Consider the following 54,221-nt stretch of genomic DNA (forward strand, 5'->3'; position numbering starts at 1 on the left):
TCTTGGCGACCCGGCGGGCCAAGCTCACCCCGGAGCAGGTCGGGTTGCCGACCAGTGGCCGTCGGCGAGTGCCTGGGCTGCGTCGTGAAGAGGTCGCCGTGCTCGCCGGCGTCAGCACCGACTGGTACATCCGGCTAGAGAAGGGCCACATCAGCGGGGTCTCCGACGACGTCCTCGACGCCGTCGCCCGTGCCCTGCGACTGTCCGACGTCGAACGCGATCACCTGTTCAACCTGGCTCGCGCCGCCAAGCCGACCCGCACCCCACGTACCCGCGCCAAGACGCCGGTCCCGGCCAGCCTGCAGCGGGTGCTGGACTCGATGAGCGGCACCGCCGCGTTCGTTCGCAACGGGAGGCTCGACATCCTGGCCAGCAATCAACTCGCCCGCGCGCTCTACGCCCCGGTGCTCGACCAACCTGCGCACCGCGGCAACATCGCGCGCTTCGATTTCCTGGACCCGCGCGCGGCGGACTACTACGTGGATCATGACGGCGCCTTGGCGATCGTCGTCGCGCTGTTGCGCACCGAGGCCGGCCGCGCCCCGCATGACAAGGATCTCACCGAACTCATCGGCGAGCTCGCCACCCGCAGCGAGGCCTTCCGCACCCGATGGGGTGCCCACGACGTGCGCACCCACCGCGGTGGCGTTAAGAAGTTCAACCATCCTGTCGTAGGCCATCTCGAACTCGCTTACGACTCAATGGAACTCGTCGCCTCCGACGGGCTGGTGGTCACCACCTACACTGCCGAACCCGGCACCGCCTCGGCCGACGCACTCAGCCTGCTCGCGTCCTGGGCCGCCACCGAGGCAGCTCCCGCGGGCCCGACCGCGACGCGGGCCGAGACCAACCCGACTGCGACCGCGGACTGACGTCCGAGTCGCGAAAAACCTTGCACCGAAACAAATCGCGTCTCTCGAGGAGTGCATCATGGAACTGACCACGCCCAGCCGCACGGCCAAGGGGCCCGACGCGCTCTTCACCGGGGATGTCTACGTCAACCCGATCAAACAGAAGGCCGAACCGTCCCGGCTGATTGCCAGCATCGTGCGATTCACCCCCGGCGCGCGCACCAACTGGCACTTCCACGCACTGGGCCAGACGCTGTTCTGTACTGACGGCGCCGGGCTGGTGGTGTCCCGGGACGGTACCGTCATCCGGCTCACCCCGGGCGACACCGTCTGGACCCCGCCCGGAGAGGAGCATTGGCATGGCGCCGGCGTCGACTGCATGATGTGTCACGTCGCGATGCTCGAGGGGCTTGAGGACGGCGACGGCACCACGTGGCTCGAACCAGTCACCGACGAGCAGTACGCCGCGGCCAACCAGGCCGCCTCAGCTCAGGTCTGAGCGGGGATTCTCATGCACGAACGTACTCTCGGTGCGGGCCTTGGTGTTTCAGCAATCGGGCTGGGCGCGATGGGCATGTCACAAGGCTATGGACCCAACCCCGGCGACCGTGACGCCATGATTACAGTGCTACGCAGCGCTGTGGACCAAGGCATCACCTTCTTCGACACGGCCGAGGTGTACGGGATCGCGGAGAATGTCGGCGCCACCGGGCTCGCCCTTTCCGGCGTCGCCACAGCGCGGTAGACCAAGCGCCGATCCGGATTACGCGATGCCGAGTGCGGCCGCCGTGAGGTGCCAGAGTCGCTCGGCCGCTTGATCTGGATCGGTGCGTGGCGTCTCCCGGAGTTGTTGGGCGATGCCGTGCCGCAATCCGCCGATGATGAATGCGCTGGCGCTCGCGGCGTCGATATCACCCGGCAGCTGGCCCAGTTCTTGTCCGCGACGGATGTTTTCGGCCGCGAACTCGCTCATCGTGTGCAGATGGACGGCCTCCAGTTCCGCGAGCTCGGGGTCCAGTGCGGCGCGGCCGAGCAGGACGGGAGCCAGGGGATCGTCGAAGTGATACGCGACGAAGCGGCGGGTGCGGTCGTGTTCGCGGATGCCCCAGTCCGCATCGGCGGGCAAATGTGCGTCGGCGATGGCATGCCGTAGCCCGTCATAGAAGCCGTCATATACCGCGGCGAGCAGCCCGGCCTTGGAGCCGAAGTGGTGGTAGAGCGCACCGGTGCTCAGTTGTGCGCGGCGGGTGAGTGCACCGAGTTCGAGAACTCCGTTGCCACGCACCAATTCATCGCGTGCGGCGGTGAGAAGTTGTTGACGCCCGATCGGGGCCCGTGCCATAGTCCAAACATAACAGAACTCAGTTATGTTTTCGTTGGGAGTGGCCATGAGCACTGAGGTGTCATTGCTGGCGGATCTGAACGGCGATCTGGCGGGGACGTATCGCCGGACCGCGAGCAGCGGCGCGATCGTCGATCCTGCGGTGGTGGATGCGGACCTGGACGCGATGAGCCGGGACGGGTACGTCGTCCTGCCGGATCTGCTCACGCCCGCGCAGCTCGACGCGATCCGCGAAGCGGTTGATCCGCTGTTGAATCTGCACGGCCGCAACGGATTTGAGGGGCGATCGACCCAGCGGATCTATAGCGTGCTGAACAAGACCGCTGCCTGCGACCTGATCGCCGACCATCCGCGGGTCCTGGCGCTGCTCGACCGGATGTTCCTGCCGAACTACCTGCTGTCGATGCTTCAGGTGATCAACATCCTGCCGGGTGAGCAGGCCCAGATGCTGCACACCGACGACGGCTTCTACCCGTTGCCGCGCCCCCGGGCCGCGCTCGGGGCCGCGACCATTTGGGCGATCGACGATTTCACCGCTGACAACGGAGCCACCGACGTCGTGCCGGGCAGTCATCAATGGGGTGATCAGATGCCGGTGGACGCCGAGCGTGAACCTGTCGTGATGCGCGCCGGCTCCTGCGTATTCTTCCCGGGCACCCTGTGGCACGGCGGTGGCGCGAACCGCTCCGACCGCCCGCGACTAGCCGTGACGGCCCAGTACTGCGAGCCCTGGTTGCGGCCGCAGGAGGCGTTCACGCTGTCGATGACCCGAGACACCGTGCGTCGGGTTTCGGAAGACATTCGCCGCATGCTCGGCTACAGCATCCACCCGCCGTTCATCGGGCAGGTCGACGGCATGCACCCGAAACGGCTGTTGGATCAGGGCGATCCAACGTGAGCTTGGGTGCGAAAAATCGGCTGAATGTCGAACACAAGCTCACGTTCGACGGCAAGCAATAGGTCAGAACGGGACGTCGAAGCCGCCGGCCGAACCGTCGGTCTCGTCGTGGTCGTCCGAGTGCCAACCGAAGCTGCTGGGGTCGCGGTGCAGCGCCGACGAATTCGCGCCGGTGTTGCCGCCGGACGGCACTCCGGGATCGGTGTCGGCGCTGGCCAGTGGGGCCAAGGCAATCGCTCCTCCGGCAGCGGCGATGGCCAGCCACGGTGCAACGAGCGCGATCTTTGTCCGCATGAAATCTCCTCAAGCCAGGTGCCCCCTTTGATTCGGGGCGTACCTAAACCTTGACTTTTTCCCAGGCTGGTGTCGTCGCAGCTGACACCCAAACGTCGACTGCGGACAACCCCACGTTCACTGGGGGATAGCCGCCAGGTGCGGCTCAGGCCAGGACAGCGATCTCCTCGCCCAACCGGTAACCGGGCGCCAGTGGCAGTGAGTCGCCACTCCAGAACTTGCCGGGATCGAAGTAGTTCTCCCGCTTCTCGGTGCGGAGTAACCCCATCTCCTCCATGGAGATGGCTACCGTCTCCGCGCAGTACGCCGTCTCCAGCCCCGCGGCCCGGCGGCGGGACTTGTCGTGCTCGGCAGACTCGCGAACCTTGCTGTGTACCAAGGGAATTCCACGCGTAAAGTCACTGACGACGGGCAGCCGGCCGCGGAACCAGCGACCGGTCAACCGGGCCGTGGTCGGAAAGGCCGTGCCGTCCATCCGGGCCACCACCTTGAGCAGTCGGTCCTCCTGCTCCCGGGTGGCGTACGGCGTCAGTTGCCGCAGCCAGCAGCGCTGTCCGTAGGTGTACACCCAGCGCTCGACGGCCTGCCGCAGGTCGTTCAACTGCACCCCGCGGTGGTGGCCGCCACTCCACAGGCACTCGAGTTTGTCGCCCAGCTCGGCGTGCCAGATCAGTGGTGGGAGGTCGTCGATGGCGACCGTCATGCCGACATGATTCACCGGCGCATTGGTCAGAGTCTGGATGGCGCGGTCGGGACCGGAGGCGCCGCGGAACAGCCAGATGTCGCCGGTGCGAGTCTCGGACAGGGCCCGCTCCAGGGTGACAGCACTAGCGTCCATGGCCGCAGCTTAGACAGAATCAGCGCATGCGTGGCATATGGAAGTGGGTTGGCTTGGCGGGTGTCGCCGGCGTGGTGGCCGGTGGCGTACTGGTCGCGCGTGATCAGCGCAAGCGCAATTCTTATACGGCCGACGATATCCGGGCCCGGTTGCATCAGCGGCTCGGCGAATCCAGCGGTGGCACCTCGACGGCATAAAGCCGATAGCTGCCGGCGAAACCCTTCAGCTCCACATCACGCCCGTCGTCGAACTCGAAGTCCGTGGCCACGGCGTCTCGGACCGCGTCGCTGACCAACACCTCACCGCCGCTGGCTTGACTGGCCACCCGTGCGGCCATCGCCACATTGCGGCCGAACAGGTCGTCGCCGCGGCGCACCGATTTGCCGGTGTGGATGCCGATGCGGACCCGAATCCCGCCCGGCCGTTTGGCCAATTGCTGCTGAATGTCGATACTGCAGCGCACCGCCTGCGCCGGCTCGGCGAACGCGACCATGAATCCATCGCCCTGGCTTTTCACGACATAGCCGGACTGCTTCTTGACGCACCGGCCGACCAACTTGTCGTGGTGGTCGATCAGTCGCACCCAGGCCCGGTCGCCGATCCGCTCATTGAGTGCCGTGGAGCCCTCGATGTCGGAGAACAGGATCGCCACCCGCCCGGTCGGTGCCAGCGTCGCCAGATCCGGACGTTCGACCTCGGCCCAGCCGGCCAACTCTTCGATCGAAGATCGCACTGCGCCGCCGAAGCCTTCTCGGTTGATGAGGTTGGCGGTCTGCCACACCGTCTTGACCGCGGCCCGCCCGCCGGCCAGCAGCAGGTTGGTTCGCGATTCCGACGGCGTGTGTAATTGCTCGATCTCACGCTGGACGGCCCGCAGCCGCGACCGCGTCACCTTCAGTGCGATGCCCTCGACCGTTACCAGCACCACCAGCACACCGATGACGATCATGGACACGGTTGGGCTCACGGCTCAAGTATCGAGTCTGCGCAGCGTCACTGATTGACGAACTGCACCACGGCGTCGGTGAAGGCGTCGTTGTCGTCACCGGCAGCAGTGTGCCCGGCGCCGGTCAGTTCGACGAACTGGGCGTGCGGCACCTTCTGCAGAAAGTCCTGCACTCCTTCGGCGCTGACCACGTCGGACAGCTTGCCGCGGATCAGCAGGATGGGGATCTGCAGGTTCATCACGGCCTGCTCCAGCAGCTCGGTCCGGGCGAACGGGTCATCGCCGGGTGCGGTCATGAAGGCCGGGTCCCAGTGCCAGTACCAGCGGCCGTCGACCAGCCGCAGGTTCTTCTTCAGCCCTTCCGGCGTGCGTGGCTTGGGGCGGTGCGGCAGATAGGCCGCGACGGCGTCGGCCGCCGCGTCCAGCGAGTCGAAGCCCTCGACGTTGGTCATCATGAAATCCCGGACGCGTGAGCTGCCGCTCTTCTCGTAGCGCGGCACCACGTCCACCAGCACCAGCTTGCTCACCCGCTCGGAGCCGGCCTCATGGGCGACGAGCATGCCGGTGAGCCCGCCCATGCTGGCCCCGACCAGGGCGACCGGGCGCCCGATCTGGTAGATCACCTGCAGGGCGTCCTCGCAGAGCGTCTCCAGTGCGTAGTTCGCAGTGGGGGAGCGGTCACTGTCACCGTGCCCGCGGCTGTCCATGGCGATGACGTGAAATCCGTTGTCGGCCAAAATCTGGCCGGTGTTCTTCCACGAGTGCCGGTTCTGTCCGCCGCCGTGCAACATCAAGATGGTGGGCTTGTCACCGGTGTCGGCATCGCGGTTCCACTCGTCGGCAACCAACTCCAGCTCGTCCACACCGCGGAACCGAACGGTCTGAGGAAGTCGGGTTTCTACGCTCACAGGAATCCTCTCGTCGACGTCGTTGTCGGCTTCGCCTCACGTTACCGATCTGCATCAACCGGCCCGACTGCACCCCGTATGCACCATCGGTCTCTAGAATCGGCCGACGTGCAGGCCGAGACGCCGGTAGGTGATGACCGCGACTGCTTGATCGATGCTGCCTTCTACTGCCTATCGCATCCGGAACTGGGCCCGGCGTCGATCGCGGCGATGCTTGCCCGTGCCGGGGTGTCGGCCCGGGTGTTCTACCGGTACTTCGTCTCCAAGGACGAACTGTTCCTCGCCATGCTGACGCAGGAGAACAACGCACTGGTCGGTCGGCTCGATGACATCGCTGCGGATACCGCGGTCGCGCCCGCCGTTGCTCTCGAATCCTGGATCATCGAGATGTTCGAGCGTGTCGAAGATCCGGTCCGTGCCCGGCGATCCGCGGTGTTGATGACCGACGAAGTCCGCGCGGCTCGCGGATACCGCGAGTTTCGCTGCCATGCTGATAGCGCACGGCATCGTTCGTTGGTCCAGATCCTGACCCGGGGGCGTCAGGACAAGTCTTTTCCGGTTACCGATCCGGCCGCCGACGCAGTGTCGATCGATGCGGTGTGCGATCACGCGGTGTCCAATCTGATTGCACGGAACACGGGGAAGCCTGGGTTCGGTGTAGCCCATGTGGTGGGTTTTGCGTTGCGCTCACTGGGCGCGGTGAGGAGCAGTGGTGGCTGACGAAGGCGGCGGCGACAAGCACGGAAGGCACCGGCTGCCCGACGATTCGGAGGTGCCCTCGAGTGCGGTCGAGGAATCCGAGACAGTCGCTGACGAAGCTGAAACCGAAACCGAAGTCGAGGAGTCGGAAGCCGAAATTGAAGCGCCCGCCGTCCGGCCGGTGACAACCAAAGTGAGCCTGCTGGATCCGCGTGATCGGGTGGCGCTGATCATCGGCGTGGTGGCGGTGGTCGTATTGGGGGCGCTGGCCGGTTGGGTCGGCTATCGGGCCTACCACGAACATCAAACTCAGCCGCCCCGGGAGCTGTTCCTGGAGGCCGGGCGGCGCGGGGCGCAGAGCTTGACCACCATCGACTACAACCAGGTGGACGCCGACGTGAAGCGGGTGCTGGATACCGCGACCGGCACCTTCTACGACGACTTCAACAGGCGCGCAGCATCTTTCACCGACGTGGTCAAGCAACTCAAATCAAAGTCGACCGGCACCATCACCGAAGCCGCAGTGGAATCGACATCCGGTGACACCGCCAAGGTCTTGGTCGCGGTCACGGTGAACACCGAGGTGGCGGACGGCCCGCCGCAGCCGGTCCGGGCCTTCCGGATGCGGTTGACGGTGCAGAAGGTGGGGGCCGACGCCAAGGTGTCGAATGTGGAGTTCGTGCAATGAACGAGTCCAGCAAGCCTGAAACCGACTCGGCGACAACTGAACCCGCTGTCGGTCGGACCCCGGTCCGGGTGGTCATCGACAGCGGTAAGTGGGTCAGGCGGCTGGCCTACGGTGTGCTGCCGTTGCTGGCCGTGCTGTTCGCCACGGCGTCCGTGTTGGTGGCCGTTGTATACCTCTACGTCCCGCACCGGGATGAAACCGCCCGCACCGAATCGGTGCAGGCGGCCACCGACGGCACGGCGAAGTTGTTGACCTATCAGCCGGAGACGGTTCGTCAGCAACTCACGGACGCGCGCGCGTTGACCACCGGGGCATTTCGCAACGAGTACACCCAGATGACCCAGGGGGTCATCGTGGGCGCTGAGCAGAACCACATCTCGGCAGTGACCACCGTGCCCGCGGCGGCGTCGGTGTCGGCCGGCTCTGACCATGCGATCGTGCTGGTGTTCATCGATCAGACTGTGACGGTCGGCGATCAACCCCCGACCCACACGCCGACCAGCGTGCGGGTGACCCTTGACCGCGAAGGCGGCAAGTGGCTGATCTCCGAGTTTCAGACGATCTGATTCTTCAGGGCCGGATGGCTGCGGGCCAGGATCGGCAGCAGCAGCCGGCGGGGCAGCAGGTAATTCGCCCAGGACCCGATCCGGTTGGCCGTCCCCGGCACGATCACCGAACGTCCGGCGGCCAGTCCGTCGACGGCGATCTTGGCCACCGCCGCCGCGTCGAGCCACATGATTTTCGGCAGCATCGCTTCCGCGGCCTCGTCGGGAATGCCTGCCGTTTCGCCGAATCCGGTCTTCACCGGGCCGGGACACAAGCTCGCGGCGCCCACCCCGGTACCGCGTAACTCCTCGCCGAGCGCGTGGGTGTACGACAGCACGAAAGCTTTGGCCGCACCGTATGAGGCCTGGCCCGGCACTGGGCCGAAGGCGCCCACAGAGGCCACGTTGAGCACGGCGCCACGGCCGCGGGTGACCATGCCGGGGGTGAAGCGGCAGCACAGGTCCACCAGCGCCGCGACGTTGACCTCGATCAGGTTCAACTCGGCTGCCGGGTCGGCTTCGGCGACGCGTCCGGACGTACCCAGCCCCGCGTTGTTCACCAGGATGTCAGCGTGTAGGCCGAGTGCGGCCAGTCGCTCGGGCAGCAGGGCCCGCTCCTCGGGTTCGGACAGGTCGGCCGGCAAGGGGCGGACCCTTGGGCCCAGTTCATCGGCCAATGCGGTCAATTTGTCTGCGCTGCGGGCGACGAGCACCAATTGATAACCGCGCCCGGCGAATTCGCGGGCGAGTTGTTCTCCGATTCCCGACGAGGCGCCGGTCACGATGACGGCCCCGCTGCTGCTTGGCGGTGGAAGCACGTCGAGAGCCTAACCTGGTCCGGTGGCCGGACTGACCGCTATCGATGCGCAGACGTATTGGATGTCCGCGAAGATCCCCAGCGACCAGTTCCTGCTGTACGCGTTCGGTGGCGTACCGGGCGATCTGGGTGCCGCACTGGATACGGTGCGGCTGCGAGCCCTGGCCACGCCCGAGTTGTTGCTGCGGGTGGCCGAGGGCGATGCCTGGACGTACCCCGAGTGGGTGCACCGCGCCGTCGACGAAACTTCGCTCGTCATCCGCGAGGGGAGTACCTGGGCGGTCTGCCTGGACGCGGTCGGTGCGCTGGCCGCTGATCAACTCGATCTTCGGCACCGCAGCTGGCGTCTGCACCTCTACATCGGGGTGGACGGGATTCCTGGTGCCGATGGCCCGGGAACCGTGGCGGTGCTCCAGATCTCGCACGCGCTGGGTGATGGGATTCGATCGTCGGCGTTGGCGGCCAGGTTGTTCGGGCGCGACGCGCCGGTCCCCGCCGCGGTGCCGCGCCGGTGGGGTCCGTGGATGTTGCCTTATCTGGCGGCGAGGGCGTCGTCGGCACATCGCGACCTGGTTCGCGCGACTGCTGCGGGAGTCGTTGCACCACCGCAGAATTCGTGGCCGGCGCAAACGACGAACGAACGTCCGGCGGGACCGCTGCGGCTGTGTACCGTCGTGCGACGAAGGTCGCAGCTGACCGGGCCGACGATCACGGTGGCGGTCTTGGCCGCAGTCGCGGAGGCGCTGGCGGCCGAACTGCAGGTTGCGGATCTGGGGGCCGAGATACCGATGGCGAAGCCCGGAATTCGCCACGCCAACAACCACTTCGGCAATGTCAGCGCGGGTCTGTACCCGCAGCTGCCGTTCGACGAACGGGTTCGGCGGATTACCGCGGATCTGGCTGCCCGGCGGCAGCGGATGGAGCATCCCGCGCTGGCCGCGGGCGATGCGGCCTTCGCCGCCACCCCGGCACCATTGTTGCGTTGGGGGATATCGCATTTCGATCCGGACGCGCGGTCGTCGACGGTGGCGGGCAACACCGTGGTGTCCAGCGTCAACCGCGGGGCGGCCGATTTGTGCTTCGCTGGCCACCCGGTGCTGTTGACGGCCGGCTATCCGGCGTTGTCTCCGATGATGGGCCTGACTCATGGGGTGCACGGGATCGGTGACACCGTCGCGATCAGTGTGCATGCGGCGGTCTCGGCGGTGCCGGATATGGACGCGTATGTGCACCGCCTGGCGACCGCTCTGGACGGACGGCGCCCGAGGTGATCAGTCGCGCAGAGCCGCGATCCCCACGTCCAGTGCGGATTCCAGATAACTGATGTCGCCGGTGGACAACAGCACGGCGACGCCGCCCTGGATGCCGGCAAGCAACGCCGATGCCGCGCGGTCGGCGTCGATGCGGGCGTCGATCTTCTGCTGGCGCTGCATGTCCCGGATGCCGTCGGCGATTTCGGTGCGCCAGGTGCCGATCAGCGTGGCGGTGACGGCCTGTGCGCCCGGGGTGGTGCGGCCGATCTCAGACATCAGCAGGCTCATCGGGCAGTTCTGACCCTGCCTGCGGTAGTGCTCGACCACCGCGTCGCGCCAGCGCTGCCAGGCGGCCCACGAGGTCAGTGCGCCCAGATGGGGCTGCTGGTCGGCGAGTACCTGCTCGGCTTCGTGGGTGGCGACCGCGAGCAGGAGTTGCTCTTTGCCCTCGGGGAAGTAGTGGAACAGCTGGCTTTTGGAGGTTCCGGTCGCGACGCGGATGTCATCGAGTGTGGTCGTGGCCACGCCGCGCGCCCGGATCTCGGCCGCCGCACCCTCGATGATCCGCCGCCGGGTGGCGACGCCCTTGGACGTCAATTTTTGGACTTGCAGGTCCATTTTTATCGGCCTACATATGGACTCATGAGTCCAAACGATACGCGGCTGCAGGGCCGCAGAGCACTGGTCACCGGCTCCACCGGAGGTCTTGGTGTCGCCATCGCCCAGAGGCTGGCCGCACAGGGCGCCCATGTCATCGTCACCGGTCGCGACACCAAGCGCGGTGCGGCGGTCGTCGCAGCCATCCAAGACGCCGGCGGGGTGGCCGAGTTCGTCGCGGCCGACCTGGCCGACGGCGCTGCCGGGGTTTCCCGACTGGTCTCCGCTGCCGGGGCAGTCGACGTCCTGGTCAACAATGCCGCCAGCTGGTCCATGCCGGCACCCACCGCCGACATTTCCGAAGCGGTGCTGCTGGCGTCGTATCGAACCAACGTGGTGGCACCGTTCCTGCTCACCGGCGCACTGGCGCCGGCGATGGCCGCACGCGGCAGTGGCGCGCTGGTCAACATCGGATCGATCACCGGATTCATCGGCGGGGATCAGTCAGCGCTGTACAGCTCGACCAAGGCTGCCGTGCACTCGCTCACCAAATCGTGGGCGGCTGAATACGGACCGTCGGGCGTTCGGGTCAACGCCGTTGCGCCGGGGCCGATCGCCACCGAGCGCGTTCTGGAGATGGCCGACCATCTGGCGCCAGTGTTGGCGCGGATCCCGTCGCGCCGGATGAGCACTCCGGCCGAAGTCGCGTCCGCAGTGGCGTTTCTGGCCTCCGACGACGCTGCCAACGTCCACGGAGCGATACTTTCTGTCGACGGGGGCTGGGCAGCGACTTAACAAATGGCCTAGATTTTGTTGCGTGCACCAATACCACGCCGCCCACTCGGCATTCGACTTCTCGATCCTGCTGTTGCGGGTCGTCCTCGGTCTGACCATGGCCGCGCACGGTTACAACAAGTTCTTCGGCGGCGGCCGGATCCCAGGCACCGCCGCCTGGTTCGACAGCATCGGCATGAAGCCGGGCATGCTGCACGCACGCCTGGCCGCATCGACGGAGATTCTGGCCGGCCTGGGGTTGGCGCTCGGCCTGTTGACTCCGATCCCGGCGGCCGGATTCGTCGCGCTGATGCTGGTCGCGGCGTGGACTGTGCACCGGGCCAACGGGTTCTTCATCGTCAAGTCAGGGTGGGAGTACAACCTGATCCTGGCGGTCGCCGCCGTCGCGATCGCGGGCACCGGCGCCGGGCGGTACAGCCTGGACTGCTTGCTGTTCCACCGCACGTGCTTCATGCACGACCTGCACGGCTGGTGCGGCCTGGCGATTGCGGTCGTTCTGGGTCTCGCGGGCGGTATCGGTCAGCTGCTGATCTTCTACCGTCCGCCCGCGAAGTCCTAGCGTGATTTCGGCGCGCTGGTCAGGTCCGGCAATACGTAGCGCCCCCAAAATCGCGCAACGAAGTTAGAACACGTTCTAGTGTGACCGGTATGGGCTTTCTCAAACAGGACGTTCCGGTCATCGACCTGGACGAGTGGAGCAAGGGCACCCGCGCACAGAAGATCATCCCGATGGCTCGGCACTGGGCCGAGGTGGGATTCGGCACCCCGGTTGCCCTGCATCTGTTCTACGTGGTCAAGATCGGTCTCTACGTCCTGGGTGGCTGGCTTATTGCGCTGTCCACCAGCGGCATTGACGGATTCACGAACGTCGCCCAGTGGTACACCGAGCCGATCGTCTTCGAGAAGGTCGTCCTCTACACCATGCTGTTCGAGGTGGTCGGTCTCGGCTGCGGGTTCGGCCCGCTGAACAACCGATTCTTCCCGCCGCTCGGCTCCATCCTGTACTGGCTGCGCCCGAAGACCATTCGTCTGCCACCGTGGCCGGGCCGCGTCCCGCTGACCCGTGGCGATGCCCGTGGACCGGTCGACGTACTGCTGTACGGCGCGCTGTTGGTGCTGCTGCTTGTCGCACTCTGCTCCGACGGCACCGGCCCGGTGCTCCCCGGCGCTCAGGTCGGAGTGCTGCCGATGTGGCAGATCTGGGCCGTCCTCGGTGTCCTGGCGTTGGCGGGCTTGCGTGACAAGGTGATCTTCCTGGCCGCTCGCGGCGAGGTTTACGGGTCGTTCACCGTCGCCTTCCTGTTCGCCGGCTACGGGGTCGACCTGATCATCGCGGCCAAGCTGGTCTGCATGGTGATCTGGCTCGGTGCGGCGACCTCAAAGCTCAACCGGCACTTCCCGTTTGTCATCTCGACGATGATGAGCAACAACCCGGTGTTGCGGCCCAAGTTCATCAAGCGGGCGTTCTTCGAACATTTCCCGGACGACCTGCGCCCCGGCCGTCCGTCCCGGCTGATGGCCCACTTCAGCACTGCCATCGAGGGCCTGGTGCCGCTCGCGCTCTTCTTCAGCCACGGCGGCTGGCCGACCTACGTCGCCGCGTTCGTGATGCTGTGTTTCCATTTCGGCATCCTGTCCGCCATCCCGATGGGCGTGCCGCTGGAGTGGAACGTCTTCATGATGTTCTGCGTGGTGACGCTGTTCGTCGGACACGCACCCATCGGCCTGGGTGACCTCACCTCGCCGTGGCCGGTGGTTCTGTTCGCCGTCGTCGCCGGCACTGTCGTGATCGGAAACCTGTTCCCGCGCAAGGTTTCTTTCCTGCCCGGCATGCGGTATTACGCCGGCAACTGGGACACCTCGCTGTGGTGCATCAAGCCGTCGGCCGACGCGAAGATCGCCAAGGGCGTCGTCGCTATCGCCAGCATGCCCGCCGCGCAACTGGAGAAGTTCTACGGCAGCAAGGAAGCCGCGCAGATCCCCATGTACATGGGATACGCCTTCCGTGCCTTCAACACTCACGGCCGGGCGTTGTTCACCTTGGCGCATCGGGCGATGGCCGGCCACAACGAAGACGACTACACCCTGACCGACGGCGAGCGGATCGTCTCGACCGCTATCGGATGGAATTTCGGCGACGGTCACATGTCCAACGAACAGCTGGTCGCGGCCCTGCAAGCGCGCTGTCATTTCGAACCCGGTGAGGTCCGGATCGTCATGCTCGATGCGCAGCCCATTCACCGGCAGACCCAGCGATACCGCTTGGTCGACGCCGCGACCGGCGAGTTCGAAAGCGGTTATGTGCAGGTCAACGACATGGTTACGCGCCAGCCGTGGGCGGACGACTTGCCGGTCCATGGGGTGAAGTGACCTCTACCAACCAGTAGGTTGACCTGGTTAACTAACTGTTCTACCTTCGGATGGACGCCGCGTCTGGCGCGAGCAACCCAGAAGTCGAAGGAGATTTCGCATGGCTGAAGCTGTCATCGTCGAGGCGGTACGGTCGCCGATCGGAAAGCGCAACGGCGCCCTTTCCGGTGTCCACCCGTCAGAGCTGTCGGCCCAGGTGCTGAACGGACTGGTGCAGCGCGTTGGTGTCGATCCCGCACTCGTCGACGATGTGATCTGGGGTTGCGTCATGCAGGCCGGTGAGCAGGCCCTCGACATCGCCCGCACCGCGGTGCTGACCGCCGGGTGGCCCGAGACCATTCCCGGGGTGACCGTCGACCGGCAGTGCGGTTCCAGCCAGCAGTCGGTGCACTTCGCCGCTGCCGGTGTGGTTGCCGGCCACTACGACGTCGTGATCGCCGGTGGTGTCGAGTCGATGTCGCGGACCCCGATGGGTGCGTCGTTGGCGGGCGGTGGCCACCCCTATCCAGAGGCTTTCCGCGCTCGCTACACCCAGACCCCGAACCAGGGCGTCGGCGCAGAGATGATGGCCGAGAAGTGGAACCTGTCCCGCACCGAGCTCGACGAGTTCTCCCTGCGGTCACATGAAAAGGCAGCTGCGGCACAGGATTCCGGTGCCTTCAAGGACCAGATCGTCGGGATCAAGGACCAGGATGGCAACGCGGTCACCGAGGACGGCGGGATTCGCCGCGGAGGCTCGGTGGAATCGATGGCCGGCATCAAGCCCGCCTTCAAGGAGGACGGCGTCATCCACGCCGGCAACTCCTCGCAGATCTCCGACGGCTCGGGCGCTCTGCTGTTCATGTCCGCAGAGAAGGCACAGTCGTTGGGGCTCAAGCCCCTTGCCCGCGTGCACACCGCGGTGCTGGCCGGCGCAGACCCGGTGATGATGCTTTCGGCGCCCATCCCGGCGACCCAGAAGGCGCTGGCGCGCTCCGGTCTGAGCGTCGACGACATCGGCGTGTTCGAGGTCAACGAGGCCTTTGCCCCGGTTCCGATGGCGTGGCTCAAGGAGATCGGCGCCGACGAGAAAAAGCTGAACCCCAACGGAGGCGCCATCGCACTCGGTCACCCGCTCGGCGGCTCCGGCGCCCGCATCATGACCACCATGCTGTACCACATGCGGGACAACGGAATTCGCTACGGGCTGCAGACCATGTGTGAGGGTGGCGGCCAGGCCAACGCGACCATCCTGGAGCTGTTGTGACCTCTGTTGCCACTGAGCCCGGCGCTCTTACCGAGCGTCGGGGCAACGTCCTGCTGATCACGATCAACCGGCCCGATGCCCGCAACGCGGTCAACATGGCGGTCAGCGTCGGTGTCGGTGACGCCCTGCAGGCCGCCCAGGACGACCCGGACATCCGCGCCGTGGTCCTGACCGGTTCGGGGGACAAGTCCTTCTGCGCAGGTGCCGACCTGAAGGCAATCTCCCGCGGCGAGAACCTCTTTCACCCGGACCACCCGGAGTGGGGCTTCGCCGGATACGTGCGGCACTTCATCGACAAGCCGACCATCGCCGCGGTCAACGGCACCGCCCTCGGCGGCGGCACCGAACTGGCGCTGGCCAGTGACCTCGTGATCGCCGAAGAAGGCGCGAAATTCGGTCTGCCCGAGGTGAAACGTGGACTGATCGCCGGCGCGGGCGGGGTGTTCCGCATCGTCGATCAACTGCCGCGCAAAGTGGCGCTGCAGATGCTGTTCACCGGCGAGCCCATGAGTTCGGCCGACGCGCTGCGCTGGGGCCTGATCAACGACGTGGTGCCCGACGGCACCGTCGTCGATGCGGCGCTGGCCCTGGCGGAGCGGATCACCGGCAATGCCCCGCTGGCTGTACAGGCCAGCAAGCGCGTCGCCTACGGTGCGGTTGACAACGTGGTGCAGGCCGACGAGCCATTCTGGAAGCAGACCTTCGGCGAGTTCTCCACCCTGCTCAAGACCGAGGACGCCCAAGAAGGACCACTGGCGTTCGCCCAGAAGCGTGAGCCCGTCTGGAAAGCCCGATAGGAAGCGAAATAGCAATGAAGAGATTGGTTTTCGAGCCCGAGCATGAACAGCTCCGGGAGACCGCGCGACTGTTCCTGGAGAAGGAATGTCTGCCGAACGTCGAGAAGTGGGAAGCCGACCGTCTGGTCGACCGCGATGCGTACTTGGCCGCGGGCAAGTACGGGCTGATCGGTTTCAATATGCCAGAGGAGTACGGCGGCGGTGGGGTCGACGACTTTCGCTTCAATGCGGTGATCGTCGAGGAGTTTTCTAAGTTCGGTCTGGCCTGCCCCGGCGTGAGCCTGCAGAACGACATCGTCGGGCCGTACTTCAGGAACCTGGCCACCGAAGAACAGCTGCAGCGCTGGATGCCCGGTTTTGTCAGCGGTGAGCTGATCGGCGCCATCGCGATGAGCGAGCCTGGCGCGGGCAGTGACCTGGCCGGCGTCCGCACCACCGCGGTACGGGACGGCGATGACTGGATCATCAACGGCGCCAAGACCTTTATCTCCGCGGGCATCAATTCCGACCTGGTGATTGTCGTTGCGCGCACCGACCCGGAGGCCGGCCACAAGGGCTTCTCGCTGCTGGTCGTGGAGCGGGGGATGGAGGGCTTCACCCGCGGCCGCAAGCTGGACAAGATGGGCCAGCACGCTGCCGACACTGCCGAGCTGAATTTCGAGAACGTCCGCGTTCCCGGCACCAACCTGCTCGGTACCGAAGGCAACGGTTTCTACCATCTGATGGAAAACCTTCCCTCGGAACGGCTTTCGATCGCCATTGCCGGAATCGCAGGCGCTCGTGCGACATTCAACGAGACGCTGCAGTACGTCAAGGACCGCAAGGCTTTTGGCCAGCCGATCGGCAGCTTCCAGAACAGCCGCTTCGTGATGGCCGAGATGGATACCGAACTCGACATCGCCGAGCAGTACGTCGACCGCTGCCTGCGGGCCGTGGTGGACAAGGAGCTGACCGCAGTCGAGGCGTCCAAGGCCAAGTGGTGGTGTACCGAGCTGGGCAAGAAGGTCGTCGACCAGTGCCTGCAGCTGCACGGTGGCTACGGCTACATGAACGAGTACCGGGTGGCCAAGGACTACGTCGATGTCCGGATCCAGACGATCTACGGCGGCACCACCGAGATCATGAAGGAGATCATCGGTCGCAACCTTGGCCTCTAGTCGGCCACCGCCGGCCCGGGCTCCAGCCAACAGAAACGGCGCCCCTGCTGATGGCAGGGGCGCCGTTTCGTTGAGGTTGCGTCCAGGGCGGTGAATTGCGAGAGGGCATGACCCTCAACGCAATGTCAACGCTCTGCGGTCAGTGCTGCGCCGAGGTGGTCGTCGTCGAAGTCGCCGAGGACGACGTCGAGGTCGCGCTGGACTCGGTGCTGGTCGGGGTTGCCGACGTGCTGGTGGCCGAGGTGCCCGAGGAGGCGGTAACCGGCGCCGGTGCGTCGGACAGGTCGAGCACGGTGTCGATCACGAAGATGCGGGCATTGCTGGCCTGGATCGCCCCACACACCAGCTTGGCCGTGTCGTTGACCTTGATGTCGCCGCCGTCGCCGGTGACCTTGATCGGGGCACCCTGCTGGGTGGGCCGCTGGCCCTTGACGGTGTCATTGCCCAGCACACCCAAGAACACGTGGTAGTAGTCGAAACTGGTCAGCGCCGCCGGATCGGCCTTCAGTGCCGCCAGCTTGGCCGGATCCATCGCCGCGAACGCGTCATTGGTCGGCGCGAAAATGGTGTACGGGCCGTTGTCCAGCACGCTGTCGATGTTCACCGCGGAGTTGAAACCGCCGGACACCGCGGCGTTGAAGTCACTGATGGCCGGGATGGCGGCGAGCGCGACGCTGGCGGGCTTGCTGGCCAGGCTGGTGCCCGAATTGCCAGGCATACCCACCTTGACCTTGTCGCAGCCCGGGCCCTGCGGGTCCGGGAGGTCCTTGACCGTCGGCTCCGGCGGCGGGTCGGCGTGGGCGGTCACGGCGACCGGCAGCGATACGGCCAGCGCCGCGATGGCTGCGGCGGCACCCAGAAGCTTGCTGGTGTGAGTCTTCACGGTCGGCTCCTCAGCTCGATCAATTGCGTACGCACTCCGGTGGGGTCCGAGAAACACCCAGGGCGCGGCGCCTTTGGGATCGTAAAGGCTGACCACCGCAAACAGCAAAAACAGCCCTCGCAGCGACGACCGGCTCGGGCCGGGCTGACCTGCGGCTTTCGCACGCAGAAGCACAGTGCCGCGGCGACCCCGCACAGGCCGGCGGACAGCTGGAATGCGACGTCATAGTTGCCCTGCTGATCGCGCAACCATCCGGCGCCGGCAGCTGCCAGGGCCGCACCGACCTGGTGCGCGGCGAACACCCAGCCGAACACCACCGGCGTCTGGTCGGCGAAATACTGGCGGCACAGCACGATCGTCGGCGGCACGGTCGCCACCCAGTCCAGATCGTAGAAGATGATGAACACCCAGGTCCCCGGCTCGGTGTGCGGCGCAAGCAGCGACGGCAGCAGCATCAGCGATACCCCGCGGCCGAGGTAGTAGACCAACAACAGCAGGCGGGGATCGAGGTGGTCGGTGAGCCAGCCGGAGCAGATGGTCCCGGCGACGTCCAGGATGCCGATGGTGGCCAACAGTCCGGCGGCCACCGTTGCGGGCATCCCGTGGTCGTTGGCGGCAGGGATGAAGTGCGTACCGATCAGGCCGTTGGTGGTCATGCCGCAGATCGCGAAGCTCACCGCCAACAACCAGAATGCCGGCACCTGCGCACCCAGGGCGAGGCCGTCGAAGGCCGCCCGGAAACCGGTGCTCGGCGGCGGCTCGGCGCCGGGTGACCAGCCCACGCCGCTCGTCGAACCATCGGGTGGCGATGGTCGCGACGAACCCCATGGAGATTGCGCCCGTGCCGGTGCCGACCAGCACGCCCCACAACAACACCAGCTGCCATTCGGCAGTCATCGACACCGATAAGGCAGCCCCGGTGGTGATGAGGAGCAGCGCCACCGTCAGCACCGGACGGATACCGAAGCGGTCCATCAACGCCGCGGCGAACGGCGCCGTCAGCCCGAACAACGTCATGTTGACCGACATGGCCAGCCCCACCGTGGCGTGCGACCAACCGAATTGGTGGTGCAGCGGATTCATCAGCACGCCGGGTACCGACCGGAAGCCCGCGGCGGCCAGGATGGCCAGGAAGCTGACCGCGGCCACCGCCCACGCTTGACGGCTGGTGCGTGGTGTCGTCACGGTTTCACTCTGATCGATGCGGCCGGTGGTCGGCTACCGATTTTCCGGCCCGGCGCGCATACGATGACGCGCATGTCTGAGCCGTTGATACGTCCTATCCAAGGCAATGCACCGCAGCTTCACGACGAATCCTGGGTGGCGCCGAACGCCGCAGTGCTGGGTCGGGTGACCCTGGCCGCCCGGGCGAGTGTCTGGTACGGCGTCACCCTGCGCGCCGAGTTCGAGCCCATCGAGATCGGTGAGGGCTCCAACATCCAGGACGGCTGCACGGTGCATGTCGACCCGGGCTTTCCGGCCAAGATCGGGGCCGGCGTCAGCGTCGGGCACAACGCGGTGCTGCACGGCTGCACGGTCGAGGACGGTGCCCTGATCGGCATGGGTGCGATCGTGCTCAATGGGGCCAGGATCGGCGAAGGATCATTGGTCGCTGCGGGAACTGTTGTACCGCAAGGCTTTGTGGTGCCGCCGCGGTCGATGATCGCCGGTGTCCCTGGCAAGATCCGGCGCGAGCTCACTGACGACGAGGTGAACCACAACCGCATCAACGCCCAGGTCTACGAACACCTGCTCACCCTGCACCGCGGCTAGTCGATGTCGGCGTGCGGCCGGGCGCAGCACGCCGACATCACAGCGGGTGGGCCAGCTCGTCGCGGTGCATCCGGGCCGCGGTGTACGCGATCGCGGTCAGCACCGCCGGGGCCAGGCCGGACACCAGGAAGATCCATTGCATGGGAACGATTTTCGACAGCGGACCGACGATCGCGTAGGACACCGGCAGGAACACCAACGATACGAAGAAGTCCAGGCTGGCCACCCGGCCCAGCATCTCGGTCGGTACTCGCCGCTGCAGCAGCGTCCCCCAGATCACCATGCTGGCACCGTCACCGATGCCGACCAAGAACGTGGCCACCAACATGAGCGGGAACGACCAGGTGCTGCCGACGATGATCAGCGGCAGCGCGCCCAGACCCCAGATCGCCATCATCGCCGTCAGGTAGCGCCGCGGCATGCGCGCATAGGAAACCGACAGTGCGCCAATGGCACTGCCGATTCCGAACCCCGCCATGATGAATCCGTAAGCCCTGGGGCCGTCGGCGAAGCGCCGTTCGGCGATGAACGGCACCAGCACTTCGATCGGCCCCAGCACCACCAGCACGTAGACGCTCGCGACCAGCAGTGTCCACAACAGCCACGGGGTCCGTGTCATGAACGCGAAACCGTCGCGCATGTCGTGTAGAACGTGTTTGCGCTCGGCCGGTTCGGGGTCGGTCGGGGCGGCCGCGGGTCTCGTTGCTATCAGCAGCGCCAGCCCCACCGCGAACAATGTCGCGACGGTGGCCTCGCCGACAGTGGGGAACGTGAGCCCGACCAGCACGCCGGCCACGGCCGGGCCGATCGCCTGCTGGAACACCGGACGCACGACACCTTCAATGCCGTTGGCGGCCAACAATTGTTCGACCGGCAACAGTCGCGGCAGCAACGCGCTGTAGGCCGGGAAGAAGAATGCCATCCCGATACCGAGGCACGCCCCGGCTATCGCCATGTGCCAAATACGAAGCATCCCAGCTGAACTGAGGGCCGCGACCGCCGACACCGTGACCAGGTTGATCGCTTCCACCGCGATGATGATGTTGCGCTGGTTGAGCCGGTCGGCGGCGATGCCACCGACCAGCACGAAGCAGACCAACCCGGCGCCCATGCAGGTCGCCACCAACGACAGTGCCGCCGGGTCGTTGTCGAGCGCGATGACCTGCAGCGCGGCTACGACCGTCCACATGCCCTCGGCGAAGATCGACAGCGAGACGGCGACGATGAGCAGGCGGTACTCGCGGAAACGTAGTGGTGCGATGACCCGCCATCGGTCGGCGGCCCGCTGCTCAGGCGTCGCGACTTTGGGCTGGGAACTCACCGCACCATCGTCCCGCGCCCGTCAAGCGATTTGTACTCGCAAACGGACGTTCACTGCCCGGAAACCTGATGGGTAAATCGCCCAGCGGGCTAGGCGTCAGTGAAGACCGCGGGGCGTCGCTGCTGGAAGGCCTTGATACCTTCGCGCAGGTCGGGAGCGTTCAAAAGCTGGATCTGTCCGGCACTTTCGCGGGCGAAGGCATTGTTCAGCTCGGTCAGGGTGGCGTCGTTGATGGCCTGCTTGGTCTTGCGCAGCGCCACCGCGGGACCGGACTTGAGCACCGTGATCACTCGCTCCACCTCGGCATCCAAGGCATCGGGGGCGTGCACCGAACTGACCAGACCGGCATCGAATGCCTCGCGCGCGGGCAGCTTCTCGGCCAGTAGTGCCATCTTCATCGCGCGGGCCCGGCCGATCGAGGCAGCCACCAAGGCCGACGCGCCGCCGTCGGGCATCAGCCCGATCTTGGTGAACGCCAAAAGAATGTAGGACTGCTCGGATGCCAGCACGATGTCGCAGGCCAATGCCAGGGACACCCCGACACCGGCGGCTGCGCCGTGTACCACCGCAACAGCCGGCTTCGGCAGGTTCACCAGTGCTGCTACCGCACTGTTGGCTGCGTTCAAAACCGCTGCGGCGTCATGGCTTTTGGCGTCCTGGTCCTCGGCGGACAATCCTGCGCCCGAGCTGAATCCGCGACCGTTTCCACCGAGGCGCACCACCTTGACCGCGGGGTCGGCGGCCGCTCGGTTCACTGCGGCGGCGATGTCCTCGAGCATGTCCTGGGTCAAGGAATTCAGGCTGTCCGGCCGGTTCAGCGTCACGCTGAGTACGCCGTCGGAGAGGGAGACCGTCAGATCGTCGGATCCGGTATAGCTCATGCAGCACCTCAGATTCAGGCGGGCAGAGGCCCGCGATAGACAGACTTCGTTATACAAGTAAGCTATGTCGCGGTCAACAGACCCGGGGTCGACGATGATCTACCAAAAGGTGCGTGACGATGGCTGGACCTTTGCAAGGTCTGCGTGTTGTGGAGTTGGCCGGCATCGGCCCGGGCCCACACGCGGCAATGATTCTCGGCGATCTGGGCGCCGACGTGGTCCGGGTGGAGCGGCCGAGCAAGACCGGCGCCCCCAGCGGCGACACCATGCTGCGCAACCGTCGGTCGGTGACCGCGGACATGAAGAGCGACGAGGGCCGTGCGCTCGTGCTCAAACTGATCGCCAAGGCCGACGTGCTGATCGAGGGCTTCCGTCCGGGCGTCACCGAGCGCCTGGGCCTGGGCCCCGAGGACTGCGCCAAGATCAACGACAAGCTGGTCTATGCCCGGATGACCGGCTGGGGACAGGCCGGCCCGCGGGCGCTACAGGCCGGCCACGACATCAACTACATCTCGCTGAATGGCTTGCTGCACGCCGTCGGTCGCAAGGGCCAGCGGCCGGTTCCTCCGCTGAATCTGGCCGGCGACTTCGGTGGCGGCTCGATGTTCCTGCTCGTCGGAATTCTCTCGGCACTGTGGGAGCGGCAGACCTCGGGCAAGGGCCAGGTGGTCGACGCCGCGATGATCGACGGCTCCAGCGTGCTGATGCAGATGATGTGGAGCTTCCGCAGCCAGGGCATGTGGAGCGACGAGCGGGGCACCAACATGCTCGACACCGGTGCGCCGTACTACGACACCTACGAGACCTCCGACGGCAAGTACATGGCGGTCGGTGCCATCGAGCCGCAGTTCTACGCCGAGCTGCTGGCCAAGCTGGGCCTGGACCCGGCGGATCTGCCCGGACAGAACGACATTGCGCGGTGGCCCGAGCTCCGCGACATCTTCACCAAGGCTTTCGCGGCGCAGACGCGCGACCACTGGACCGAGGTGTTCACCGGCTCGGACGCGTGCGTCACCCCGGTGTTGAGCTTCGCCGAGGTCGAGACCGAGCCGCACATCACCGAGCGCGACACGTTCTTCCGCTTCACCGAGGGCGGCGACAACCTGGAGCCCATGCCGGCACCGCGGTTCTCCCGCAGCGTGCCGGGTACGCCGACCCCGCCGGGCGTTTCCGGCGCGGACACCGACGCTGTGCTCCGCGACTGGTCCTGAAACCCGCCGGCTAGATAAGGAAACCTATGACGATCAAGACTAAGTTCACCGAAACCTTCGGCGTTGAGGCGCCGATCGCCCAGGGCGGTATGCAGTGGGTGGGGCGTGCGGAATTGGTTGCGGCCGTGGCGAATGCGGGCGGGCTGGGGTTCATCACTGCGTTGACCCAGCCGACGCCGGCCGACCTGGCCAATGAGATCGCCAAGACCCGGGATCTGACGGACAAGCCGTTCGGGGTGAACCTGACCATCCTGCCGGCGATCAACCCGCCGCCGTATGACGAGTACCGCCAGGTGATCGTCGATGCGGGCATCAAGATCGTCGAGACCGCGGGCTCCAACCCGGCGCCGCACCTGCCGATGTTCCACGGCAACGGGATCAAGGTGCTGCACAAGTGCACCTCGGTGCGGCACGCGGTCAAGGCGCAGTCCCTGGGTGTCGATGGCATCAGCATCGACGGCTTCGAGTGCGCCGGTCATCCGGGCGAGGACGATGTGCCGGGTCTGGTGCTGATCCCGGCCGCGGCCAAGGAGATCGAGATCCCGATGATCGCCTCAGGTGGTTTCGGCGATTCCCGCGGTCTGGTGGCGGCGCTGGCCCTCGGTGCCGATGGCATCAACATGGGTACCCGGTTCATGTGCACGGTGGAGTCGTGCATTCATCAGAACGTCAAGGAAGCGATCGTGGCCGGCGATGAGCGGGGCACCGAGCTGATCTTCCGCAGCCTGCACAACACCGCGCGGGTGGCGAGCAACACCGTTTCGCGCGAGGTGGTCAAGATCCTCAAGGACGGCGGTCAGTTCGAGGACGTCAAGGATCTGGTGGCCGGGGTGCGGGGCCGCCGGGTGTTCGACGAGGGCGACCTGGACGCGGGCATCTGGACTGTTGGCACCGTGATGGGCCTGATCCACGACATCCCCACCTGTGGTGAGCTGATCTCGCGGATCGTGTCCGAGGCCGAAGCCATCATCACCGGCCGCCTCGGCGGGATGGTCGGCTGAACGACCGGTCCCAAGACAACGAAAAGCCGCCAACTATCAAGGTTGGCGGCTTTTTCGTCGGAGGGCAGAAACTCTCCGACGATGGCCGTATGGCCGCGTCGATCAGCGCGCGTGGCGCGTGAGTTCAGACGGCCTCTGCGAGATCGGGGAACTGCTCGGAGGTGTCACCTTCGACCAGAACGTCCCCGTGGTACAGGGCGTCGAAATCAACCTTGATGACGTCGGCACTGGTGTCGTCGATCCACATGTCACTGAGGTTATTGGTCGCGATTAAGAAATCTTTGAGTTACGAATCGGAAAATGATGGCAATTCTTACCGCCGAGTAGGCAATTTCTACCTCTGAGTAAGTTCAGCCGAGGCCGCACCGGTCTACTGACGGGTAGCCGAACATTCCCCAAGGCCACATGTGATCTTGATGCGCCGCCGGGGTTTGGCGAAGCGGCCTGATTCACTGACTGGTAGCAAACGTGACGTCGGCCATCTTCGGGGCGCCGGACGATGCGGTTGATACGGCTTCCGCGGCGCTGAAACCGCACCCCTGCGCCCGGTCGCGTGAACCCGATCGGGGCCCAACTCGTGTTCATTAGCGTCAATAAGTTGACCGGGTAACTTATCGGCGATAACTTATCGACGTTAGGTAATGAAGGGGAGCTCATGCTGAACCGCATCGCGTTGTTGGCCATCGCCGCGCCCCGGCGAATCCTGGCCGTGGCTGCGTTGATCATGGTCGCCGCGGCGATCTTCGGTATTCCGGTGATCAAGAGCCTGCCCGCGGGCGGCTTCCAGGACCCGAATTCCGAGTCGTCCCGGGCCAGCCGGCTGTTGACCGACAAGTTCCATCAGGGCGACATGCCCATGCTGGTCACGGTCAGCGCAGCCGGCGGGGTGCGCAGCCCGGCTGCCACGGCGACGGCCCGCGACATCGTCGACCATCTGAAGGCGTCGCCGCACATCGCTTACGTGTCCTCGGCGTGGACCGCGCCGGCGGCCGCGGTGAGCGAGCTGATCAGTAAGGACGGCAGCACCGGACTGATCGTGGCCGGGGTCAACGGCGGCGAGAACAACGCGCAGAAATACGCCCAGGAACTCGCCGACCAGGTCGTGCATGACCGACCCGGGGTCAGCGTGAAAGCAGGTGGCGGGGCCATGGTCTACGCCCAGATCAACAAGCAGACCGAACGGGACCTGCTGTTGATGGAGTCCATCGCCATTCCGCTCAGCTTTCTGGTGCTGGTCTGGGTGTTCGGTGGATTGGTCGCCGCCGCGGTGCCGATGGCGGTCGGCGGGCTGGCGATCGTCGGCACCCTGGCGATCCTGCGGCTCATCACCTTCGCCACCGACGTCTCGGTCTTCGCCCTCAACCTGGCCACGGCCCTCGGGCTGGCGCTGGCCATCGACTACACGCTCTTGATCATCAGCCGCTACCGCGACGAGCTGTCGGACGGACAGACCCGGGAACGGGCGCTGGTGCGCACCATGGGCACCGCCGGCCGCACCGTGTTGTTCTCCGCCGTCACGGTCGCATTGTCGATGGCCGCCATGCTGCTGTTCCCCATGTACTTCCTCAAGTCATTCGGCTACGCCGGCGTCGCCGTCGTGGCGTTCGCTGCCGCGGCCGCGCTGATCGTCACTCCCGCCGCGATCTGGTTGCTCGGAGACCGGCTCGACGCACTGAGCATCGGGCGGTTGCTCCGCCGCGACGCCGCGCCGAAACCGGTGCACGAGATGTTCTGGTACCGATCGACCAAAGCCGTGATGCGCCGATCGGTGCCGGCCGCGCTGGCCGTCGTCGCGGTTCTGCTGGTCCTGGGTGCGCCGTTCCTGGGCGTGAAGTGGGGCTTCCCCGACGAGCGGGTGCTGCCGACATCGGCGTCCGCACATCAGGTGGGCGACCAGTTGCGCCGCGACTTCGCCAACAATTCGGCCACCGACATCAGCGTCGTCATACCCGACGCCACCGGGCTGGCTCCGGCGGACTTCGATGCGTACGCCGCGGCGCTGTCGAGGGTCGTCGCTGTCAGCTCGGTATCGGCCCCCACCGGCACCTTCGTCGGCGGCCGCAAGGCCGGGCCTGCCGGGCCGGGTGCCGGTATCGCCGACGGCAGCGCCTTCCTGACCGTCGGCAGCAGTGCACAGCTGTTCTCCGACGCCTCGGAGGCCCAGTTGGACGCGGTACACGCCGTCGGCGGACCGAAACACCGCGGCGTGCAGCTGGCCGGACTGGCCCAGATCAATCGCGACAGCGTGCAGGCCGTCACCGACCGGCTGCCCGGCGTGCTCGGCGTCATTGCCGTCATCACCTTCGGGCTGCTCTTCTTGCTCACCGGAAGTGTGGTACTTCCGGTGAAAGCCCTTGTCCTCAACGTGCTTTCGCTCACCGCGGCGTTCGGCGCCCTAGTCTGGGTGTTCCAGGACGGCCACCTCGGCGCGCTCGGCACCACCGCCACCGGGACGCTCGCCGCGAACATGCCGGTGCTGGTGTTCTGCATCGCCTTCGGTCTGTCCATGGATTACGAGGTGTTCCTGGTAGCCCGGATCCGGGAGTTCTGGCTGGCGACCGGCGACAACGACGAGAGTGTCGCGCTGGGTCTGGCCCGCACCGGGCGGGTGGTGACCGCCGCGGCGCTGGTGATGTCGATATCGTTCGGCGCCTTGATCGCTGCGCAGGTCTCGTTCATGCGGATGTTCGGCCTTGGGTTGACTCTGGCCATCCTGGTGGACGCCACCCTGGTCCGGATGGTGCTGGTGCCGGCCTTCATGCACCTGTTGGGCCGCTGGAGCTGGTGGTCGCCCGCGCCGCTGACCCGCCTGCACCACCGCCTCGGCATCAGTGAGTCCGGAGACGCCGACCCACCCGTGCCCTCCACTGCCGGCGCGGCGGCCCTGTGACGTTCGCCAAGCGGCGCCGCGCACCCCGCGGTTCCGGTGAACAACTGGGCGACGAAATCCTGGACGCCGCAACGGAATTGCTAATGGAGACCGGACACGCCAAGGAGGTGTCCATCCGGTCGGTCGCCCAGCGGGTAGGCGTCACCCCGCCGTCGATCTACCTGCATTTTGCGGACAAAGATGCCCTGCTGGACGCGGTGTGCGGCCGGTACTTCGAGCAGCTCGACGAGGTCATGCAGCAGGTGGCCGCCGAACAACCGACCGCGCTGGAACGGCTGCGGGCACAGGGCCTGGCCTATGTCCGCTTCGCCCGGCAGAACCCGGAGCTGTACCGGATCGCCATGATGGCCGAAGGCAGACCGGGCAGCGACGTGGACCTGGCCCTGAACACGGCGGCTTTCCTCCACCTGCGTGATTCGGTGCAGTCTCTGATCGATGAGGGCAATTACCCCGGTGGTGACGTGACCGCAGCGGCGTTGGGTCTGTGGTCGGTGGCGCACGGGCTGGCGGCCCTGTTCGTCTCGCGGCCGTATCTGCCGTTCGGCGATCCTGAAGAATTCGCGGACCAAGTGCTCAGCGCCGCCTGCCTGGGTGGCATGGTGAGGGGACTGCTCGCGGATGCGACGCCGCAGGAGATGGTCGACCGACTGAGAGGACTGGCCGATGACTGACACCCGTGCCGCGGTGGACAACCCGTTCTTCGCCCGGATGTGGATCGCCATGTCGTCTCGCGAACGTCGATTCATGAAGCAGTTGCGGCGGGAGAACCTTGCCGGGCTGTCCGGCCGGGTGCTCGAGATCGGTGCCGGCACCGGGACCAACTTCGAGTTCTACCCGGACACCGTCACCGAGGTGGTCGCTGTGGAGCCGGAGGCGAGGCTGGCGGTGCTGGCTCAACAGGCTGCGGTCACCGCGCCGGTGCCGGTGACGGTGCGAACGCAGACCGTCGAGCAGTTCGACACCGACGAGCTGTTCGACGCAGTGGTGTGCTCGCTGGTGCTCTGCTCCGTGGGTGAGCCGGAAGACGTTCTGCAGCAGATGTATTCACGGCTGCGACCGGGCGGTGAGCTCAGGTACTTCGAGCACGTCGCCAGCCTGGGCCCGCGGGGCCGGGTCCAGAGCTTCTTCGATGCGACCTTCTGGCCGCGCGTCTCGGGCAACTGTCATGCGCACCGGCACACCGAAGAGACCATCGTCGGCGCCGGCTTCCAGGTCACCGCCGCACGCCGGGTGCTGATGCTGCCGGGTTGGGTTCCGATGTCGGAGGCTGCGATCGGTCGGGCGGTCAGGCCCGCCTGATCCTCGGTAGCAGCTCGGGCAGGCGCTGCAACAGGGTAGGCAGCGCGCTGGCCGCCGACTCGCGTATGCACAGGGTGGCCTGATCCGAGAACGGGGTGGCGTTCGGATTCACCTCGATCACCGGGATACCTTGTTGGACAGCTGCTTCCGGCAGGGCCGCGGCAGGGTAGACCACCGACGAGGTGCCGACCGTGATCACCAGATCGGTGTCGCCGATGGCCTGGACCGAGTTGTCCCACGCGTCTTCGGGCAGTGCTTCGCCGAACCACACCACGTTGGGCCGGATCAGCCCGCCGCAGGTGCAGTGTGGCGGGTCCACCGCCAGTACCGGTTCGGCCATCGTGGGAAGCTGGTCGGTGTAGGGCTTGTGGCAAGTGTCGCAATGGAATTCGAACAGGCTGCCGTGGACATGGTAAACCCGGGTGCTGCCGGCCCGCTCGTGCAGGTTGTCCACGTTCTGCGTGACGACGTGCACCTCGGAGTAGTCCTGCCAGGCCGCCACCGCGCGATGGCCGTCGTTGGGAGACACCGTGCCCATCATGTAGTGCCGCCACAGGTACCACGCCCAGACCTTCTCCGGGTGCCGGTTCCACGCGTCAATGCTGGAGATTTCGTACGGGTCGGTCTTGGCCCACAGCCCGGTCTCGACATCGCGGAACGTGGGCACACCGCTGTCGGCGGACATGCCCGCACCGCTGAACACTGTCACCCGCATCACACCAACTTAATGGGTTCGGGTGATACTGGGCCAATGGCCGAGGTACCGGACTGGGTCCGGATAGATCAGCAGGCGTCGCAACCGCTGTTCGATCAGTTGCGGCTACAGATCATCGAGGCGATCCGGGTCGGCCGCCTACCGGCCGGCACCCGGATGCCGACGGTGCGTGACCTGGCCGCTGGCCTCGGCATGGCAGTCAACACGGTGGCGCGGGCCTATCGGGAGCTGGAAGCGGCGGGTGTGCTCGAAACCCGTGGCAGGTCAGGCACTTTTGTCGCTGCTGCCGACCCCGCGGACGCGGCCATGGTGGCTGCCGCGCGAGCCTTCGCCGAGACCGCGCAATCGTTGGGGGTGTCCAAGCCCGACGCGCTGCGTTATCTGGATGCGGTGTTCAACTAGTCCGTCATGGCGCGCCGCGCCAGAACAGCACGTCCAGCGCAACACCCACCTCGATGCTGCAGTCGGACAGCGGGTACGGCAACAGTTCCTCGGCGCGGGCCAACCTGCGCAGCAGAGTGTTCCGGTGGGTGTACAGCTGGCCGGCGGCGCGTGAGACGTTGCATTGCTCGTGCACGAAAACCCTTACTGCTGTGTGTAATTCAGGTCCAGCGGCCTCCAGATCGCCCAGGATTCGTTTGACGAACGCTGCAGCGCGGTCGGCGTCGGCGGTCAATAGCGCGACCAATTCGATATCGGTGTATTCGGCGATCTGCTGCGGGGAGTGCAGTCGCGCCATCATCTGCTGAGTGGTGATCGCGTCGAAGTGGCTGCGCCGGAAGCCATCCACGCCATCGCCGACGGAACCGATGGCGATACGGACCTCGGGGCTGCGGGCCGCGGCCGGTGCCAGGGCGTCGACCTCGACCGGCCCCGGCACCCAGACCCAGCGGGTGGCCGTGCTGGCGACCACGATGAGCGCCCGCCCTCGCCCGGCATGGCCGATGGCCTCGGCGGCGCGGTCCAGCGCCGACAGGTCACCGGCCGGGTTGTCGGTCCAGATGACTGCGGCGGCGTGGACGCCACCCAGCCCGTAGTTCAGCCGGCTTTCGGCACGCTGGCGGGGGATCGGGGCGCCGTCCAGCAGCAGTGCGACGGTCTCGCGGCGCTCGGCGTGCGTGCCACGGGTGAGCTCTTCGCGTTCGAGTTCGATCTGCGCTGCAATGCCGGCCAGGGTGGCCTCGATGAACGCGCTGATCGAACGCGAACACACGTCGAGCAGCTCGTGTAATTCAGCGGGGTCGGAGGTCAGCGCGAACGCGATCTCCATCAGTCGCCGCCAAGCGACGCCTTCGCCGACCCGGTAGGCATCCAATGAGTACGAGTCGAGGCCACGACGCACCACCTCGCGGGCGACTGCCATCGGCTCGTGCCCCAAGTTGGGCGGCACCGGCGCCCCAGGGTCACGGACGTTGGCGGTGCTCCAGAAATACAGGTTCGACCGATTGCTGCGGCTCACCGCCGCGGCCAGTTCGGGGTCCCACGCGACAGCGGGATTGGCGGCCAGCACGGCCCGGTCGAGTTCGTCGAGCCATTCGGGTCGGGCATTGACGACGACCTGCGCGCACTGCCGGATCAGCTCGCGTACCTGCGGTGACGGCCGTGCCCCGGGCATCACGCCAGGGTATCGCCGGTGATGCATTTTGCACCAGAAATTCTAGAATTTGAGAATTTTTGCCCTTCGGATGAGGGCCTTGGGGCAGGACCATGGTTACCACGCTTCGCGCCATCAACCAGGGAGTCAGTTATGGAGCACACCGCCAACACCACCGAGGTCGAGCAGTTGGACGTGCTGATCGTCGGCGCCGGAATCTCCGGCATCGGTGCCGCCTACTACCTGCAGCAGGAACACCCCGGCCGCACGTACGCCATCCTGGAGTCCCGCGGCGCGACCGGCGGAACCTGGGATCTGTTCCGCTACCCGGGTATCCGGTCGGACTCGGACCTGCACACCTTCGGCTACGAGTTCAAGCCGTGGCGCGACGAGCACGCGATCGCCACCGCCGACAAGATCCTGGCGTACCTGCGGGAGACGGTCAGCGAGAACGGCATCGACAGCAACATCCGGTTTCACCACAAGGTGCTCGGCGCGGGCTGGGACAGCGCCACCGCGCGTTGGCTCGTCGATGTCGAGCGTGCCGGTGAGCTGATTCAGATCTCCGCCAACTGGCTGTTCTGCGCCGGCGGCTACTACCGCTACGACCAGGGCTTCACGCCGGAATTCGCGGGCCGCGACCGTTTCATGGGTCAGGTCGTGCACCCGCAGCAATGGCCCGAGGACCTCGACTACACCGGCAAGAAGGTGGTGATCATCGGCAGTGGTGCCACCGCGGTGACCCTGGTGCCGTCGATGGCCGACACCGCCGCGCACGTCACCATGCTGCAGCGCTCGCCGACCTACATCATGCCGGTGCCCGCGAAGGACGCCTTCGCCAACATGGCCGGCCGACTGCTCGGCGCGGAGCGCGGGTACGCGCTGGCCCGGCGCAAGAACATCGCCAAACAGCGTGCGGTGTATACCTTTTGCCAGAAATTCCCGGCCGTCGCCCGTCGGCTGATCCGTTCGATCAATGCCAAGCAGTTGCCGAAGGGCTATCCGGTGGACGAACACTTCAGCCCGGCGTATGACCCGTGGGACCAGCGTCTGTGCGCGGTTCCGGACGCCGACCTGTTCAAGTCGATCGGCAGCGGCAAGGCGTCAGTGGTGACCGACCGCATCGCGACCTTCACAGAGACCGGCATCCTGCTGGAGTCCGGGCGGCACTTGAACGCCGACATCATCGTCACCGCAACGGGTTTGAACGTCCAGTTGTTCGGTGGCATGTCGCTCACAGTGGACGGCCAGCCGGTCGACTTCGCCCGCACCGTCGCATACAAGGGCATCATGCTGTCGGGTGTGCCGAACTTCGCCTTCGCGTTCGGCTACACCAACTCGTCGTGGACGCTCAAAGTCGGGCTGCTGTGCGAACACTTCTGCCGGTTGCTGAGTCATATGGACGCCAACGGTTTTGACGCAGTCCGGCCCGAGGTCGTGGACCCGGAAATGGGCACCCTTCCGTTGCTGGACTTCGCCGCCGGATACGTGCAGCGGGTGGCAGACACGCTGCCGCGACAGGGCGTGGACGGACCGTGGGTGATGTCGATGAACTACAACTTGGACCGCGAGGTGTTGCGCAACGGCGCGGTGAGCGACCCGAATCTGCGATTCGTGGCCAAGAAGTACAACGCGATCCCGGAATACGTGCCCGTTCCATAAGTGGCTCTCAGGGCGGCCGTTTACGCTGACGCGAATGGAGACATTTGGGGTGAGCGAAGCGACGGGAGATGTGATGTCCCCGGCCGTGCCGCCCGAGATCCCCGGAATCCCTTCAGCTGTCGGCGTCGGGCTGCCACCCGGCCCGGTGCCTGGCCGGCCCTATGCGTTGCCGGCTGATCTGCTCACCGAGCAGTACGGCCCGTTGTTCTACGCCGACTTCGGCGGCAGCCGCCGGCTCTACGCGTGCTCGCTGGCGCTGGTCGACGAACTGTGCGACGAGACCCGGTTCGCCAAGGGGCTGACCGACCGGCTGGCCCGGTTCCGGCCGATCGCCGGCAACGGATTGTTCACCGCGTATACCGGTGAGCAGGGTTGGCAAGAGGCCCACGACGTATTGATTCCCGGCTTCAGTTTCAGCGGCCTGCGCAGCTATCAGCCGGCCATGCTGGACATCAACCGCCAGCTCATCGAACAGTGGGACGCGGCAGTCGGCACCCGTCGGGTGGATGTGGCCGGAGACCTGGCCAAGCTGGCCATGGACACCGTCGGGCTGGCCGGGTTCGGAGCCCGGTTCGATTCGCTCCAAGAGGACGGACTTGCCGAGGTCCCAGCAAGTTTCGCGGCTGTGCTGAACGAAGTGCTGGCCGGAGCCAATGCCGACCAGGCGGTGTTCGAGTCCGAGCGAAGCAAGCTCTTCAGCTTCATCGAGGGCCTGATCGCGGGGCACCGTGCGGGCGAGGCGGATCTCGATGATCTGTTGGCATTGATGCTGCAGCCGGGGCCCGACGGCACGCCGCGACTCGATGACCTCAGCATCCGCAACCAGATCGCCACGTTCATGGTGGCCGGGCAGGACACCACGTCGACGGTGATGCCGACGGCGCTCTACAGCATCGTCAAGAACCCCGCGGTGTTGCACCGGGCCCAGGTCGAGGTCGATGCGGTGTTCGGTCCGGACGACGACCACGTGCCGGCGTTCGATGAGATCGGCAAGCTCACCTACATCCGGCGGATCATCGACGAAACGCTGCGGCTGTCCCCTCCGGTGCGGGAATTCGACCGAATGGCGTTGGCGGACACTGTGATCGGTGGCCAGTATCCGGTTCGTCGGGGCGAGGTGGTCACGGTGTTCACCTCGTCGCTGCACCGCCAGCCCGAGTGGGGCGACAACGTCGAGACCTTCGACCCGGACCGGGTGGAAGGTGAGCGGCCGGTCAATCTGTTCAAGCCGTTCGGTACCGGGGCGCGGTCGTGCATCGGACGGCAGTTCGCGCTGCACGAAGCGACCATGGCCATCGCGACGTTGGTGCACCGCTACCGATTCCTGGATGTCGAGCACTACCAACTGCGTACGCACAGTGATTTGTTGCGTAAGCCGCAGGGCTTTCACCTCGAACTGGTCCGCCGGACGCCCGAGCAGCGTCGCCAGGCTCCGGCCGCAGCGCCGGTGTTCGCACTAGCGACAGCGCTGTCACGGGCAGCGGTGCCGCCTGGCACGAAACTGCTTGTGCTACATGGCTCGAACCTCGGCAACTGTCGGGCGCTGGCACAGCAGCTCGGCGACGAGGCGGTCGACCTGGGATATGAGACGACCGTTGCCGCATTGGATTCCGCGACCGACGCGCTACCGGATCAAGGGGCGGTCGTGGTGGTCGCGGCGTCGTACAACGGCATGCCGACCGACGATGCCCGGGCTTTTGTGGACTGGCTGGACTGCGCGGCCGCCCAGTTGCCGCCGGTGCCGTACGCGGTGCTCGGCGTCGGTGATCGCAACTGGGCCGAGACCTACCTGGCGGTGCCGCGGCGCATCGACTCCAGGCTCGCGGAACTCGGTGCGAAGCAACTCATTCCGATGACCGAGGCCGACACCTCCGGTGATTTCGCCGGGGTGGTGGAGGAGTTCTCCGCGGCTCTGTGGAATGCGTTGGCAGGCGTGTTCGGAACCGAGGTGCCGGCCGCCGGCGACGCGGTGGCCGAGGAACCGCTCTACGATCTGCGGACCATCGATGGACCGGTCACCGCGGCGATCGACGCCCGCCATCAGGTGCAGCCGGCGACGGTGCTGGACAACACCGCCCTGGTGGACACCGGCTCGCCGATCGGAACGGACAAGCGGTTGATCAGGATCGCACTGCCGGACGGGGTCGACTATCAGACCGGCGACCACCTCACCGTGTTGCCGGACAACAGCCCGGAGTTGGTCGAGGAGGTCGGCGAAGTACTGGAGCTCAACCTCGACCGGCAGATCTCGGTCAACCCGCGCCGCAGTACCCGGCGGGCCATCCCGATCGACCGGGAAGTCACTGTGCGCGAACTGCTTACGCACTTCGTCGAACTTCGCAAGCCGGCCAACCGGAGCCAGCTGCTGCGGCTGGCAGCGGCCAACCCGTGCCCGCCGGAACGCGCCGCGCTGACCGCGTTGGCCGAACATCCCGAAGAGCGTGCACTCAGCGTCACCGCATGTATGGCCGAGTTCCCGGCCACCCAGCTCAGCCCGGCCGAACTTCTGGAACTGTTCGAGCCGATGGCACCCCGGCACTACTCCATTGCCACGTCATCGCGCCGCCGCGCCCGTGAGGTCGAACTCGTCGTGGGTGTGCTGGAGGGTCCGGCCCGCTCCGGGGACGGGGTGTTCCGCGGAGTCTCATCGACCTACTTGGCCGAATCCGGTCCAGGACAAAAGATTCGGATGCGGGTAGATCGGGCCCGGCAGGCGTTTCGGGCGGGGGCCGACCCGGCCCGCAACGTCATCCTGGTCAGTGCCGGGACGGGTGTGGCTCCGTTCCGGGGATTCATCGGTGACCGGCTGGCCGCCCTGGAGGCCGGTGAACAGTTCGCCGCGGCGCTGTGCTTCTTCGGGGTGCGTCACCCCGACGTGGATTACCTGTTCCGGGACGAGGCGCAGGAGGCCGAACGCCTCGGCGTGGTTCGCATGCGACCGGCGTTCTCCCGGCGGGACGGTGATGAGGTCCGCTATGTGCAGGACCGCATTGTCGCGGACGCCGCGGAGGTCTGGGATCTGCTGGGCGATCCGGAGAAGAACGCCCACGTCTATGTGTGCGGCGACGGTGCTGCGATGGCCCCCGCTGTGCGCGACGCCTTCCGAAAGATTTACTGCGACAACACCGGAGCCGACGACGACGCCGCCCGAGCCTGGCTGGCGGACTTGGTCACCGCCGACCGCTACGTCGAAGACGTCTGGGCCGGTTAGCTCAGCGAGCTCAGTCGGCAACCAGGCCGGCGGCGACTTCGAGTTCGCGTAACGCCGGCTCGATGGCATCGGCCATCGCGTCGATGTCGTTGGCCATCTCGGGGGTGGTGACGAAGCCGAAATCGATTCGGTCCCGGTAGCTGAAGCACGTGACGTTGAGGCCGACGTCCATCACGAGCGGACCCATCGGCATCATCTGCTCCAGGATCGCGCCGTTCATGTACAACGGCGCTGGTGATCCGGGCACGTTGGAGACGACGAGGTTCATCGGGGCCAGAGTGCCGCCGAGCTTGCTCGCGGTGTAGGCCCGAGCGGCCAGGAACACCAGACCCGGTGGTGTGGTGTCGGTCAGCCCCATGATCTGGTGTGCGGTCAACGCCTTGGCCATTTCTTTGGCGCCCTGAGAGCTGGTGTAGATGGCCTTGATCCGCTCGGTCGGGTCGGCAATGTCGGTGGCCAGCAGCACCGGCATCGCACTGACCTGGTTCCCCACGTGAGAGGCGTCGGTCCGGGTAGACACTGGAACCTGGGCAACGAGTGACTTCTCGGGCAGCTCGCCACGATCCTGCAGGTAACTGCGCGCGGCGCTGGACACCAACGCCAGCACGACGTCGTTGACCTTCACGCCGTAGGCTTCCTTGACGGCCTTCACGCGGTCCAGCGACACCCCTGAGCTACAGACGCGGCGGTGTGGTGAGATCGGGCCGTTGAACCGGGTGGTCGGTGCATCGAACATGCCCGGCGGCTTGTTGGCGACACCGCGGGCCGCAAGCTGTTGGCGCACAGTCTGTTCCATGAAACGCATGATCCGGTACGGCGTCTTGATGCCGATGTTGATCAGCGCGCCCAGGGCCTGTGACTCCAGCCCGGGAATCTTGACACCGACCAGCGATCGATCTGGCTTGGCAACCGGCGGCCGAGGTTCTGGCGTGAAGTCCAGCAGGATTTCCCCGAGCCCGGCCCCCGAGACGCCGTCGATGATGGCGTGGTGCATCTTCATCAGAATCGCCACCCGGCCGTTCTCGACGCCTTCGATGTACCACAGCTCCCACAGCGGGCGGGAACGGTCCAGCTTGTACGACATCAGTCGCCCCACCATGTCGTCCAGCTCGCGACGCCCGCCCGGTGCCGGAACCGCGATGTGGCGGATGTGGAAGTCCAGATCGAGTTCCTCGTCCTCGACAAACCATGGCCTGTCCAGTCCGAGCGGTGCGCCCGTCACGCGCCAACGTAATTGCGGCATCTCGGGTAACCGCGCCGCAACGAGCTTTTTCACCGACTCGAAGCCGAAACCCGGCACGCCGGTCGGGTCGTAGATCGCGGACGCGGCGACATGCATGTGCCAACTATTTGTTTCCGCGAACCAGAATGTTGCATCGGCACCGGACAAGCGATTCATGGGGGCGATACTAGGGCGCTCACGAAGAAGCGGGCGTGAAAACAGCCGAAACGTATTATCCGAACTCGAGCAGCGTCAACGCCGGACGTACCGGATCGAGTAGTGGAATCCGTTGTGCTGCCCACAATATCGTGTTGAGCACGGGACCGCGGCCGGCCGGTAGCGGTACGTCATGTACCGTCCGCACGCCGGGCACGATGTCGATCAGGTTCGCAGCATCGGACGCGGACATGGTGAACGGCATCGGCGGCACCCGGTAGCGCAGCGAGGTCCGCACGCCGCGTCCGACCAGGCCGGCGATCCACGCGGGCGGCAGGTCGAACATCATCCGTCCGCCCGGAAAACGCTTGGCGCACTCGGTGATCAGGCCCATGGACTCCTCGGGCTGCAGATACATCAGCAGTCCTTCGGCGGTGACGAAAACCCCGTCGTCGACGTTCACCCGGTCCATCCAGCTGTAGTCCAACGCGGACTGGGCGCACACCTGCACCCGGTCGGAAACTGGCAGCAACTTGCTGCGTAACTCGATCATGGGCGGGAGATCGACTGTCAACCAATGGAATTGGTCACTGACGGCGCTGGATTCGATGCGGTAGTAGCTGGTCTGCAGACCTTCGGCAAGTGCCACCACGGTGGCCTTGGGGTGGTCGCGCAGATAGTCCTTGGTGGCAGCGTCGAAAGCCAGTGACCGCAGTGCCATGTCCTGACGGCGCGAGTAGCCGAACTTGGCGAAATCGAAATCGATGCCGTCCACCAGTTCGATGGCCATCGGGTCGTCGATGATGCCGTCCGGGCGACGAGCCTCGGTGGCGCGGACCTGCAATGTCAGCAGCGCGGTTTCCGAGACGCCGGTCAGGGCGCTGCCATCGACCTTCGGAGAAGAGCTCACTTGCCCGAATCTACCGAAGCGAGCACCTTCTCGACGGTGCGCAGGTTGCGGCTGGTGGTGCAGGACTTGTAGCGCTTCTTGCCCATGGTCTTACCGAGCGGGCTGTCCAGGGTCGAGCCCTTGGAGACCTGCCAGTACAGCACCCCGGCGCCGCGGCTGAGCGGTTCGTCGGTGTCGAGTGCGGCCAACTCGTCCAATACGTCCGGTTCGCTGACAAAGGTGACGTACGAATGGTGGCCGTCGACCTCACGCTCGAAGGGGAATCGAGCCGAGATCGCACGCAGTTCTTCAGCGGTATACACCAGCACCCAGGCGTCATAACCGAACGTATCACGCAGTGCGGCTTCGGCTTTGGTGCGCACCTGTGGTGCCGCTGCCGGACTGTCCAGCAAGACGTTGCCGGTGGCCAGGATGGTCTTGACGTTGGTGAAGCCGGCCGCGGCCAGGGCGGTGGCGACGTCCGCCATCTTGAGATTGACCCCGCCGACGTTGACTCCACGCAGGAACGCGACGTAACGGCTCGCTGTCATGGCTCCCAATGGTAGGCAGTTGCGACGTACCCTGGAAACCATGCGTCACGTTCTCGACGACAAGCTGCTGGCGTTGATCAGCGGCAACTCACTGGGCGTGTTGGCCACCATCAAACGCGACGGCCGACCGCAGCTGTCCAATGTCTCGTACTTCCTCGATCCGCGTGCGGTGACCATCTCCGTGTCGGTGACCGAGCCGCGCGCCAAGACCCGCAATCTGCGCCGGGATGCCCGTGCGTCGATCTACGTGCGCTCTGACGACGGTTGGGCCTATGCGGTGGCCGAGGGTGATGCGGTATTGACCCCTCCGGCCGAGGCGGTCGACGACGACACCGTCGAAGGTCTGATTACGTTGTACCGCAACATCGCCGGTGAGCATCCGGACTGGGATGACTATCGGCGGGCCATGGTTGCCGAACGCCGGGTACTGCTGACCATGCCGATATCGCATCTGTACGGCCTGCCTCCGGGAGTGCGGTAAACGCGCTACTCTGCGTGCATGGCCAGTGAAAAAGACACAGCCGAAGGCTCGTCCGAGGACGAGACCAAGCGCAAGTTCCGCGAGGCTCTGGAACGTAAGAAGGCCGGCTCGGCCGGTGGTGCCATCCACAAGGAGGGCGGGCGCAAGCAGTCCCAGGCCCACGGCGCTGCCGGTGGCGGCCGCCGCGAGTTCCGTCGAAAGAGCGGTTAGCGAGCCAGTACCCGGGCGCTGATCAGCGCCGCCAACATCACCGAAACACCGTACAGGCCTTCGCCTTTGAGGCCCCATGGAACTGCGATCAGCGTGGCTGCACCGGCCACGCACAGCAGGGTTCCGACCGCCATGCTGCGCCATCCCGGCCCGTCCACCCGACCGCCGTCCCACAGTGGCAGCGGGTTGTTCTCCAGCGGGCGGAGCGCCAGGAACAACGCCGCGACCAATACCGCCATCAGACCGACCTGGGCCACGCTCAGAAGGAGAAAATGCGGCTGCCCGGGATAGCGGGGCAAGCCGAGTAGATCGAAGACCAGATGTACTGCGAGCAGCGCGGGCATATGCCACAGGTACAACGTCATCGCGCCGGTGTTGCCGATCACCGCCAGTCGCCAGACATTCGGCCGGGCCGCCCAGCGGTTGATCGCATCGATGGCGGCAATGGTGAAGGCACACATCATGATTGCGTGGCCAGCTAGTAGCAGCGATGGGGGAGTCATGTTCTTGATGTGCTGGGTGTCGATGCCTACCAGGCTCAGTTCGTAGGGGCCGAGCCAGACCAGGACGATGTTGACCGCGAACATGACCAGACCGAGGTGCAGGGCGGTCCGGGTGGTCAACAGCTTGCGGCGATACGCAACGCCGAACATGCCGGGGATCAGCCAAGCGGCGAAGTTCAGATAACCGACCGCGGTCCAGTCGTGGTCGTTGATCCGGATGGCGTCGACCGCGGCGATCAGCACGTACGTCGCCGCGACCGACGCGGCCAGCCGGCGGGTCGTGGTGATCTGCGCCAGAAGTGGCACCGTTGCGAGCACCAGTACGTAGATGCCCAGGAACCACAGCAGCTGGATGCTGATACCGGCGATCGGTTCGTAGACGTGGATCGGGAGCACCTGGTGCAGCACGGTCAACGCGACCGCCCAGAACGCCAGGTAGTAGAACACCGGCCGATACAGCCGGGTGCAGCGCTTGAGCAGCCAGCCACCCCAACTCCGACCGGCCTGCCAAGAACCCGCCGACGCCGCGACGCCAGCGAAAAAGAACAGCGGCATGATCTGGAACACCCAGGTCAGCGCCTGGAACAGCACTGATTCCGTCAACAGGTTGCCCCACCGGAACACGCCGCCGGCGATGATGCTGGTCGCCATCACGGTGTGCCCGAACACCACGCCCACCAGCGAGACGATGCGGATGACATCCAGTGCCCGGTCCCGCTCGGGCGGGGTGCGCGCTTCGATGTCGGCCGCAGTGGGAAACGCCCGGACGGTCATGCTTTCGAATGTACGGACGTGCAGGCCCAGGACGCCTATTCCTGACGTTCCTGCCACACGATGGCGGCGAGGCAGAGCAGCGACAGGACCGCGATGATGACGGCAAAGCTGACCCCGGACGCCTTCAGGCCCCAATGTTGGGCGGCGAATCCGAGGCTCACCACCGGCAGCGAGATCGCCACGTAGGCCACCACGAAGTAGGTTGAGCTGACCTCGGCTCGCCGTTGCGTCGGTGTGCCTTCGACCACCGCGGCCAGGCCGCGACTGAAACTGATGCCCTGCCCGGCGCCGGCCACCATGGCCGCCAGGATCAGTCCCGGCAGAGATGAATACTGCAGCGCTACAGCAAGAATCACCATGCTGACGGCCAGGATCGCGCAACCCACCGCAACCGCTTTGCGGGGGTTGATGTGTCGGCCGGCCAGTTGGGCCGCGGCCGAAGCGACGAAAATCGATGAGGCCATGGCACCGGCCACCGCGTGGTTGGGGATGCCGATGACGTTGCTCATGAACGACGGCGCCACCGCGGAGAACAAACCCATGACCGCGAAGCCGGCGAAGGCCGCGGTGGCGGCGGTGAGAAACACCGGGCGGACCTCGGCGGGCACCGAAACTCGTTGTAGGCCGATACTGCCTGTGCGACTTGAGGTTTCCGGAACCAGCGCGACCGCGCCGATGGCCAGCAGGGCCAGGACGATGTGCACGACATAGGGCAGCTGCAGCGGGTGCGGGGCGTACTGCACCAGCAGTCCCGCCAGCAGCGGACCGAGGCCGAGGCCGGCGATATTGGCGATGGTGGCCCCGACTGCGGCCTTTTCCTGTTGCTCCGTCGGCACCGATTCGACAACCGCCGCTGTCGCGGTGCCGGTGAAGATTCCTGCCGACAGGCCCGACAGCAGCCGTCCGACCAACAGCAACGGGACGCTGTCGGCGACCAGGAACACCGCAGCGCTGGCAATCGCGGCCACGGCGCCGGCGATCAGTACGGGGCGCCGGCCGAGCGCGTCGGACCAGCCGCCGAACAGCAGCAGCGCGGCCAGCACGCCGATGGCATAGGCGGAGAAGATCACCGTGGTCGTCAACACCGCGAAATGCAGGTCCTGCGCGTACAGCGCATAGATCGGGGTGGGCAGGGTAGTGCCCAGCATGACCACGGCGAAAGCGTAGGCGAGCAGCGGAAATCCAAGGCGTGACGTCACGGGTTCAGTTTGCAGCACAGGTTTCGCAACACCCGAGTCGGCGGTGGGCATTCCGGACATGCCGGGAGGAGTCGCGCTCAGCCCGCGCTGGGAACGGTCAGTTGGAACCCGCTCAGGATTGCTTGCTTTGCTTTGACGAACTCAGGATTGGCCGGTTCAGCGGATGAGATGACCACCGTCGATACCCACACCTTGCCGTGGGGATCTTTGGCACCGACGATCAGACTTGTCGTGGGGCGACCGTCGATGACGTAGTCGACGGTCTCGCTGGGGTAACCGCACACGTAGCCCGTTACGGCATTGGTGATCGCTACCTTTTGTTTGATGCCGGCCTTCTCGTTGTAGATCGCTCCTAGTTCGTCGTCGGCGTCGCCGCTGACGTCAGCAAGAGTCACTACAGCGTTTGGGATGAAGTCGTTTGCTTGCAAATTCGGATTCAGAAGTGCGCCGCGGACTAATGCAGAGTTGTGCTCTGTCGAGGATTGCCATCCGGGCGGCTGCGGGATCGACAGTACTGGTTCGCCGGATGCGTGTGAAACCAAGGTGGTCAACGGATAGTCACCTTTTCTACATTGGCTGTTGGCCGGTGCGGCTGTAACAGTTGAGCTGGTAGAAGCTGATGAACCGGTGTTCGCAGTCGAATCATGAGATTCTGCAGCGCATGCGGATTGGGTTATTAGTGCGGTCGCTATCCAAGCTATTGCAAATGATTTCATCGCGAGCGAAATTGTCATTTCTTGTCGTATCTATAACGGAAGTAGCCGACCGCAAGTATGACGATCAGGATCGAACCCAATGCCAGTCCGGCCGCAATACTGCCCGTCCCTATCGACAGGAGCACGATCACCAGCAATGGCACGATCACCCAGTACAGCCACTTGTAGAACCTTCCTTTATCGGGATCGAGGAATATGCCGGCCCCTAGGGTGATTAACAGTGCTATCGCGAAGTATGAATCTGCATTTGATGGTGATGAAGTTCCGCTAGCCAAATAGATCATGCAATCCTTCTGAAATTCCGTGCCCGAGCTCCTTACCGAGCTCGCTGCCAGCTAGACCCCCGGCAATCGCGCCGATACCGGCGCCAACAACTCCGCCCGCCACTGTGCCCACGCCAGGGATGACACTGCCGAGGGCAGCGCCTGCGGCACCGCCTTCTTCTGCACCGACGGCGGCCCCTGCCCATCCTCCGGCGATGCTGCCTGCCGTTGCGGGAGCTACGTCGGTTGCAGCCTGCGCGACGGACTTACCTTCGTTACGTTCCTCGCCGTATTTGTTCCAACCGTTTACAGCCTCCATGCCCATGCCCAAGTAACCGAGGGGCTTTCCTACTTTTCCGATGGTCTCCCAGGACTCGGATGCACGTTCGGCGGCCCGATTGAGTTCACCCTGGGTTGGGCCGAGTCCGGATGCTTGTTTCGGAACCGCGGCATACTGGGACGCTTCTGAACCGGCACGCTCGATCCCGTCGCCCAAGTTGCCAATGTGGGTATCCATGTCGGGGCGTTTGTCCTGGGTGCCGTGCTCAACACCCGGCTCCGTTGGCTTGGGCGTGCTGTTTGGTTCTGTAGTCTTCGGCGGGGTGTTCGGATCGCCTGCTTTTGGCGGCGATATGCCATCTCCGGTGCTCGTCTTGATGAGAGTGGCAAACGCGGCGTCGGCAGCTTGTCCTTTGGAGAGGATGCTTGCGACGTCGGCCTGCAAGTCTGCGTATTTTTTCTCGGCTTGGGCCTTCGCCGCTTCGTCCATGTAGCTGGTGTCCGGCGGGCTCACAACACCGCTGTCAAGATTGACTGGACATTTGGGGTACGTGTCGGCGTAGTCCTCTAAGTGATAGATGTCGGCACGGAGCTTGAGCGCCTGCTGATGCTGATCACTAGCGGCAGAAGCCAGGTCGGTGTCTTTGACAGAGGAATGTTCGAATGTCTTCGCGGAATGCGCGAGTGCATCTTTCGCAGCAGTCGCAGCACCGCCCTCCCAGGTGGATACATCCTGAACTGCCTGCACTTCGGCACGCGCATTGGCGGAGCCACTCGCACGCTGGTTTGCCGCATCTTCGATTTCCTGGATGTACTCAGGCAGCTTCTTGAGGTCGGAGAGTGTTAATCCCATTGAGCCCGCCGCTTAGACGATGCTGTCGCTTGCAGCCGCGATTGCGTCATGGCCGTCGACATCGGTCTGGGTGTAGAGGACTGCGGCCGTGATGTGATTGTCGCTGTGGGTCAACAACTCTGCGTGGTGGGCTGCGGTCTCAGTTTCCCAATGTGCCAGTCGCTCGGCGAGCGCGGCACCTGTGGCGCTGCCACCGAGCGACATTGCCGTTGCCGACAGCGAGGCGTGTGCCGCTGCATGGGCCTCTCTAAGGTCAGAGGCAGTTGCATTGAGATGTGCGGCAGCAATACGCAGCTCTTCCGGTTGAACGCTGAGCCTGTCGGCCATCGTTGCTCCTCACCAAGTTGCGAACCGAACGCATTTGTTTCCAACCAAGGCTAACAGTGTTCGCAGGGGTGCCCCGTCGCCAAATTCTGGGCATTAAGCTGGGCGGATGGCCAAACTACAACTGGTTCAGGAGCCCTCCGCCGACGCGCTGCTGGAGTCGAATCCGTTCGCGTTGTTGGTCGGGATGATGCTCGATCAGCAGATTCCGATGGAAGTGGCATTCGCCGGGCCGAAGAAGCTCGAAGACCGTCTGGGTGGGTTGGATGCGGCCCAGATCGCCGATTACAACCCGGACAAGTTCGCCGCGATTTTCGCCGAAACCCCTGCGGTACACCGCTTTCCGGGTTCGATGGCCAAGCGGGTGCAGGCGTTGTCACAGGCCATCGTCGACCAATATGACGGTGACGCCGCGGCGTTGTGGACCGCAGGTGACCCCGACGGAGCCGAGGTGCTGCGTCGGCTCAAGGCGCTGCCTGGCTTCGGCGAGCAGAAGGCGAAGATCTTCGTGGCGCTGCTCGGCAAGCAATACGGCGTCGCGCCGCAAGGTTGGCGTAAGGCCGCCGGTGACTACGGCAAGCAGGGCACCCACATGTCGGTTGCCGACGTGGTCGACAAGGCCTCGCTGGACCAGGTTCGCGCCTACAAGAAGCAGATGAAGGCAGCCGCCAAAGAGGCAAAAGCCAAGGGCTGAATCTGTTTTGGTTCAGTATTGACTCTGCGCCCACGGCGACTTTTGTCGAGTAGAGGACGCCGTAGGCGCAGGATCAACGCGGGGCTTTACAGCGCGGGGCCGTCGAACCGCTCGCGCGTGGTGAACTCCGAGACCGGACGCCGGGTCAACTTCGTCACCTGCTTGGCCGGCTTGCCCAGTGGCAGCATGCACGCCACCGCGTAGTCGTCCGGGATGCCGAGCAGTTCGCGCACCGCGGGCTCCTGGGCCACCACCATGGTGGTCAGCACGCCACCGAAGCCTTCATTGCGTGCCGCGAGCAGGATGCCCCAGGCAAACGGATAGATCGACGCGCCGCTGATCACCCCGATACGGTCCAGGTATTGGTCGAACGCCGCAGCGACACCGAGATCCAGGCACACCACCAGGACCACCTGTGCGCCAAGAAGAGTGCCGGTGACCATGCCGTCGGGTACCGGGGTGGCCTCGATCACCGCGGGATCAACTCCGCAGGGCCGCAATGGGTTCCATGGCCCCTCTCCGGCGGCGATCTGCGCGATGTACTGCTTGGCGCCGGGCGCGGAAAGCTCTGCCAATCTCCTTCTGGTCTCGACATCGCGTACCGCGATGACTCGTGCGCCCTGGCGATTGCCGCCGCTGGGCGCGAACCGGGCGTTGTCCAGGATGCGGGTCAGAACCTCGTCGGACAGCGGGTCGCCGGTGAACTTGCGGACCGCTCCGGTTGTGCGCATTACGTCGTAGATCTCCATACCCATCATCATGCGTATGGGAAGGTGTTCAGTATGGCGAAAACACACTTGAATTGTCCGTGCGGCGAGGCGATCAGCGGCACCGACGAGGACGACCTGGTGACCAAGGCCCAGGAGCACCTCGCCGAGCAGCATCCCGGCCGTGAATACGATCGGGAAATGATCCTCTTCATGGCCTACTGAGCCGACAACAACACCGACAAAAGACAGCGAGCGTGCGTGCCGACCGGCACCCACGCTCGCTGTTGGCATCTTGAGAACCGTTACGGCACTACGGACGAACCGATGGTCGGCATGAACTGGCACTGCTTCTCGGTGGTGGTGACCTGACCGAAGATGGTCGACATGATGCTGCCTGAGCCGGTGTCGACGATGGCGGTCAGCGTGGTCGGACCCTGCGGGTTGATATCGGCCTGCGGGTGCAGCGTCGCGCTGCCAGATTTGCCGGTGGTCAGGTTGACCCAGGTGACGTTCAGCGGAAGCTTCTGCTCGGCTGCGGGTCCCGGCGTGCCGACCGCGGTGAACACGTAGGCCATCTGGCCGGGGCCGGGGCCGGGAGTCGGGATCTTGGCCGGGCCGGCCACCGAGAGTGCCGTCGCCAGGACATTTCCACCGTCGGCCAGGCAGCCGTTGCTGATCGACGGGTACATGAAGTCCTGCGTGATCGGTGCGCCCGGTCCGAGCGGCGACGTGCCGGCCGGAGCTGCAGCCGGCGTGGCCGGGCCTGGAGCAGGCGCGGGGGCGGCGGCGTCGGGAGCCGGATTGATCGGTGCCGCGGCCTGGGCCACTGCGGCTGAGGCCGGGGTCGCCGCGGGTGCGGCGGCCGGAGCTGCGGCAGGTGCCGCCTCGGGCGCCGGTGCCGACGCCGCGACGGGCACGGCGTCAACCGGGCCCACCGCGTGGACGGGGTCGACCCCGGCCGGTAGGTGAGCTTCGGTGCCAGGGATGGCGCCCGGAGCCGGGACGTGGGCCTGCGGGTCGGCGGCGAACTGGTTCACCGCGTTGGCCAGATTCTTCGAATCCGACGATGTCCCACTGTTTCCGGCGAACGCCTTGGCTGCTGCCATGAGCAGGTCCGTGGCGCCCGCCGGATCAGCGGCGGCCTGCTGGATGATCGGAGCGAGAGCCTGCATCGCCGGCAGGCCTGGTGCCTGCAGACTGTCGATCGGCAGTGGCAACGGCAACGCCGGCGCGGGATCAGCGTGGGCGACGGTCACGCCGCCCATCGTGAGTGCGGCGGACGCGCCGAGCGCGATGAACAGCTTCCTCGTCGATGGCATGACTCTCTCCGGTTTCGTAGCGGGTTTAGTTTCGTATCGGGTTATCTGTTTGCGAGGGAGATCACGGCAAGCCGCTGGTCGGGAAGATCAGCGGAGCCAGGCTGGTCAGGCTGGTGATTCCCGGGATGATGCCGTTAGCGGGTGCGGCAGCGGCGGCGGGAGCCGCTGCCACCGGCGCGAGGGCGGCGGGTGCGGCGAGCGGAGCGGTCGCGGCGGCCAGCGGGGCAGCAGCAGCCGGAGCAGCAGCAGCCAGCGGAGCCGTCGCAGCGTTGGCGGCGGCGGCCAACGGAGCGGTCAGCGGTGCGGCCGCAGCCACGGGCGCGGTGGCTGCCGGGACAGCCGCGGCGGCCGGCTGTGGCAGCAGGCCGGCGGGCAGCAGGCCGGTCAGGTCACCGGGGAAACTGATTTGTTGCGGCAACGGCACCGGCGAACCCGGGATCTGCGGAATATTGATGTTGGCCGACGGGATCAGGCCCTGGGCCGGGGACGCCGGGGCCGCAGCCACGGGCGCGGCGGCCGGAGCCGCCGGGGTTTGCGGCAGGGTGAACGACGCGGTGGCGCCGGGCGCGGCCGGAGCTGCCGGAGCGGTGGCCGGCTGGCCACTGGTCAGCGCCGAGGTGACGCCGGACAGCACCTGGGCCGGCGCCTGGGCGAGTTGGTTGACCACCGGCGCGGCGGCGGCGGCCGGGGCCGCCGGGGCCACGGGGGCGGGAATGGGGTCAGCGGCTGCGACGGCGCTGAGCGCCAGGGCTACCGGGACTGCGCCTGCGGCGGCAATCATGCTGGTAGCCAACAATTTTCCAGTCTTTCGATTGAGCATGGTGTGGGTCCTCCCGATCCAGTGGTGGCACGTCATGACTGAACGTATCGAGTTACTGGAGTGACTCAAGTGACACCTGTGGCATTTATGGAACCGTTACTGAGGAGACGGCATACGGTGACCGACCGTTACAGTCGTGCAATAAACACCGACACACGTTCCGTCACCCGCTGGGCGCCGCTGCTGCTGGTGCTCAGCGTCGCCGCGCGGTTGACGTGGACCTACCTGGTGCCCCACGGCGCCAACTTTGTCGACCTGCACGTCTATGTCGGCGGCTCGGCAACGATCGGCACCGGCCACCCGCTTTACGACTACGTCTACGCCGACCAGACCCCGGACTTCCCGCTGCCGTTCACCTATCCGCCGTTCGCCGCGGTGCTGTTCTATCCGTTGCACTTCCTGCCGTTCGGCGTGTTGTCGTTGCTGTGGCAGCTCGGGATCGTGGCGGCCCTGTACGGCGTGGCGTGGATCAGCCTGCGGTTCCTCGGTTCGGCTGATCCGGGTCACCGGCTGGCCATGGCGTGGACGGCACTCGGCATCTGGACCGAACCTCTGCGCAGCACCTTCGACTACGGCCAGATCAACGTCATCCTGGTGCTCGCGGTGCTGGTCGCGGCCTACAGCAGTCGCTGGTGGCTGTCGGGGTTGCTGGTCGGGGTGGCCGCCGGGGTCAAGCTGACGCCCGCCGTCACGGGCCTGTACCTGGTCGGAGTCCGGCGTTGGGGTGCCGCGGCGTTCTCGGTGTTGACGTTCGTCGGCACCATCGGGGTGTCCTGGCTCGTGCTGGGCGATCAAACCCGCTACTACTTCGCCGATCTGCTGGGCGATGCGAGCCGGGTGGGCCCGGTGGGCACGTCGTTCAATCAGTCGTGGCGAGGCGGGATTTCGCGGATCCTGGGCGACGACGCGGGCTACGGACCTCTGGTGATCGGCGCGGTGGTGCTGACTGCGGCGCTGGCGGTGCTGGCCTGGCGCGGCGTGTACCGCGACGATCGGCCGGACCGGCTGGCCGCGCTGCTGGTGGTCCAACTGTTCGGCTTGTTGCTGTCGCCGATCTCGTGGACCCACCACTGGGTCTGGCTGATCCCGCTGATGATCTGGCTGTGGCACGGCGCGCTACGCGATCGACGCGGGGCCCGTGTGCTGCGCTGGACCTGGCTGACGCTGGTGCTGGTCGGCGTGCCGTGGCTGTTGAGCTTTGCCCAGCCCACGATCTGGGTGATCAGCCGGCCGTGGTATCTGGCCTGGGCCGGGCTCATCTACCCGTTGGTGACACTGGCGACCCTGGGCTGGATGGCAGCTAGCGGACGATCGCGTTGATCTCGTCGGCCATCGCCATGTCCTTGTCGGTGATGCCACCCTCGGAGTGTGTGACGAGCGTGAAAGTGACTGTCCGCCAACGGATATCGATGTCGGGATGGTGGTCCTTGGACTCGGCGTGAATCGCCACGCGGCGGACCGCGTCGATACCGTCCAGGAATGCCGGGAACTTCACGGACTTGCGTAACGCACCGCCTGACCGTTCCCACCCTTCGGGGAGCGCGGCGTCGATGTATTCGTCGGTGAGAATGGCCATGAGTTCATTGTCCCGTCGACCATGGGCGATTACGAGGGATTCTCCGCGCCGCTTTCCACGGAGACCGCACGCGCGACGGGCAAGTAGCGTGTCCGAGGTGATCGTTGTCGCGGGCGCGCTCATTGCCGACGCCAAACTGCTGGTGGCTCAGCGCAATCGGCCGCCCGAACTGGCCGGCCTGTGGGAACTGCCCGGCGGCAAGGTGACGCCCGGCGAATCCGACGAGGACGCACTGGCGCGCGAACTGAGCGAGGAACTCGGCATCGAGGTGGCGGTCGGTCCGCAGCTGGGAGCTGACGTCGCACTGTCAGAGACGGCGACCTTGCGCGCCTACCGGGTCTCGACGCACCACACACCACAGCCGCACGACCACCGAGCACTGCGCTGGGTCGGCATCGACGAACTCGACGACCTGACCTGGGTCCCGGCGGACCGGGCGTGGCTGGCCGAACTGAAAGCCGCGCTGAGCGGTCAGTAACGCAACCCGTCGCGGACCACCCGGGTGGACGCCACGGCGGTGCCGTGCTGCGCGGTGTACAGCGGGTGCAGCAGTGCGGGGTACTTGCAATGCGGGCAAGCGGTCTTCGGCTTGTTCACCGTGGAGAACGCCAGATGGTGACACGCAGCACACCGCACCACGAAAAACCCGCCCGCCCAGTTCAGTAACCCGGCGAATATTGCGGCCGTGGCACCGAGGGCCAGCACCACCGCAACCAGGAGGGTCAACACTTCGTAGACCGTCATGATCGTCGACCTCCTCACACGCTGCCGGATGTACGTTTCAACCGTACGCGCGTGAAGTAATAGGTGCAGGTGAACAGGGGTTTATCAGGCCTTGCGGGCGCGCTTGTAGACCTTCTCCAGATCCTTGCCGTGAACCCCGTGATGGGCGGCCTTCTGGACCTTGTGCAGCACCAGGGGACAGCGCTTGCACCGGGGCTTGCTGCGGCAGCACTTCTTCTTGGGTTTTGCCCCGGCGAGCTTGCTGAGCTTCATCGGCGTCGAGTGTGGCAGGCCAGCATCGCGGTTTCGCAATCCGGCCCCCTCGCTGCGACAATCACCGACGTGAGTGAGCAGCCCAAATTCCGCAATGTCGCCATCGTCGCACACGTCGACCACGGCAAGACGACCCTCGTCGACGCGATGCTGCGGCAGTCCGGTGCGCTGACGCACCGCGGCGACGATGCCGTCGAGCGACTGATGGACTCCGGTGACCTGGAGAAGGAAAAGGGCATCACCATCCTGGCCAAGAACACCGCTGTGCACCGGCATCACGCGGACGGCACCATGACGGTGATCAACGTCATCGACACCCCGGGCCACGCTGACTTCGGTGGCGAGGTCGAGCGCGGGCTGTCGATGGTCGACGGCGTGGTGCTGCTGGTCGACGCTTCCGAGGGCCCGCTGCCGCAGACCCGGTTCGTGCTGCGTAAGGCGCTGGCTGCGCACCTGCCGGTGCTGCTGGTGGTCAACAAGACCGACCGGCCCGACGCGCGGATCGCCGAGGTGGTCGAGGAAAGCCACGACCTGCTGCTCGACGTTGCCTCCGACCTTGACGAGGAAGCTCAGGCCGCTGCAGAGAAGGCGCTGGACCTGCCGACGCTGTACGCCTCGGGTCGGGCCGGCATTGCGTCGACCGTCCAGCCCGCAAACGGCGAGAATCCTGATGGGGAGAACCTCGATCCGCTGTTCGACGTACTGCTCGAGCACATCCCGCCGCCGGCAGGTAACCCCGAAGCGCCGTTGCAGGCGCTGGTCACCAACCTCGATGCGTCGGCCTTCCTCGGCCGTCTGGCGCTGGTGCGCATCTACAACGGCAAGATCAAGAAGGGCCAGCAGGTCGCCTGGATGCGCGAGGTCGACGGTCATCCGGTGATCACCAACGCCAAGATCACCGAGCTTCTGGTCACCGAGGGTGTGGAACGCACTGCGACCGCGGAGGCGGTGGCCGGCGACATCGTGGCCGTCGCGGGTATGCCGGAGATCATGATCGGCGACACCCTGGCCGATGTCGACCACGCGCACGCGCTGCCCCGCATCACCGTCGACGAGCCGGCCATCTCGGTGACCATCGGCACCAACAGCTCCCCGCTGGCCGGCAAGGTCTCGGGCCACAAGCTGACGGCTCGAATGGTCAAGTCCCGCTTGGATTCTGAGCTCGTCGGTAACGTCTCGATCAAGGTCGTCGACATCGGCCGCCCGGACGCCTGGGAGGTCCAGGGTCGTGGCGAGCTGGCGTTGGCCGTGCTCGTCGAGCAGATGCGCCGCGAAGGCTTCGAGATGACCGTCGGTAAGCCCCAGGTGGTCACCCGCCAGGTGGACGGCAAGCTGCACGAGCCGTTCGAGGCCATGACCATCGACTGTCCCGACGAGTTCGTCGGCGCCATCACCCAGCTGATGGCCGCCCGCAAGGGCCGCATGGAAGAGATGACCAACCACGCCGCCGGCTGGGTGCGCATGGACTTCATCGTCCCCAGCCGTGGCCTGATCGGCTTCCGCACCGACTTCCTCACCCTGACCCGTGGCACCGGCATCGCCAACGCAGTGTTCGACGGCTACCGGCCGTGGGCCGGCGAGATCCGCGCCCGGCACACCGGTTCGCTGGTCTCCGACCGCACCGGTTCGGTGACGCCGTTCGCGATGATCCAGCTCGCCGACCGTGGCCAGTTCTTCGTCGAGCCGGGCCAGGACACCTATGAGGGTCAGGTCGTCGGCATCAACCCGCGTGCCGAGGACCTCGACATCAACGTCACCCGCGAGAAGAAGCTGACCAACATGCGCAGCTCGACCGCGGACGTGATGGAGACGCTGGCGCGGCCGCTGGAGCTGGGTCTGGAACAGGCCATGGAGTTCTGCGCCGAGGACGAGTGCGTCGAGGTGACGCCCGAGATCGTGCGCGTGCGCAAGGTCGAGCTGACCGCGAGCCTGCGGGCTCGAGCCAAAGCACGGGAGAAGGCGCGGGGATAGCTACCCTGAACGTCGTGCCGACCGCTTGCCGCCTTCTGACGACGACAGGCACGTTGTTGTCGGTGCTGGTCCTGGGGGGCTGCACTGTCAGCCCACCACCGGCCCCGCGCAGCACAGACACCACCAAGAGCATCGTGCCGCCCCCGCCGCGGGTGAACCAGATCATCATGGCGATCGACTGGATCGGCCCCGGATTCAATCCGCATCTGCTGTCCGATCAGTCGCCGGTCAATGCCGCGATAGCTTCGCTGGTATTGCCGAGTTCGTTCCGCCCGATCGCCGACCCTGCCTCGCCGTCGGGCTCGCGCTGGGAAATGGATCCGTCACTGCTGGTTTCGGCGGAGGTGACCAATCTGCATCCGTTCACGGTGACCTACAAGATCCGACCCGAGGCACAGTGGACCGACAACGCGCCGGTCGCCGCGGATGACTACTGGTACCTGTGGCGGCAGATGGTCAGCCAACCCGGTGTCGTCGACCCGGCCGGCTACGACCTGATCACCGGGGTGCAGTCGGTGGACGGCGGCAAGACAGCGGTGGTGACGTTCTCGCAGCCGTATCCAGCGTGGCGCGAAATGTTCAACAACATCGTTCCGGCACACATCGTCAAGGACGTCCCGGGCGAATTTGCGGCGGGGCTGGCCCGGGCGATGCCGGTGACCGCCGGCCAGTTCCGCGTCGAAAGCATCGATCCGCAGCGCGACGAGATCTTGTTGGCGCGTAACGACCGCTACTGGAGTGTGCCGGCGGTGCCCGACCGAATTCTGTTTCGGCGCGGGGGATCGGCTGCGGCCCTTGCTGATTCGATTCGGAACCGGGACACCCAGGTGGCCCAGGTGCACGGTGGGCAGGCGACGTTCGCGCAACTCGGGGCGATCCCGGATGTGCGTACCGCGCGCATCGTCACGCCGCGGGTGATGCAGTTGACGTTACGGGCCCAGCGCCCGGCGCTCGCCGATGTCCAGGTGCGCAAGTCGCTCCTCGGCCTGCTGGACGTGGGACTGTTGGCCGCCGTCGGCGCCGGCAGTGACAACACGGTCACGTTGGCGCAGGCGCAAGTGCGGTCGCCGTCCGATCCGGGTTACGTGCCCACCGCGCCGTCAGCGCTGGATCGTGGTGCGGCGCTTGATCTTTTGCGTCAGGCGGGCTACACCATCGACCAGGAGGCGACGCCGGCGCCGCCACCTCCGGTCGACCCGCAGACGCCGAGCACCCGCGGCCGAATTGCCAAGGACGGCAAGCAGTTGGGCCTGGTGATCGGTGTGGCCGCGAACGACCCGACGTCGGCGGCCGTCGCCAATACCGCGGCCGATCAGTTGCGCAACGTCGGCATCGCGGCGTCGGTGCTCGCGCTGGATCCAGTGGTGTTGTACGGCGAGGGCATGAACCGGGTGGACGCGATCGTCGGATGGCGCCATGCCGGTGGCGACTTGGCGACGGTGCTGGCTTCGCGTTACGGCTGTCCAGGATTGGAGGCGACGGCGGTATCCACCACCGGCGCGCCGACCCCGGTGGTGTCGACAACGAAAACCGCTGCGCCGCAATCGAGACCGAATGCGCCCTCAATAGCGAGGCCGACCGCCGCACCGACCACGCCGATGACCCCGACCACGGCGCCCAACTCGGCGTCGCTGGTGCCGCCGTTGCTCGGCGGCGAGCAGCTGGTGCAGGCTCCCAGTAACCTGACCGGCGTCTGCGATCAGTCCATCCAGCCGCAGATCAACGCGGCGCTGGACGGCAGTGCGAACGTGGCTGATGTGGTCAACGCGCTGGAACCCAAGTTGTGGAGCATGGAGACAGTGCTGCCGATCCTGCAAGACACCACAATCGTCGCTGCTGGGCCGACCGTGCAGAACGTCAGTCTGACCGGCGCGGTGCCCGTCGGCATCGTCGGCGATGCCGGTAAGTGGGTCAAGGTTCCCTGACCCACCCACCGGCATCGGCTGGGTGACTAGTTACTTGGCTTACTTGGCGCCATGGCCACTGTGACCGGCATTTCCACTGCCGCCCCGGTGGCTGTCCTTACCGTGACTGCTCTTGCCGCCCTTGGCATTTGACGAATCGGACGACGACGTCGAATCAGGCGAGGACGAGGTGCCGCCGGCAGTCGAGTCGCTGCCCGCCGGGGTGCTTGTGCCCGCCGGGGTACTGGCAGCGGCAGCGGCCTGCTTCTTGCCGCGGTCCTTCTTGGCCTTCGATGCCGTTGTCGCGGTGTCGGTCGTTGCCGCGGCGT

The 54,221-nt window shown here is 65.9% G+C and carries 61 protein-coding genes and 1 pseudogene (2 of these 62 cut by a window edge); 32 read left to right on the forward strand and 30 right to left on the reverse strand.

Going from position 1 to position 54,221, the window contains the following annotated elements:
- The 3 genes in view from ABIA30_RS13050 to ABIA30_RS13060 are tightly spaced (at most 58 nt apart) and all read left to right on the forward strand, a layout consistent with a single transcriptional unit that may run on beyond the window.
- Positions 1–872: the 3' portion of a helix-turn-helix transcriptional regulator gene (locus tag ABIA30_RS13050; RefSeq protein WP_370065884.1), read on the forward strand. 28 nt of this gene lie to the left of the window's left edge; only the last 872 of its 900 coding nucleotides appear in the window; its start codon lies beyond the left edge, outside the window; it ends in the stop codon at positions 870–872.
- Positions 873–930: 58 nt separating this feature from the next.
- Entirely contained in the window at positions 931–1,350 is a 420-nt protein-coding gene (locus tag ABIA30_RS13055) for a cupin domain-containing protein (protein WP_370065886.1), read from the forward strand.
- Positions 1,351–1,362: 12 nt separating this feature from the next.
- Positions 1,363–1,596: an aldo/keto reductase gene (locus ABIA30_RS13060; protein ID WP_370065888.1), complete on the forward strand. Its 234-nt coding sequence runs from the start codon at positions 1,363–1,365 to the stop codon at positions 1,594–1,596.
- Between the two features lie 18 nt (positions 1,597–1,614).
- Here the strand turns inward: ABIA30_RS13060 and ABIA30_RS13065 are convergent, their stop codons facing one another.
- Positions 1,615–2,193: a TetR/AcrR family transcriptional regulator gene (locus ABIA30_RS13065; protein ID WP_370065890.1), complete on the reverse strand. Its 579-nt coding sequence runs from the start codon at positions 2,191–2,193 to the stop codon at positions 1,615–1,617.
- 46 nt (positions 2,194–2,239) lie between these two features.
- Here ABIA30_RS13065 and ABIA30_RS13070 point away from each other — a divergent pair, with 46 nt between their 5' ends.
- Complete coding sequence (locus ABIA30_RS13070; protein WP_370065892.1) at positions 2,240–3,091, forward strand: phytanoyl-CoA dioxygenase family protein; 852 nt, start codon at positions 2,240–2,242, stop codon at positions 3,089–3,091.
- 63 nt (positions 3,092–3,154) lie between these two features.
- On the opposite strand, the gene ABIA30_RS13075 is transcribed toward ABIA30_RS13070, so the two are convergent.
- On the reverse strand, positions 3,155–3,385 hold the full coding sequence (locus tag ABIA30_RS13075; RefSeq protein ID WP_370065894.1) for a hypothetical protein: 231 nt from the start codon (positions 3,383–3,385) through the stop codon (positions 3,155–3,157).
- Between the two features lie 145 nt (positions 3,386–3,530).
- Positions 3,531–4,223: a guanylate cyclase gene (locus tag ABIA30_RS13080; protein ID WP_370065896.1), complete on the reverse strand. Its 693-nt coding sequence runs from the start codon at positions 4,221–4,223 to the stop codon at positions 3,531–3,533.
- 26 nt (positions 4,224–4,249) lie between these two features.
- On the opposite strand from ABIA30_RS13080, the gene ABIA30_RS13085 reads away from it, so the two are divergent.
- On the forward strand, positions 4,250–4,420 hold the full coding sequence (locus ABIA30_RS13085) for a hypothetical protein (protein WP_370065898.1): 171 nt from the start codon (positions 4,250–4,252) through the stop codon (positions 4,418–4,420).
- On the opposite strand, the gene ABIA30_RS13090 is transcribed toward ABIA30_RS13085, so the two are convergent.
- On the reverse strand, positions 4,378–5,172 hold the full coding sequence (locus ABIA30_RS13090) for an adenylate/guanylate cyclase domain-containing protein (protein ID WP_370066316.1): 795 nt from the start codon (positions 5,170–5,172) through the stop codon (positions 4,378–4,380). The genes ABIA30_RS13085 and ABIA30_RS13090 overlap by 43 nt on opposite strands.
- Positions 5,173–5,216: 44 nt before the next feature.
- Complete coding sequence (locus ABIA30_RS13095; RefSeq protein ID WP_370065900.1) at positions 5,217–6,077, reverse strand: alpha/beta fold hydrolase; 861 nt, start codon at positions 6,075–6,077, stop codon at positions 5,217–5,219.
- Positions 6,078–6,185: 108 nt separating this feature from the next.
- On the opposite strand from ABIA30_RS13095, the gene ABIA30_RS13100 reads away from it, so the two are divergent.
- From ABIA30_RS13100 to ABIA30_RS13110, 3 genes are read left to right on the forward strand one after another with little or no spacing between them, the layout of a single operon-like run.
- Positions 6,186–6,797 (forward strand): TetR/AcrR family transcriptional regulator, encoded by a 612-nt coding sequence (locus ABIA30_RS13100; protein WP_370065903.1) that lies wholly within the window; start codon positions 6,186–6,188, stop codon positions 6,795–6,797.
- Positions 6,790–7,464 (forward strand): Mce protein, encoded by a 675-nt coding sequence (locus tag ABIA30_RS13105; RefSeq protein ID WP_370065905.1) that lies wholly within the window; start codon positions 6,790–6,792, stop codon positions 7,462–7,464. The genes ABIA30_RS13100 and ABIA30_RS13105 overlap by 8 nt, the downstream gene beginning before the upstream one ends.
- On the forward strand, positions 7,461–8,030 hold the full coding sequence (locus ABIA30_RS13110; RefSeq protein WP_370065907.1) for a hypothetical protein: 570 nt from the start codon (positions 7,461–7,463) through the stop codon (positions 8,028–8,030). Before ABIA30_RS13105 ends, ABIA30_RS13110 begins: the two co-directional genes overlap by 4 nt.
- Here ABIA30_RS13110 and ABIA30_RS13115 read toward each other — a convergent pair.
- Positions 8,018–8,827, reverse strand: coding sequence for an SDR family NAD(P)-dependent oxidoreductase (locus ABIA30_RS13115; protein ID WP_370065909.1), 810 nt, complete (start codon positions 8,825–8,827; stop codon positions 8,018–8,020). The two genes, ABIA30_RS13110 and ABIA30_RS13115, sit on opposite strands and share 13 nt — an antisense overlap.
- A gap of 31 nt (positions 8,828–8,858) precedes the next feature.
- On the opposite strand from ABIA30_RS13115, the gene ABIA30_RS13120 reads away from it, so the two are divergent.
- The gene (locus ABIA30_RS13120; RefSeq protein WP_370066318.1) at positions 8,859–10,097 is read left to right on the forward strand and encodes a WS/DGAT domain-containing protein; all 1,239 of its coding nucleotides are present in this window, start codon (positions 8,859–8,861) and stop codon (positions 10,095–10,097) included.
- On the opposite strand, the gene ABIA30_RS13125 is transcribed toward ABIA30_RS13120, so the two are convergent.
- On the reverse strand, positions 10,098–10,697 hold the full coding sequence (locus ABIA30_RS13125; RefSeq protein ID WP_370065911.1) for a TetR/AcrR family transcriptional regulator: 600 nt from the start codon (positions 10,695–10,697) through the stop codon (positions 10,098–10,100).
- A 24-nt stretch (positions 10,698–10,721) separates the two neighbouring features.
- Here ABIA30_RS13125 and ABIA30_RS13130 point away from each other — a divergent pair, with 24 nt between their 5' ends.
- The 6 genes from ABIA30_RS13130 to ABIA30_RS13155 all read left to right on the forward strand — a co-directional run bounded on the left by ABIA30_RS13130 (position 10,722) and on the right by ABIA30_RS13155 (position 17,041).
- Positions 10,722–11,471 (forward strand): SDR family NAD(P)-dependent oxidoreductase, encoded by a 750-nt coding sequence (locus ABIA30_RS13130; RefSeq protein ID WP_370065913.1) that lies wholly within the window; start codon positions 10,722–10,724, stop codon positions 11,469–11,471.
- Between the two features lie 22 nt (positions 11,472–11,493).
- Positions 11,494–12,030 (forward strand): DoxX family protein, encoded by a 537-nt coding sequence (locus ABIA30_RS13135; RefSeq protein WP_370065915.1) that lies wholly within the window; start codon positions 11,494–11,496, stop codon positions 12,028–12,030.
- 89 nt (positions 12,031–12,119) lie between these two features.
- On the forward strand, positions 12,120–13,841 hold the full coding sequence (locus tag ABIA30_RS13140) for a DUF3556 domain-containing protein (protein WP_370065917.1): 1,722 nt from the start codon (positions 12,120–12,122) through the stop codon (positions 13,839–13,841).
- A gap of 100 nt (positions 13,842–13,941) precedes the next feature.
- Positions 13,942–15,087 (forward strand): acetyl-CoA C-acyltransferase, encoded by a 1,146-nt coding sequence (locus ABIA30_RS13145; protein ID WP_370065919.1) that lies wholly within the window; start codon positions 13,942–13,944, stop codon positions 15,085–15,087.
- Positions 15,084–15,884: an enoyl-CoA hydratase-related protein gene (locus tag ABIA30_RS13150; RefSeq protein WP_370065921.1), complete on the forward strand. Its 801-nt coding sequence runs from the start codon at positions 15,084–15,086 to the stop codon at positions 15,882–15,884. Before ABIA30_RS13145 ends, ABIA30_RS13150 begins: the two co-directional genes overlap by 4 nt.
- Before the next feature lie 14 nt (positions 15,885–15,898).
- Positions 15,899–17,041 carry an acyl-CoA dehydrogenase family protein gene (locus ABIA30_RS13155; RefSeq protein WP_370065923.1) on the forward strand — a complete coding sequence of 381 codons (1,143 nt, stop codon included), beginning with the start codon at positions 15,899–15,901 and terminating at the stop codon, positions 17,039–17,041.
- Between the two features lie 139 nt (positions 17,042–17,180).
- Here the strand turns inward: ABIA30_RS13155 and ABIA30_RS13160 are convergent, their stop codons facing one another.
- Positions 17,181–17,924: a fasciclin domain-containing protein gene (locus ABIA30_RS13160; RefSeq protein ID WP_370065925.1), complete on the reverse strand. Its 744-nt coding sequence runs from the start codon at positions 17,922–17,924 to the stop codon at positions 17,181–17,183.
- Positions 17,921–19,127, reverse strand: a pseudogene (locus ABIA30_RS13165) (MFS transporter). Before ABIA30_RS13165 ends, ABIA30_RS13160 begins: the two are co-directional and overlap by 4 nt.
- 54 nt (positions 19,128–19,181) lie before the next feature.
- Between ABIA30_RS13165 and ABIA30_RS13170 the strand changes: the two are divergent.
- Positions 19,182–19,697, forward strand: a complete 516-nt coding sequence (locus ABIA30_RS13170; protein ID WP_370065927.1) for a gamma carbonic anhydrase family protein — start codon at positions 19,182–19,184, stop codon at positions 19,695–19,697.
- A gap of 37 nt (positions 19,698–19,734) precedes the next feature.
- On the opposite strand, the gene tet(V) is transcribed toward ABIA30_RS13170, so the two are convergent.
- Positions 19,735–21,018: a tetracycline efflux MFS transporter Tet(V) gene (tet(V), locus tag ABIA30_RS13175; protein WP_370065929.1), complete on the reverse strand. Its 1,284-nt coding sequence runs from the start codon at positions 21,016–21,018 to the stop codon at positions 19,735–19,737.
- Positions 21,019–21,107: 89 nt separating this feature from the next.
- Positions 21,108–21,899, reverse strand: coding sequence for an enoyl-CoA hydratase (locus tag ABIA30_RS13180; RefSeq protein WP_370065931.1), 792 nt, complete (start codon positions 21,897–21,899; stop codon positions 21,108–21,110).
- Positions 21,900–22,018: 119 nt separating this feature from the next.
- Between ABIA30_RS13180 and ABIA30_RS13185 the strand changes: the two genes are divergently transcribed.
- Both ABIA30_RS13185 and ABIA30_RS13190 read left to right on the forward strand, forming a co-directional pair.
- Positions 22,019–23,110: a CaiB/BaiF CoA transferase family protein gene (locus tag ABIA30_RS13185; RefSeq protein ID WP_370065933.1), complete on the forward strand. Its 1,092-nt coding sequence runs from the start codon at positions 22,019–22,021 to the stop codon at positions 23,108–23,110.
- Positions 23,111–23,136: 26 nt separating this feature from the next.
- Positions 23,137–24,111 (forward strand): NAD(P)H-dependent flavin oxidoreductase, encoded by a 975-nt coding sequence (locus ABIA30_RS13190; protein WP_370065935.1) that lies wholly within the window; start codon positions 23,137–23,139, stop codon positions 24,109–24,111.
- A gap of 124 nt (positions 24,112–24,235) precedes the next feature.
- On the opposite strand, the gene ABIA30_RS13195 is transcribed toward ABIA30_RS13190, so the two are convergent.
- Positions 24,236–24,358 (reverse strand): hypothetical protein, encoded by a 123-nt coding sequence (locus tag ABIA30_RS13195; protein WP_019510862.1) that lies wholly within the window; start codon positions 24,356–24,358, stop codon positions 24,236–24,238.
- A 408-nt stretch (positions 24,359–24,766) separates the two neighbouring features.
- Between ABIA30_RS13195 and ABIA30_RS13200 the strand changes: the two genes are divergently transcribed.
- The 3 genes from ABIA30_RS13200 to ABIA30_RS13210 are packed head-to-tail and all read left to right on the forward strand — an operon-like array spanning position 24,767 to position 28,300.
- On the forward strand, positions 24,767–27,001 hold the full coding sequence (locus ABIA30_RS13200) for an MMPL family transporter (RefSeq protein ID WP_370065938.1): 2,235 nt from the start codon (positions 24,767–24,769) through the stop codon (positions 26,999–27,001).
- The gene (locus ABIA30_RS13205) at positions 26,998–27,672 is read left to right on the forward strand and encodes a TetR/AcrR family transcriptional regulator (RefSeq protein ID WP_370065940.1); all 675 of its coding nucleotides are present in this window, start codon (positions 26,998–27,000) and stop codon (positions 27,670–27,672) included. Before ABIA30_RS13200 ends, ABIA30_RS13205 begins: the two co-directional genes overlap by 4 nt.
- The gene (locus ABIA30_RS13210) at positions 27,665–28,300 is read left to right on the forward strand and encodes a class I SAM-dependent methyltransferase (protein ID WP_370065942.1); all 636 of its coding nucleotides are present in this window, start codon (positions 27,665–27,667) and stop codon (positions 28,298–28,300) included. Before ABIA30_RS13205 ends, ABIA30_RS13210 begins: the two co-directional genes overlap by 8 nt.
- Here the strand turns inward: ABIA30_RS13210 and ABIA30_RS13215 are convergent.
- Positions 28,287–29,015: an NAD-dependent deacylase gene (locus tag ABIA30_RS13215; RefSeq protein WP_370065944.1), complete on the reverse strand. Its 729-nt coding sequence runs from the start codon at positions 29,013–29,015 to the stop codon at positions 28,287–28,289. The two genes, ABIA30_RS13210 and ABIA30_RS13215, sit on opposite strands and share 14 nt — an antisense overlap.
- Before the next feature lie 36 nt (positions 29,016–29,051).
- Between ABIA30_RS13215 and ABIA30_RS13220 the strand changes: the two genes are divergently transcribed.
- Entirely contained in the window at positions 29,052–29,417 is a 366-nt protein-coding gene (locus ABIA30_RS13220; protein WP_370065946.1) for a GntR family transcriptional regulator, read from the forward strand.
- Between the two features lie 4 nt (positions 29,418–29,421).
- Here the strand turns inward: ABIA30_RS13220 and ABIA30_RS13225 are convergent, their stop codons facing one another.
- Complete coding sequence (locus tag ABIA30_RS13225) at positions 29,422–30,630, reverse strand: PucR family transcriptional regulator (RefSeq protein WP_370065948.1); 1,209 nt, start codon at positions 30,628–30,630, stop codon at positions 29,422–29,424.
- A 132-nt stretch (positions 30,631–30,762) separates the two neighbouring features.
- Here ABIA30_RS13225 and ABIA30_RS13230 point away from each other — a divergent pair, with 132 nt between their 5' ends.
- Together ABIA30_RS13230 and ABIA30_RS13235 are read left to right on the forward strand one after the other, a co-directional pair.
- Positions 30,763–32,271, forward strand: coding sequence for a flavin-containing monooxygenase (locus tag ABIA30_RS13230; protein WP_370065950.1), 1,509 nt, complete (start codon positions 30,763–30,765; stop codon positions 32,269–32,271).
- 34 nt (positions 32,272–32,305) lie between these two features.
- Positions 32,306–35,482 (forward strand): cytochrome P450, encoded by a 3,177-nt coding sequence (locus ABIA30_RS13235; protein ID WP_370065952.1) that lies wholly within the window; start codon positions 32,306–32,308, stop codon positions 35,480–35,482.
- Between the two features lie 10 nt (positions 35,483–35,492).
- Here the strand turns inward: ABIA30_RS13235 and ABIA30_RS13240 are convergent, their stop codons facing one another.
- From ABIA30_RS13240 to ABIA30_RS13250, 3 genes are read right to left on the reverse strand one after another with little or no spacing between them, the layout of a single operon-like run.
- Positions 35,493–36,881: a wax ester/triacylglycerol synthase family O-acyltransferase gene (locus tag ABIA30_RS13240; protein ID WP_370065954.1), complete on the reverse strand. Its 1,389-nt coding sequence runs from the start codon at positions 36,879–36,881 to the stop codon at positions 35,493–35,495.
- Positions 36,882–36,936: 55 nt separating this feature from the next.
- Positions 36,937–37,770: a class I SAM-dependent methyltransferase gene (locus tag ABIA30_RS13245; RefSeq protein WP_370065956.1), complete on the reverse strand. Its 834-nt coding sequence runs from the start codon at positions 37,768–37,770 to the stop codon at positions 36,937–36,939.
- Complete coding sequence (locus tag ABIA30_RS13250; protein ID WP_370065958.1) at positions 37,767–38,300, reverse strand: DUF1697 domain-containing protein; 534 nt, start codon at positions 38,298–38,300, stop codon at positions 37,767–37,769. The genes ABIA30_RS13245 and ABIA30_RS13250 overlap by 4 nt, the downstream gene beginning before the upstream one ends.
- 40 nt (positions 38,301–38,340) lie before the next feature.
- Here ABIA30_RS13250 and ABIA30_RS13255 point away from each other — a divergent pair, with 40 nt between their 5' ends.
- Positions 38,341–38,781 carry a PPOX class F420-dependent oxidoreductase gene (locus ABIA30_RS13255; protein WP_370065960.1) on the forward strand — a complete coding sequence of 147 codons (441 nt, stop codon included), beginning with the start codon at positions 38,341–38,343 and terminating at the stop codon, positions 38,779–38,781.
- Between the two features lie 18 nt (positions 38,782–38,799).
- Positions 38,800–38,991, forward strand: coding sequence for a DUF5302 domain-containing protein (locus tag ABIA30_RS13260; protein ID WP_370065962.1), 192 nt, complete (start codon positions 38,800–38,802; stop codon positions 38,989–38,991).
- Here ABIA30_RS13260 and ABIA30_RS13265 read toward each other — a convergent pair.
- The 6 genes from ABIA30_RS13265 to ABIA30_RS13290 form a co-directional block, all read right to left on the reverse strand.
- Complete coding sequence (locus ABIA30_RS13265) at positions 38,988–40,268, reverse strand: acyltransferase (RefSeq protein ID WP_370065964.1); 1,281 nt, start codon at positions 40,266–40,268, stop codon at positions 38,988–38,990. The genes ABIA30_RS13260 and ABIA30_RS13265 overlap by 4 nt on opposite strands.
- A 35-nt stretch (positions 40,269–40,303) precedes the next feature.
- On the reverse strand, positions 40,304–41,518 hold the full coding sequence (locus tag ABIA30_RS13270) for an MFS transporter (RefSeq protein ID WP_370066320.1): 1,215 nt from the start codon (positions 41,516–41,518) through the stop codon (positions 40,304–40,306).
- 26 nt (positions 41,519–41,544) lie between these two features.
- A complete protein-coding gene (locus ABIA30_RS13275) occupies positions 41,545–42,018 on the reverse strand; it encodes an LpqN/LpqT family lipoprotein (RefSeq protein WP_370065966.1) in 474 nt (157 codons plus the stop codon).
- A gap of 179 nt (positions 42,019–42,197) precedes the next feature.
- Complete coding sequence (locus tag ABIA30_RS13280) at positions 42,198–42,467, reverse strand: hypothetical protein (RefSeq protein WP_370065968.1); 270 nt, start codon at positions 42,465–42,467, stop codon at positions 42,198–42,200.
- Entirely contained in the window at positions 42,451–43,578 is a 1,128-nt protein-coding gene (locus tag ABIA30_RS13285; RefSeq protein ID WP_370065970.1) for a hypothetical protein, read from the reverse strand. The genes ABIA30_RS13280 and ABIA30_RS13285 overlap by 17 nt, the downstream gene beginning before the upstream one ends.
- 12 nt (positions 43,579–43,590) lie before the next feature.
- Positions 43,591–43,905, reverse strand: a complete 315-nt coding sequence (locus tag ABIA30_RS13290) for a type VII secretion target (protein ID WP_370065972.1) — start codon at positions 43,903–43,905, stop codon at positions 43,591–43,593.
- A gap of 106 nt (positions 43,906–44,011) precedes the next feature.
- On the opposite strand from ABIA30_RS13290, the gene ABIA30_RS13295 reads away from it, so the two are divergent.
- A complete protein-coding gene (locus ABIA30_RS13295; RefSeq protein ID WP_370065974.1) occupies positions 44,012–44,596 on the forward strand; it encodes an HhH-GPD-type base excision DNA repair protein in 585 nt (194 codons plus the stop codon).
- Between the two features lie 86 nt (positions 44,597–44,682).
- Here ABIA30_RS13295 and ABIA30_RS13300 read toward each other — a convergent pair whose 3' ends face one another.
- Positions 44,683–45,345, reverse strand: coding sequence for a nitroreductase family protein (locus ABIA30_RS13300; RefSeq protein WP_370065976.1), 663 nt, complete (start codon positions 45,343–45,345; stop codon positions 44,683–44,685).
- 33 nt (positions 45,346–45,378) lie between these two features.
- Between ABIA30_RS13300 and ABIA30_RS13305 the strand changes: the two genes are divergently transcribed.
- On the forward strand, positions 45,379–45,528 hold the full coding sequence (locus ABIA30_RS13305) for a DUF1059 domain-containing protein (protein ID WP_370065978.1): 150 nt from the start codon (positions 45,379–45,381) through the stop codon (positions 45,526–45,528).
- An 80-nt stretch (positions 45,529–45,608) separates the two neighbouring features.
- On the opposite strand, the gene ABIA30_RS13310 is transcribed toward ABIA30_RS13305, so the two are convergent.
- Both ABIA30_RS13310 and ABIA30_RS13315 read right to left on the reverse strand, forming a co-directional pair.
- Positions 45,609–46,625 (reverse strand): hypothetical protein, encoded by a 1,017-nt coding sequence (locus ABIA30_RS13310; protein ID WP_370065980.1) that lies wholly within the window; start codon positions 46,623–46,625, stop codon positions 45,609–45,611.
- 61 nt (positions 46,626–46,686) lie between these two features.
- Positions 46,687–47,406 (reverse strand): hypothetical protein, encoded by a 720-nt coding sequence (locus ABIA30_RS13315; protein WP_370065982.1) that lies wholly within the window; start codon positions 47,404–47,406, stop codon positions 46,687–46,689.
- Positions 47,407–47,562: 156 nt separating this feature from the next.
- Here ABIA30_RS13315 and ABIA30_RS13320 point away from each other — a divergent pair, with 156 nt between their 5' ends.
- Positions 47,563–48,765 (forward strand): mannosyltransferase, encoded by a 1,203-nt coding sequence (locus ABIA30_RS13320; protein WP_370065984.1) that lies wholly within the window; start codon positions 47,563–47,565, stop codon positions 48,763–48,765.
- Here the strand turns inward: ABIA30_RS13320 and ABIA30_RS13325 are convergent.
- Positions 48,746–49,021 (reverse strand): 4a-hydroxytetrahydrobiopterin dehydratase, encoded by a 276-nt coding sequence (locus ABIA30_RS13325; RefSeq protein ID WP_370065986.1) that lies wholly within the window; start codon positions 49,019–49,021, stop codon positions 48,746–48,748. The genes ABIA30_RS13320 and ABIA30_RS13325 overlap by 20 nt on opposite strands.
- A gap of 88 nt (positions 49,022–49,109) precedes the next feature.
- Between ABIA30_RS13325 and ABIA30_RS13330 the strand changes: the two genes are divergently transcribed.
- The gene (locus tag ABIA30_RS13330; RefSeq protein ID WP_370065988.1) at positions 49,110–49,499 is read left to right on the forward strand and encodes a (deoxy)nucleoside triphosphate pyrophosphohydrolase; all 390 of its coding nucleotides are present in this window, start codon (positions 49,110–49,112) and stop codon (positions 49,497–49,499) included.
- Here the strand turns inward: ABIA30_RS13330 and ABIA30_RS13335 are convergent.
- Together ABIA30_RS13335 and ABIA30_RS13340 are read right to left on the reverse strand one after the other, a co-directional pair.
- Positions 49,493–49,765 (reverse strand): hypothetical protein, encoded by a 273-nt coding sequence (locus ABIA30_RS13335; protein ID WP_370065990.1) that lies wholly within the window; start codon positions 49,763–49,765, stop codon positions 49,493–49,495. The genes ABIA30_RS13330 and ABIA30_RS13335 overlap by 7 nt on opposite strands.
- Before the next feature lie 84 nt (positions 49,766–49,849).
- The gene (locus tag ABIA30_RS13340; protein ID WP_370065992.1) at positions 49,850–50,017 is read right to left on the reverse strand and encodes a hypothetical protein; all 168 of its coding nucleotides are present in this window, start codon (positions 50,015–50,017) and stop codon (positions 49,850–49,852) included.
- Positions 50,018–50,086: 69 nt separating this feature from the next.
- Between ABIA30_RS13340 and typA the strand changes: the two genes are divergently transcribed.
- Together typA and ABIA30_RS13350 are read left to right on the forward strand one after the other, a co-directional pair.
- Positions 50,087–51,988: a translational GTPase TypA gene (gene typA / locus ABIA30_RS13345; RefSeq protein WP_370065994.1), complete on the forward strand. Its 1,902-nt coding sequence runs from the start codon at positions 50,087–50,089 to the stop codon at positions 51,986–51,988.
- A gap of 5 nt (positions 51,989–51,993) precedes the next feature.
- Entirely contained in the window at positions 51,994–53,913 is a 1,920-nt protein-coding gene (locus ABIA30_RS13350) for an ABC transporter family substrate-binding protein (protein ID WP_370066322.1), read from the forward strand.
- A 39-nt stretch (positions 53,914–53,952) separates the two neighbouring features.
- Here ABIA30_RS13350 and ABIA30_RS13355 read toward each other — a convergent pair whose 3' ends face one another.
- On the reverse strand, positions 53,953–54,221 hold the 3' portion of the coding sequence (locus ABIA30_RS13355) for a hypothetical protein (protein WP_370065996.1). 1,000 nt of this gene lie beyond the right edge of the window; the window shows 269 of its 1,269 coding nt (coding positions 1,001–1,269); its start codon lies off the right edge, out of view; the stop codon is at positions 53,953–53,955.

This window comes from Mycobacterium sp. MAA66, from assembly GCF_041261665.1.
In the GTDB taxonomy this organism is placed as follows: Bacteria; Actinomycetota; Actinomycetes; order Mycobacteriales; family Mycobacteriaceae; genus Mycobacterium.

What these genes read in the sequence shown, in the direction of transcription:
- ABIA30_RS13215 (WP_370065944.1), bottom strand. Translation starts at nt 29,015, where the DNA reads ATGCGGGTGACAGTGTTCAGCGGTGCGGGCATGTCCGCCGACAGCGGT.
- ABIA30_RS13155 (WP_370065923.1), top strand. Translation starts at nt 15,899, where the DNA reads ATGAAGAGATTGGTTTTCGAGCCCGAGCATGAACAGCTCCGGGAGACC.
- ABIA30_RS13325 (WP_370065986.1), bottom strand. Translation starts at nt 49,021, where the DNA reads ATGGCCATTCTCACCGACGAATACATCGACGCCGCGCTCCCCGAAGGG.
- ABIA30_RS13270 (WP_370066320.1), bottom strand. Translation starts at nt 41,518, where the DNA reads ATGCCCACCGCCGACTCGGGTGTTGCGAAACCTGTGCTGCAAACTGAA.
- ABIA30_RS13200 (WP_370065938.1), top strand. Translation starts at nt 24,767, where the DNA reads ATGCTGAACCGCATCGCGTTGTTGGCCATCGCCGCGCCCCGGCGAATC.
- ABIA30_RS13310 (WP_370065980.1), bottom strand. Translation starts at nt 46,625, where the DNA reads ATGCCATCGACGAGGAAGCTGTTCATCGCGCTCGGCGCGTCCGCCGCA.
- ABIA30_RS13070 (WP_370065892.1), top strand. Translation starts at nt 2,240, where the DNA reads ATGAGCACTGAGGTGTCATTGCTGGCGGATCTGAACGGCGATCTGGCG.
- ABIA30_RS13080 (WP_370065896.1), bottom strand. Translation starts at nt 4,223, where the DNA reads ATGGACGCTAGTGCTGTCACCCTGGAGCGGGCCCTGTCCGAGACTCGC.
- ABIA30_RS13295 (WP_370065974.1), top strand. Translation starts at nt 44,012, where the DNA reads ATGGCCAAACTACAACTGGTTCAGGAGCCCTCCGCCGACGCGCTGCTG.
- ABIA30_RS13130 (WP_370065913.1), top strand. Translation starts at nt 10,722, where the DNA reads ATGAGTCCAAACGATACGCGGCTGCAGGGCCGCAGAGCACTGGTCACC.
- ABIA30_RS13300 (WP_370065976.1), bottom strand. Translation starts at nt 45,345, where the DNA reads ATGGAGATCTACGACGTAATGCGCACAACCGGAGCGGTCCGCAAGTTC.
- ABIA30_RS13060 (WP_370065888.1), top strand. Translation starts at nt 1,363, where the DNA reads ATGCACGAACGTACTCTCGGTGCGGGCCTTGGTGTTTCAGCAATCGGG.
- ABIA30_RS13055 (WP_370065886.1), top strand. Translation starts at nt 931, where the DNA reads ATGGAACTGACCACGCCCAGCCGCACGGCCAAGGGGCCCGACGCGCTC.
- ABIA30_RS13110 (WP_370065907.1), top strand. Translation starts at nt 7,461, where the DNA reads ATGAACGAGTCCAGCAAGCCTGAAACCGACTCGGCGACAACTGAACCC.
- ABIA30_RS13075 (WP_370065894.1), bottom strand. Translation starts at nt 3,385, where the DNA reads ATGCGGACAAAGATCGCGCTCGTTGCACCGTGGCTGGCCATCGCCGCT.
- ABIA30_RS13235 (WP_370065952.1), top strand. Translation starts at nt 32,306, where the DNA reads ATGGAGACATTTGGGGTGAGCGAAGCGACGGGAGATGTGATGTCCCCG.
- ABIA30_RS13145 (WP_370065919.1), top strand. Translation starts at nt 13,942, where the DNA reads ATGGCTGAAGCTGTCATCGTCGAGGCGGTACGGTCGCCGATCGGAAAG.
- ABIA30_RS13180 (WP_370065931.1), bottom strand. Translation starts at nt 21,899, where the DNA reads ATGAGCTATACCGGATCCGACGATCTGACGGTCTCCCTCTCCGACGGC.
- ABIA30_RS13285 (WP_370065970.1), bottom strand. Translation starts at nt 43,578, where the DNA reads ATGGGATTAACACTCTCCGACCTCAAGAAGCTGCCTGAGTACATCCAG.
- ABIA30_RS13265 (WP_370065964.1), bottom strand. Translation starts at nt 40,268, where the DNA reads ATGACCGTCCGGGCGTTTCCCACTGCGGCCGACATCGAAGCGCGCACC.
- ABIA30_RS13340 (WP_370065992.1), bottom strand. Translation starts at nt 50,017, where the DNA reads ATGAAGCTCAGCAAGCTCGCCGGGGCAAAACCCAAGAAGAAGTGCTGC.
- ABIA30_RS13335 (WP_370065990.1), bottom strand. Translation starts at nt 49,765, where the DNA reads ATGACGGTCTACGAAGTGTTGACCCTCCTGGTTGCGGTGGTGCTGGCC.
- ABIA30_RS13255 (WP_370065960.1), top strand. Translation starts at nt 38,341, where the DNA reads ATGCGTCACGTTCTCGACGACAAGCTGCTGGCGTTGATCAGCGGCAAC.
- ABIA30_RS13230 (WP_370065950.1), top strand. Translation starts at nt 30,763, where the DNA reads ATGGAGCACACCGCCAACACCACCGAGGTCGAGCAGTTGGACGTGCTG.
- ABIA30_RS13290 (WP_370065972.1), bottom strand. Translation starts at nt 43,905, where the DNA reads ATGGCCGACAGGCTCAGCGTTCAACCGGAAGAGCTGCGTATTGCTGCC.
- ABIA30_RS13090 (WP_370066316.1), bottom strand. Translation starts at nt 5,172, where the DNA reads ATGATCGTCATCGGTGTGCTGGTGGTGCTGGTAACGGTCGAGGGCATC.
- ABIA30_RS13280 (WP_370065968.1), bottom strand. Translation starts at nt 42,467, where the DNA reads ATGATCTATTTGGCTAGCGGAACTTCATCACCATCAAATGCAGATTCA.
- ABIA30_RS13225 (WP_370065948.1), bottom strand. Translation starts at nt 30,630, where the DNA reads ATGCCCGGGGCACGGCCGTCACCGCAGGTACGCGAGCTGATCCGGCAG.
- ABIA30_RS13125 (WP_370065911.1), bottom strand. Translation starts at nt 10,697, where the DNA reads ATGGACCTGCAAGTCCAAAAATTGACGTCCAAGGGCGTCGCCACCCGG.
- ABIA30_RS13220 (WP_370065946.1), top strand. Translation starts at nt 29,052, where the DNA reads ATGGCCGAGGTACCGGACTGGGTCCGGATAGATCAGCAGGCGTCGCAA.
- ABIA30_RS13065 (WP_370065890.1), bottom strand. Translation starts at nt 2,193, where the DNA reads ATGGCACGGGCCCCGATCGGGCGTCAACAACTTCTCACCGCCGCACGC.
- ABIA30_RS13250 (WP_370065958.1), bottom strand. Translation starts at nt 38,300, where the DNA reads ATGACAGCGAGCCGTTACGTCGCGTTCCTGCGTGGAGTCAACGTCGGC.
- ABIA30_RS13195 (WP_019510862.1), bottom strand. Translation starts at nt 24,358, where the DNA reads ATGTGGATCGACGACACCAGTGCCGACGTCATCAAGGTTGATTTCGAC.
- ABIA30_RS13170 (WP_370065927.1), top strand. Translation starts at nt 19,182, where the DNA reads ATGTCTGAGCCGTTGATACGTCCTATCCAAGGCAATGCACCGCAGCTT.
- ABIA30_RS13305 (WP_370065978.1), top strand. Translation starts at nt 45,379, where the DNA reads ATGGCGAAAACACACTTGAATTGTCCGTGCGGCGAGGCGATCAGCGGC.
- ABIA30_RS13260 (WP_370065962.1), top strand. Translation starts at nt 38,800, where the DNA reads ATGGCCAGTGAAAAAGACACAGCCGAAGGCTCGTCCGAGGACGAGACC.
- ABIA30_RS13140 (WP_370065917.1), top strand. Translation starts at nt 12,120, where the DNA reads ATGGGCTTTCTCAAACAGGACGTTCCGGTCATCGACCTGGACGAGTGG.
- ABIA30_RS13210 (WP_370065942.1), top strand. Translation starts at nt 27,665, where the DNA reads ATGACTGACACCCGTGCCGCGGTGGACAACCCGTTCTTCGCCCGGATG.
- ABIA30_RS13085 (WP_370065898.1), top strand. Translation starts at nt 4,250, where the DNA reads ATGCGTGGCATATGGAAGTGGGTTGGCTTGGCGGGTGTCGCCGGCGTG.
- ABIA30_RS13240 (WP_370065954.1), bottom strand. Translation starts at nt 36,881, where the DNA reads ATGAATCGCTTGTCCGGTGCCGATGCAACATTCTGGTTCGCGGAAACA.
- ABIA30_RS13190 (WP_370065935.1), top strand. Translation starts at nt 23,137, where the DNA reads ATGACGATCAAGACTAAGTTCACCGAAACCTTCGGCGTTGAGGCGCCG.
- ABIA30_RS13185 (WP_370065933.1), top strand. Translation starts at nt 22,019, where the DNA reads ATGGCTGGACCTTTGCAAGGTCTGCGTGTTGTGGAGTTGGCCGGCATC.
- ABIA30_RS13315 (WP_370065982.1), bottom strand. Translation starts at nt 47,406, where the DNA reads ATGATTGCCGCCGCAGGCGCAGTCCCGGTAGCCCTGGCGCTCAGCGCC.